Genomic DNA, 57,671 nt, shown 5'->3' on the forward strand with positions numbered 1-57,671 from the left:
CGGCGGGCAGTGCCGTTTTGGTGGCGCAAACCATTCTGCCGGCTTTGTTGCACGCGGATGCGCCATCGACCGTTACGATTGGCGGCGGGACGCATGCGGCGTGGGCACCTCCGTTTGATTTCTTTTCGCGTTGTTATCTGCCGTTGCTCTCTCAGATGAACGCGCACGTAAATGTGGAAATCGAATCCCACGGGTTTTATCCGGCCGGTGGTGGAAAGATCACGATGAAGGTCGTGCCAACCTCGAGTCTGCGTGGGCTGACGTTGCTCAGCCGATCCGGTGATTTGCAACCGAAGGTGACGGCATTGGTTTCAAAGATTCCGATCTCGGTCGGCCAGCGAGAGTGCGACGTTATCGCTCGCAAAACCGGTTGGCAGCCCGATGCGTTTCAAGTCGTCGACGTTCCACGATCCGGCGGCCCCGGCAACGTTGTGATGATCGAGCTTGGTTTCGACAATGTTCGCGAGTTGGTCATTGGATTCGGGAAAGTGGGTGTCAAAGCGGAGCAGGTTGCACGTTCGACGCTTCGCCAAGCACGAGCCTATTTGGCGGGAGACGCTCCCGTCGGCGAGTACTTGGCGGACCAATTGTTGTTGCCCATGGGATTGGCGGCACGCGATGGACACCCCAGCGAATTCCGCACCGGCCCCCTGTCACTGCACAGCCTGACACACATCGAAGTCCTGCAACGTTTCTTGGATATCAACATCCAATGTGCCCGCGACGAACACGGATCGGTGCACATGAGTGTCAGTGGCTGAACGAGAGAGGGGCAAGTGGCGGGTTTTTGGATATGGCGACTAGTGGTGTTGGAAGTCGGATTGGATGGGGCGCTGGGGACACGTTGCTGCCGCGTACTGAAATGAGGCCGCGCTTCGATGAGCGCGGAAAGGGCTTTGAAACATGCCGTATCTGCACGTTTATCGGGCTGCTTCAATGAGGCCGCGCTTCGATGAACGCGGAAAGTCGCAAACATTGATCACGAAAGCGAAAGCCGGCCAGCTTCAATGAGGCCGCGCTTCGATGAGCGCGGAAAGCCCGCAGACAGCGACTGCGTGCCGGTCACACCTCCGGCTTCAATGAGGCCGCGCTTCGATGAGCGCGGAAAGACACTGGTTCTCGCAGGAGCGTCGCAACTCACCTGCAGCTTCAATGAGGCCGCGCTTCGATGAGCGCGGAAAGGCGAAGCGAAAGTGGACAACGAAGAAGACGAAACAACGCTTCAATGAGGCCGCGCTTCGATGAGCGCGGAAAGGGAATTGCAGCCGCCCGAGATCGAATGGACCGACACCGCTTCAATGAGGCCGCGCTTCGATGAGCGCGGAAAGGCGGAGTCATTGCGGAGCCATTGCCGAAGACGTGGAGCTTCAATGAGGCCGCGCTTCGATGAGCGCGGAAAGGCAATGTCGATTCGCGACATCCGCTCAACGGGAGCACGCTTCAATGAGGCCGCGCTTCGATGAGCGCGGAAAGGGGATACTCGGTGGCGAACGATCGGAATCGACATTGGGCTTCAATGAGGCCGCGCTTCGATGAGCGCGGAAAGAAGTCGTACTAGGGTGGTTTTGGAGTCGCGCTAGGTGCTTCAATGAGGCCGCGCTTCGATGAGCGCGGAAAGGCCGCGACAGCTCGGCCGGGTGTCGGACGAAGACTGGAGCTTCAATGAGGCCGCGCTTCGATGAGCGCGGAAAGTTGCTAACGTCACGTACACGCCGGCCACCGGTGCGAGCTTCAATGAGGCCGCGCTTCGATGAGCGCGGAAAGACAATGCCGCTGGGTAAGGATCAGATCCTCAATGCGAGCTTCAATGAGGCCGCGCTTCGATGAGCGCGGAAAGCGATATGTCTGCTGTTGGTGTCGTGTTCTCGTCGAGCAGCTTCAATGAGGCCGCGCTTCGATGAGCGCGGAAAGGGAGTGCATGCGACGCACTGCGATCGCTTTGCGTGATGCTTCAATGAGGCCGCGCTTCGATGAGCGCGGAAAGTCGATTTTGGGGCGTCTCAAGTTCACTACGCAAACGCTTCAATGAGGCCGCGCTTCGATGAGCGCGGAAAGGCAGAAGCCCCTTCGGGTGTTTCCCGAAGGGGCTTGGCTTCAATGAGGCCGCGCTTCGATGAGCGCGGAAAGGTTGATGCAATCCGCTGTGCTGGTCTGCCGCTGCCGGTGCTTCAATGAGGCCGCGCTTCGATGAGCGCGGAAAGGCCAACCAACCCGTCTTGTGGTGCGTGAGTTTCCATTCGCTTCAATGAGGCCGCGCTTCGATGAGCGCGGAAAGTCCTAGTGAAGGTCTTATGACTCGTTACTTTGACGGGCTTCAATGAGGCCGCGCTTCGATGAGCGCGGAAAGAAGTGGTCGAACGAGCCGACAGCGATCCAATTGTTGAGCTTCAATGAGGCCGCGCTTCGATGAGCGCGGAAAGTCAATGGCGTGGCTCGCAGTCTTACGAACGTCGACAAGGCTTCAATGAGGCCGCGCTTCGATGAGCGCGGAAAGGGAAGTCAGCGACGAACCAGCGTGTCCAGCGTACAGGCTTCAATGAGGCCGCGCTTCGATGAGCGCGGAAAGAACGGGCCTCAAAACGTCGTTTCGGGCGCATACCCAGCTTCAATGAGGCCGCGCTTCGATGAGCGCGGAAAGGGCGAAGGCACAAAATGGCCGACACCTTTCGTGCGGCTTCAATGAGGCCGCGCTTCGATGAGCGCGGAAAGGTTTGAGACAAAGGCTCGATTCGACCGCGAACGCCAGCTTCAATGAGGCCGCGCTTCGATGAGCGCGGAAAGCACACCCCGCCAAGTGACAACCAACAAATGTCGGACGCTTCAATGAGGCCGCGCTTCGATGAGCGCGGAAAGGGCTCTTGTCGGAGCCAGCACGAAATGTACTGGTTTTGAAGGGAGTTGCGAGTGGTGTCTTTTTGAGGTTCGTGGCGAACTCATCGTTTTGCTCGCAGGATGTACTTTTCTTCGTGTTTTACGGGCTCGCGAGTGCCGCCCAGGATTGGCTCGGCACTGGACCGCTCGCGTCGGTTTCGCGAGTGTTGCTCAGCGGGTGATGAACACAGGGTATTCGCCAATTTCGCCTGTTAACCATCTTCCGAGTAGCCTCGTCTGGATTTCCAGGAGCCTTCTGTAGCTGACACGATAACCAAACAACGGGTGAGTGACGAGCGCGTCCATCCGTTGTTCATAAGCCATGAGGAATCCTTTCCGTCCCGCATCACTGAGGACCACCGATTTGCCTGCGACGATAAAATGCTCGGGTGTCACCATGCGGTTGTTGATTGCAGTCAGCACAACGCTCTCGGCAATCAGTGGGCGAAACGGTTCCATCAGATCGAGTGCCAAGGCTGGTTTGCCCGGTTTCACCTGATGATAGAAGCCAAGGTAAGGATCCAGTCCCACGATCGTGGCGGCGATCGTGCAATCTTTGGTCAACAAACTGTATGCAAGTGATAGCAACGCGTTGACCGGATCGCGGGGCGGACGACGGTTGCGTCCGCGAAAGTCAAACGCGGCGCGGCGTTCACTTAACGCGGATCCAGGATCCGTTTCGATGTCACACTTGACTTTCAGCATGCCGGTGAACTGTGAGAAATAGATTCGTGCCGCGGTCCCCTCGAGTCCAAGCAGGGACGCCAGCGAATCTGCTTTCAACACTCGTTCGGAGAGCCGTTTCAGTTCTGCGAGTACCGTGCGAGGTGGCTCAACGTGGTTTCGCATCAATAGCGTTCGACTGTTGCGGATTTTGCCTCGGACCAGTTCACGGGCGAGTCGCAGGCAGGTGATGAGATCGTCCGCTTTTCGAAACTGCTCTCGACGAACCAAGATATTCTTCACGCCCAGAGGTTGGGTGGTGCCGTAGAACCAACCACGCCTTGTGAAGTAGGCCACCGGGATGTTCATTTGCAAAAGGTGCTGAACAGCTTGGGTAGACAACTGAATGTTGCCGAACAGACTGAGTTGATTGATCTCACGCAATCGAACCTGTTGGATCACTTTGCGATCCTCTTTGACAATCAGGAGGTCGTCCTTTTTGCCGATCATCAAGCCTTGTTGATTCAAGTACAACGGGCGACGTTCGTCTCGTGCGGTGATCATCGGGCGAATGTCGACATCACTAGGCGTCGGTTGGGCGTTCGCGTCGTGTTCGTGGATGACTGGCATCAGCGAGCGAGTCTCGTCGGGCAGACAGATTTTCAACAGCGAGCACTTCGCGCACTTCGGGCTGTCATTCAGCGGTGCCGGTATTTGGCGAGACTCAAACAGTTGTCTGGCGTTTTGAATCGCCTTGACCGTTTGCTTTTCGAGTTCGGAGTCCAAGCCAACGACGACCCGTTGCCGCGTGGTGTTGAAGTACAACACGCCTTCGTTGACTCGATAGCCATTGTCACGTAGCAAGGCTGCCTGGAGAGCGATTTGGACTTTCTCGGGTGGCCACGCATCAAGCGATCCATCGGACATCTTCTTGGGGCGACCGCGTTTGTAGTCCACTGGTGTCGCAACGTCTCCAGTGGCTTCGACCAAATCGAGTTTTCCAATCACGCCCAATGCATCGCTGCTGAGGGTGACCGAGCGAGCATGAATGATGGCCGGTGTTTCGTCCTCCTTCTCTCGGTCAATGGCTGTTTCTGCGCCGTGTTCTTTGGATGGAGGACGTGAGAGATTGGGCGATGAATCGTCAACCGGAGAGGATATGTTGTCTTCGGATTCATCCTTGGGGTCACCGAACAGAGTTGGGGGTTGAATGTGTTTGCGGCGTTTGCGTTTGGGTTGTGGCAATTGATCCATCAATGCATCGGCGGGCGGATCGTCCAGTTCTTCCACGGCAAAGCAGAGATCTTCGCCTCGGGCTGGATCGTTCACGGCCGGTAGGTGTCCGTTTCCCGAGTCCACTCGGCGGTGCACGATGCCACCATCGATCGTTTCGTAGCTATCCGCAAATTGGCCTTCGACGTGCATCAAGTAGAACAGTCGTGGGCAATAGACGAACTCATTGATCATTCGTACCGGTAGGTAGTCCGTGAATCTTTCCGTGTACTGGGAATCGTCCGTGGATTCTGAAACGGAAAGGGAGTCATGGAGTTCGTGGTCGGTAGAACGAATCATGGCGGTCAACCTCGTCGGGCGGGATGAGCGTGTGGGCGAAGCGATCGCGAGGCGAATCGACTAGATGACCAGGCAGGGCGCAGCCATGGCGGAGTAGGGCTGGCCGATGGCTTCGACCAAATCCTCGCGGCGTGACGCAGCGGGGCCCAAATCGATGACCAGGACTTGGTCTTCCTTGTGATGAATGATCTCGGCCAATTCCGCTTTGCAGCGGAGCAGATCCGTGTCGGTGAGTTGGCACTCAAAGACGCTGTATTGCAGATGATCACCCCAGTTTCGCAAGCAGCGAAAGGTGTGGCGAAGACGCTTGGGATCACACACATCGTAGGTGATCAGGTAAATGCGTCGCATGGTGAAGCATTCTCCTCGTTCGGATGGTTGGCGAACCCTCCGTGCGGCATTCCACTCTAGCTCGAGGGCGGGTGAGAACAATCGAAAAATGCGATTTTTGAGCGTTTATGGGCAAGCGGACGCATGTGAGTGTGCGAAGCAGAAGCCTGATACAACGTGAGCAGTACAACGCCGACGGAAGGTGGATGCCACGGGATCCCATCGTTGCTTTTGGCCAAACGACGCATCGAGATTGGGCATGCTCCACACGGAGGTTACAATGCAGGTGTGCTCAACAAGCGTTTGTGACGGGAATCTTTGGGATGAAAGAACATGACAGCGGCCAAGCGATTCGTTCCGTACTACACGATTGATGACTATCGAAGTTGGGAAGGCGATTGGGAGTTGTGGAACGGGATTCCGGTATCGATGAGCCCCAGTCCATTCGGAAAGCATCAGTCAGCCGCAGTGGAGCTGATGTTTCAGTTGAAGCTTTCCATTCGCGACAGTGGTTGCCAGGCAGCAGTTTTGAACGAGATTGACTGGGTCGTGCGAGACGACACGGTCATCCGTCCTGATGTTCTGGTTTCGTGCAGTGGGATTCCAGACCGGCATGTGGAATCGGTCCCAGCGTTGGTGGCGGAGGTCATCTCACCTTCCACGGAGGAACGAGATCGGATGTACAAGCAACAGTTGTACGATCAGCAGGGTGTCCGGGTGTATTTGCTATTGGATCCCGAAGCAAAAACCTTGGAATCCTATCAGCGAGATGCACACGGCGATTGGCAGCATCATCAGGTGGTTGACGAAGCCGAATTCATGCTGTGTGACGATTGTCGGATTCGGTTGACACGATCTTCGCTGTTTGTGGGTTAGGTGGCACTTGGCGGCTCAACGTCGGCTTCAAACGCGTCTTTCGAGTAAGCACAAAAACTTCCACCCCGTCCAGCGTTCGGTTGCAAACCCGGAACGCTGGACGGCAGGAAGAAACGTTGACATAAAACAACCAACTTGAGAAAGAACCGAAAGTTCGAAGTTTCGAATCAGATACTACGAAACATTCCCAGTCCAAAGTGGCTGGCGTATCCGAGAGAGAGCGGCGCCACTTCCTGAGGTGTAGCGAATCGAATCGTTGCTGCCCAACTTCGAGCAAATCGCGGCTGTGGCTTTCCTTTTTTGCGTTGGAGTACGTGCCCTTTCAAACTCCGCTCCACCATCCTTTGATCGCTCCAGACCTCGATGGATTCTGGCTCGCTGAATCCACGTTCGAGGAGTTCTTCGCGAATTTGTCCCTCAACGGATTTTTTGCCGCGACTGAGGTACTTTCGGAGAACCATCGGGGTAACGGATTCGAAGACTTGCCCTCCGTAGTGCGGGAACGCATGCTGATGTTGAGCAGGAAGCGAGTTGATTAACTCAGGGAGTGTCCCTTCGCCTACGAGATTGACTGATAGTCTCTTGATCCCTTTCGCGTACGCCCAACGGATGTTGGAGACCGCTTGGATGGCGTATTCAGAGAATTTTCCGGGCGCATAAACCAGGACATGGTCAATTTGCCCGCGTCCGAACAGGGAAATCGGCAACCAATGAGCGTGGTTATGTGAACCGGTGAGCGGACGCCCGTCGGCAGTTGTGCCGGTGATCTCTGGCAAATAGCCGAGATCTAGCTTGTCAGTTTGCCGAACAGCCTCGGCATGAAGCAGTTCCATCAATGGCAGGGCACGTTTCATCAACGGCCGCACGTTCCCTTGTTTGCCCTCGCCGTCGATCGCTAGCAACAAAGTATCGGTCGATGTCAGCGAGTTGGGGTTGGCTTGAAAACTTGTGGCAATTGAAAACGCCGCCGGTTGCGGTCTTTCATAATCAACCCAGTGGCTTCCAGGAGGTCGAGGCCAGCCGGCAGATTGCCAAGAGCTGTTGTCCGTTTGCAAAGCGGTGAACAAGTCAGCCGGATACTGAGCGGCGGCTTTGTTACGAGCTTTTTTGATCGTTGCTGATGACGCCTTTTTGCTTTTTGACTCTGCCGCACGGACCGCGTCCCGTTCAGCTCGATCCCCGGCAGTTGCCACTGCGGCCTCTCGCCACTCGTGGTATTGGTCCGCTTCTACCGGTGAAAGAAGTTGTGTGCGATCGTTCGTCGAGTCGGTCGCTGGCAAGCACCATTCTTGAGTTTCGTTTTGCTCCTTTGCCTCTCGATCGGAAAGCAAGGATGCTTCGACCCAGCTTTCTGCTCGACCGAGATACGCAAGAGCTTCCACAAGTTGCTGGAGTGCGGTTCGCTCGTCACTATCGAGCTGGACATCAAACCGGACCAAGAGCTCGCTATTGGGTTCGTGAAAACGCAAGTAAGCGTCAAACACCTTGGCTTTCTTCTCCGCTTTCCCGTCGCGCACCGGCATGTAATGTCGTGTGTGCGTTTCGGTCCATGTCGCCGGCAGAGAATATGCCGGTGCGCTTTGCGACAGCTTTTCAAACAATGTCTTGGCAGTCGTGGGCAATCCATCTGACCAGCCCAGTTTGTTGTATCCGACGGCGATCAACGCCCGCAGGATACGCCAGGGGCAAGGTGGCCATTCAATTTGACCTTCGTTGACATGCGCGCCCCACGGGGTGGCATGGTAGCGTCTCGCGACGAATTCAATGGAAATAACAACCATGGGACGCCTCACTTTTTGTAGACGACAGTATTGACGGTCATTTCGCTTTTACATTTTTCGATCGCGTTTTTTAGCGAGTTGGTGATCAGGCCCAAATTTGGCAAGACAAAGCCGTTTGGCTTGGTTGCGGAGACTTCATCCTGCTTAAGTTGAAGATCACAAGCGGTTCTCAAACGCAAGTCACCGTCCAGTAAAGCACGGATTTTATAGAGCGACAGCAGCGTAAGCAGGTTCTCAACGTCTTCGCCTAATCCATAGCTGCGGATCTGCTGAAGGTCGACATTGAAGTAGGCAGTGATCTTTGCTGCAGTGAACTCTTCCCGATGGAAGGGAACGTTGCCGAAACCCTTTTTGGTGTCACCCTGTGGATCAACGTGGTCGTTCTTGACGCCTCCTGATGCCGCAACTTGCACTTGTTCCGCCTCGATGAAACTAGAAAGGGCACGGGCAACCCGTAGGCGTCCTCCGGCGAATTCTTGCTTGGCAAGGAAGACGCCGTGAATCAATGCATTGATGTCGTATTTCAAAAGCGTGTTCGCTAACGCTTTGCGATCAATGGGGCCCTTTTCCATCACCGAACATTCTTCTCGAAGTTGGTTGTGGAATGCTTTGTCTTTGCTTTCCAGGATATATGGGCTATTCAAACGATGGGATTCTACGATTGAACTCGTTAAGAACTCTTCTGATTCGTCATTGACGACGACGTAGCTGATTCCCTCGAGATCATCTACGACCGTATTGTTTGACTTGTCCCAGATGGTTTCCTCCAACCGGTTGGCCATGCTTTGTGCACTTTCAAGCAACAGGCATGCAGTGTCGCCTGCTTGAAAGGTTGCGGGGCCAAGGTCAGGGAAGCCTGTCGGCTGAAAGCGTTTTCCTTGGACGGGCTCAAGTTCAGCTTCGATCAGAAGGCGGCGGACGGAGCGAAGGAGAGACAGGTCAATTGACATCGTTGATTAAATCGCTAGAGAGGGCTGAAGTGAGGTGGGGAACGATGGGGGTGTGATATGGTTTAAGTGGGTTCGAAATAGAGTTCTTGCATTTCCTGCTCGGTATGAGGGGGCATTTGTGGATCGGTCAGTTCCAGGGCGATTCGTGTCATGCTGCTTTGGGATAGACCGAAGATCATGGAGGCGGCAATTCGCCTGGCAACCGAGGGAGAGGTGACAGCCAGTTGTATCTTGGGACGCAATCTTGCATTTGATAAAACTCGGATTGCGAGGTCGGCGGCCCGAGACAAGTCGCCGTTTGCGAGTCGCACAAAGGCAGTTGGAGACACTTTGACGTCAACGTTATCTTGTTGAGGAACGAAGATCGGTCGATTGGAAAACGCAAGCCGACAAAGACCGTAGGTTGCCAGCCCCGCAAATGAATTTGATTCCGGTTGCGATCCGCTTTTCTTGTCGTGCGTCGAACGAAATTGCAGTGCCATGAGAGCACGGGCAGTGGACAAGATCTTTTTCTGATCAACACGTCGTTCAACGAATGCCTTGATGTCGGCTAGCGAACATGCGTCCGCGTCGCGATCTAAGACAAGCGGGACTTTTGCGAATTGAGAGTTTTCCATCATCAAGAGGCGGCGTTTCATCACTTCGATCGCGGCGCGAGGAAGGTCGGTTCCAGTCGCGCATTGCTGTGGACCATCAGCAAGTCCACTTTCTCCCTTGGCAAAGTAGGATGCTGAGAGCGGGACCCAATGTTCTCGAATGGGCGTTTGTTGTGTTCCCTTGAGATAAGGCGTGGTTTGACGTGCTAGCGAACGAGCGAGGCGAAACTCATGCGATCGTTCGGACTGCTCGATCACTTCCATCCATGGTCCGTGGAGCCAAGGAATTGGAGTCGCATTTTTCTCGGCGGCGAACTTTGGGCTGGAAATGAGTTGGTCTTCTGCCTCTGCCATTGCGATCAGCAAATGCAGGAATGAATTGCCGATCGGATTTCGAACGCAGCGGAAGATGGCGTCTTCGCACTTGCGGAACGATCGAAGCAATGAATTGGGGGCGTTCTTGTCCGTGGAAATTCTTCTGAGGCGATCAATCCAGGGAGCAGCCTCGTCGAGAAGGTCTTGGTTCTTCGGTGAGCGAACAGCGAAGCGTCCTAGAGGAACAGCGAGATTCGCAAGTCCATTTCGTTCGATATAGCCATAGCGTTCGAACGATGTGATCCCTCTCGTTACTCCCATTCTCGCCACGCTTCTTGCCATGTCGGTTCCGCGTGTTGCCGATTTGCGAGCGATCTGACTACGTCCTTCGTGGAACAATGCTTTGGTTTCGTCTAACGTTGCCGGTCGATTCCAAAGTGGCATCCATTGTTCACCCCGCGGCCCGGCATCGCTTGTGTCGCTCGATCCATATCCCGCACCGCTCGATCGTACGGCGAAGGGGGCGGCTGCTTGTGGCAATTCTTCAGACGCACAGCGTCTAGCCAGTCCACTGCGGAACAAAATCGCACCTTCCAACATCAGCACAAAGTCCCACGGGTTGACTCGCACTCCGCCCGAAAAGCCGGTTGATCCATTGGGGCCTCCAGCGGCACCAGGGAAAAATTGCCCGATGGCAGATTGCTCAAGCATCGGCGCCGGGCTCGCCCAGAGGGCGTCCTGCAACTGGGAGGTTGATTCATCGAAGGCGCGAGCACTCTCCGTCGAGAGATCAAATAGCGAAACCAAACGTTGCATGTAGTTGGATGTGAAGTCGAGGCGTCCGTCGTTACCTCCGGTGCCTAGCATTGCAGGAAACGAGCATTCACCATCCGCTCCTAAAGCAAGAGCGGCGTCGATCCAGCCATGGATTCCACCTCGCCACGTTCGCCGACACTCCGCAATCACATTGTTCTTTTCAACTCCTTTCTCGGGTTTTTGATTGAGGTGTTGAACGGTTGTCTGTCCAGTGTGGATCGCATCGCGAAAGGGAGCAAAACGTGACGCGGTGCTTTGGATGATTGGATCGATCCCTGATTTGTTGTCATTCGGATAGAAACCGCTGCCGCCGTTCCACGGAGCGATCATGGGCGTTGGTTGATAGGTTTCCAAGAAGTAGCTTTCGAGCGACTTAGGGGCCAGTGTCGTTGCAAGATGAAATGTGTCATTCTTCCACCAACCTCGAGCAGACGGGTCGGCTTGTTCGGAAACAAGTCGCAGGATTCCCAAAGCCTTCAAGTAGTGAGCGAGTGGCGTTGGGCGACATCCAGAAAGCGAATGGACATGAATTTGTTCGGTGCTAGACATGCTGCAATTCCTCCTTGGTTGAGGCTTCTTCGTTCGCGCCTTCATGTTCTGGGATGGAAAGTGGTTGGTCACCTAATCGTCGGTCAGGCAGGTTTCCGGGGGCAGCTGAATCATCCGACGCTCGGCAGTCGGCTGCTCGCACAATCGCTTCCAAATAGCCGAGAGTGAATGGATTGATTGACTTGATGAGCTTCAGGGTTCGCTCGGCCCAACTTTCTCCATAGCGCGTCGAGAGTCCCAATGTGGCCGGTGATAAGTCGAATGTGATTTCGGGCATCAGCGCATCTTTGCCTTCGGCATCGGTAACGAGCGTTGGTGAAAGTTCGTCGCCCGATCGTAGACCGCGTATCGGCATTCCTTCGCCTTGGAATTGGGCCTTGTCGAGAGGGAAGTCTTGATCCTTGGGGGATGCTTGTAGGCTCATTCGCACTTTGCCGTGGTGGGACGCAATCAAATAGAGCAACAAGTTGAAGTCTTGTTCAGTAAGCTGTTGAAGCTCTCTTGCTACGGAGTTTGGTTCGTGGATTTCCGGTTGCGTTTCAGGTTCTTCTCCCAATGCGGAGAGAAACGCTTCGTAGCGTCCCAAGAGGGCCTCATGCGTTGGATCAATCCTGCGAAGCAATTCAAGGACGGCTAAACAGGATGCGAGTTCATGACGAAAGCCGCGTCGTGGACCATGGGAAAGTGTGTTGTAAATGGCGTTTCCTTTTCGCCATGCCTTGTCGGGCGCTTTGGCGAGGTCCGCACGACTTGGCTCGCATTGGTACGTTCCATTTGCAAATGATGGATGGGCTTTTCCCCAGTCGTGCAATCGCAAGCAGAGGTTGATAAGCCTTTTGTAGTTGGCAGGAATTTCGTTTCTCTCGCACAGTTCATCTGCAACTTGGGCTGCTTCCCAGCAGTGCGTCGCGATCGTTTTCCAAGTGTCGGTCTTGGAAGTTGCCTCGCTCTGGTCAGCGAGGTCGCTTTTTGATTCGTCGTCCAATACGGGCTTCTGCTGAAAGTGCACCGATTCCGTTGGTTCCTTTTTGCTTGGTGGTGATCCCGTGAAACCTTTTGTTTTGCTGTAGCCGCCGGTTTGAGGCGAAACAAGAATGACTGAAGATGGTGAGAGATCATCCGCCTTCGTTTTGATCCAGGACCCGTCCAAGTAGTCCCACTTCCAAATGGCTTCCTTTCGTTTGGCTACTTTGCTCAGCCAATCTTTTGCGTCGCGAATGGATACGCGACACAGTTCCGACCGATGGGGTTGTAATTCTGGGTCAGGGGGTTCACCCTCCCAATCACGCCAAAAGACATGCACGTCGGTTGAATCGTCAGCTTGCCGAATGAATCGGCTGACATCCATGTCAAAGCCACTCAGATCAATGCTGGTGTCAAAGAGTTCTTGGAACTCTTCCTTCAGCAACACATGCAGTGGGGTGAATGGGTAGAGCTTTTGTAGAGCCTCCGGTGACAGCCCGGATTCGTAGTCTTCCAGTGCGCCAATTGAGACGTCGGAGATTCCTTCAACAGCGTCACGGGCTGCGGCCAGTTCTTCAGGTGTATACGGCAGCGTTTTCTTGGAGTCTTCACTATCCAGCACAATCACGCTGGCGTTTCCACCATACCGTGCCGCACGACCAAAACGTTGCACCAAGCTTGGCCAAGGAGCTAACTCTGTAAAAAGACAACTCGCGGAAATATCGACTCCGGCTTCCACGACTTGGGTTGCCACGAGGATGCGATTGGTATCTGGAGTCAGTGTCGATCGTGAAAGAAATTCACCGGACCACGATTCTCGATCAGCTTCGCGGAATCGGCTGTGAACCAATCGGAGGTCTGGTTTTTGTTCATCGGACTTGTAGTGTTTCTCGATTTCGAGAAACAGTTCCCTCGCCTTACGGACGGTATTTACAACGACGAGCGTTTGACGACCCGTTTGGGGATCCGCTGTGTGGGAAGAATGGGTCTCGATGACTTTTTGAGCCCAGTCATTGGGAGTCGCGACGAAACGTTCAACGGGTTTTTGCGCCATCCACTGTGAGCCGACACGATCTTCCTTATGTACCGTCAGCATGTTGTCGGTGAGTTGCGGGAGCATCGATGCGGTTTCGACAGAGTGCAACCATTCAGGTTGCAATGTGGCACTCATCCACCATGTCACGCGAGGTTTTCCAAGTAGTGATTTGTAGTGTTCCCAAAACGCCTGGATTTGTGCGCTCGTTGTCAGGCCTACATCCATCAACTGAACTTCGTCCATCACCCAGAGCGTGTCGGTGTGGATGAGGCCAAACGCACGTGGCCATGCAGCACGCCCCATGGCATATCCGCGGTTGAGTGCGCGCGACAGCAGCATGTCTTGGGTGCCGATAAGAATTTGTGGCTTTTCAGGAGACTGATACCAGCGTTTTTCAGAAACGCCTCCCATTAACACATGGACATCAACATCCTGGGCCAGGCCAAGCGTCTCTAGCAGTTGCCTGGCTTCCCTTGCGGTTTGGTCGACGAGGGTTCGCATGGGCAAGCACCAGACCAGGCGCATCGGCCAATCTTGATTGCCTTGCTCGATTCGGTGGTACAGCCACGTTGTGAGAACCCCCAGCGTCTTGCCCATTCCTGTTGGAATGCGAATCAGCCGGTTCCCGCATTCGGAGGCCCCCGCGAGTTCCTTTTGCCAGGGATGAGGCGAAAGGTCATTCGTGACACGGAGAAAAAACTCTTTGTAGCTATGCGTTTGCTCGGTCATTGTGCGTTTGATGTGATGATTCAAAGCTTACGAAGAGAGTGCTTTGGTGGAGTGCTTTGGTGGAGTGCTTTGGTGGAGTGCTTTGGTGGAGTGCTTTGGTGGAGTGCTTTGGTGGAGTGCTTTGGTGGAGTGCTTTGGTGGAGTGCATTTGGTCAAACCGGATTGCAGTTGTTTGACTGCAGCTGTCCAGGGTCATTTAGGCGGCTGAGCACGGCTGCGATGCCCGGGCTGGTGGTTGGGGCGTCAGGCATAGCACTTGGAATGGAGGGGGCGGGGTATGCCCCTTGTAGCTGCCCGCGTGACACGTTCGGTCATGTGGGAGTTTCCAAGGAATAGAGAGCTGCACGGTGACGCTTGGGTGGGTGGCGTCACTCAGAGAGGCTCACGGCACTGTCGCTGCTGGTGTGCTCAAAATTAGCATTGATGGAGACGTGGTGCCAGTCCATGTGGGGGTTGGTGATGCTTCGATAGTTGGGGGGCTTTGGTTGGGGACCGTGGTGAATGGAAGCGTGCCGTGGAACGCCTAGCTGAGGGCTGAGGGCTGAGAAACACAGCTGTGAAACATGGCGGGAATGAATTGGGGTTTTTCTCATCGAAACAGATTTGCTACGTCGAAGGTTGCATTGTCTGTTGAATCATCCCGTCTCGGAAAATCCGCATGGCGAGTCGCCTTTCTCACTCGATCGTTCCGCTGATGGTCGTCTGCCTGACTGTTCCCACCGTGGGGTTGTTGGGAGGCTGTCACGATGGGCCCATGTACGCGCTGAAACACGCGAATCCTTATTTCACAATGAGCCAGTGGAAGAAGGATGAGGCTCTCGGAGTGACCGACCACAAACGACGTCAAGAATTGCAGTCGTTGGCGGATTCGATGGACTCCATCCCAGAAGAACGCCAGCAGGAATGGACCGATCACCTGCAACAGATCTACGAAAATGATCCGAGCCCTGAGATGCGGCGTTTGGCGGTCTTGGCCGCCGGCCGATCCAAAGATGCAACCGCTTTGGAATTGGTTGCCAAAGGTGTCAAGGACGACAACGTCAAAGTCCGCATGGAGGCCTGCCGGGCTCTGGGCGAACGCCCCGAAGAAAAGGCGGCTCAACTGTTGGCGGCCGTCGCCGGTGAGTCGCAAGACCAAGATGTTCGCCATGCGGCCATCGCAGCCTTGGGCAAACATCCCGGTAGCGTGGCTAACAACTCGTTGAAGTTGGCTTTGCAGGAACGAGATCCTGCGACCCAAGATCTGGTGATCGCGACGCTGCGGGAAAGCACCGGAAAAGACTTGGGCGATGATCCATCGGTTTGGATCGCGGCGCTCAACGAACCGTCCAGCGAAGAACCCGCTGGTGGTTCCATCTTCCGCTGAGTCGCATCGGTTCGCACCGACGCCATCCATCCAATCATCCGGCGATGGCCGGGCAAGGCCGGCCATGCCGTCTTCGATGCGGTGTGAACCGCATTTGATCCCGCGGCGATCAGATTTTGCCGTCGAGACCCATTTGGTAGTACTTGTGGGTGATGTTCTCTTGGTTTTCCAATAGCCAATCGATCGATGGTTCGTTGTTCATGGCTTTGTGGATCGCTTGCGTCATCGCTTTGCGGTGAATGTCGAACAAGGCTTTGTGGTCCAAGTTGTCGTCGTCGATGACGCCGGGGTTCAACCACACGCTGCAGATGATGCCGAGGTCGTTGGCTTTTTCCTTGGGGATGTCACCGGCGCGAACCGCATCCAAAACGCCGTTGGCGATCGCGGCTTGCACGGTGCCCATCAAGATGTTGGTGTAGCGACTGTTCTTCACAGTGACTTTGCTGACACACAACGTGACGGGGCGCACTTGGATGTCCGTGTTCAAGATCGCGAAGACTTTGGAGTGACCCATGGATTGGTCGCCGGTCAACGTGGCGAGCGCGGTGCCGACGGGGCCGTCGAGTTCGCCGATGACGACTTCGGGTTCCGCGGCGGTGAAGGGGGGACCACCAGCGACCAGGGATTCACCGGTGCGAAGGACGATTCGATCGGACATGCGATTGATTCCAAGAAGAAGGGGAGAGAAGGCGGGGAATTGGCCCCGTTGAAGCGGCCCGCAGCGTAACGGATTTTCGGCGTTGGTTTTACCGGAGGTGCCGAGTCGAGATCGCACCCGCGTCCATCCCTGCACACGTAGCGAAATCACTTCCAGCGTGGCGAAAGTCGTGAAGACTTTTGGTGGGAGTGAGGGAAGAAGGTGGGTGGGGGAAACTCTTGACGAGTTTCGCTACGGAGGTGGGGAGTGCGCAGGGATGAGTGGGCGCGTTGGGGTAGCGAAACTCGTGGAGAGTTTCGGTGGGGTTGGGAAAGGGTGTGAGAGGAAACTCTTGACGAGTTTCGCTACGGACGTGGGAGGCGACGGGGCGTGAGTGGCGAACGACGAGAGCAGATCGCTCAACTGGCGTCTTGGTAGTAGCCGGGCTCGTCTTTGTTGTCGCCGTCGAAGTCGCCCACGATGGGTTTGGAATCCGGTGTGTCACGCATCACAACGATGCGTTGATCGTTGGCGGTCAAACGCCGGTCACCGTCGCTGTCGATGATCCAAACGTCCCCGCGAACCACGCCGATCTCATCGATCCCATCGCCGTCGAAGTCGCCCACAATGGGTTCGTCACCAGGGCGTCCGAATTGATGCGGCTTGGTCTTGCCGGTCCAACGTCCATCCGCGTCGTCATCCAACAACCATTGGCCGGCTCGGAAGACACCGATTTGATCGATGCCGTCGCCGTTCCAATCGCCCGCGATTGGCGTGTCGACTTGTTCGCCGTACTGAAACACGTGATCGACGGCATCGGCCAACAAGCCGCCATCTTCACCACGCATCAACATGCGTTGTTGGTCTTCGTTCGCGGTTGTCTCGCGAGGCACCAACTCTTCGCGTGACAATCCACGGCGTCGTGTGTTGGCGGGGTCGGGAAGACCGGGATCACGTCGGATGCGAATCCAATCGTTTTCCCAACGACGACCAAAGATGCCGACGTCGTCTTTGCCATCGCCATCCCAGTCACCAACCACGGGCCGGTCAAGCTCCGTTCCCAATCGCACCCACATGTCACCCGCGTCCCATTTGCCGTTGCCATTGAGATCGATGAACCACTGACCGCCGATGTACAACACGGCTTCGTCCACACCGTCGCCGTTGAAGTCGCCGGTCAACGGCGTCGCGTCGGGGTGGCCGAGTTGAATGTGGCTGCCGGCTTCCACGGAGGACGCCAAGGTGCGAACCGTGGGCATTTGGATGTGCCACAATCCGGCCATCAGATCGTTGCGAAGCAAAGAACTGTGCAGCTTGCCTTTGCGTTCCTTGAGATCCTGGTCTTCCAAAATCGAGTCGCCGCGATAGGTCGCCGGATGAATCAGCCCGTCGGTTTCGGATAGGTCATCGTTGCTGACGATCTCCGATTGAACCGCACCCGCACCGTCGCCCCGTGGGAAGCCACCGTTGATCACGCTGAGGTGCCAAGAGACTTGCCATTCATCGGAGAAGAAGAACTGCTGTTGAGGGTCGAGGTACAGGCCAAACGCAATTGGGCGAATGGGGGAATCGAATGTTTCGATCGGCACCAACGGACGTTCCACCGGGGTTTCGGGTGGATCGAATTGAGGCGGCTCGTCCGGCGGATCCTCAATCGCGATTTCGCTGAAGTTGTTGTTGTCGCTGGTTTGTCCGGCACCCACGAACAACTGCAGAATCGCGTCGAACTTCGGATCGGTCGAAGCGTCGTTCATCAGGTTTTGGACCGACGTGGGGAACGTGAGGGTTCCATCGGAGTTGGTCACAAAGTCCGCGACGTTGATCGCCAAACCACCGGTGGTTCCTGGCGTGTCGAGCGAGTCAATGAAGCCTTGCGGTTGGACTTGGTACACCGAGTAAACGGTTTCAGGCCGCAGTCCGGTGAACTCGTAGTAGCCGTTTTCGTCGGTGGTCACGCGAATGGTTTCGGTGCCGTAGTGACCGGCCAAAGCGGACGTCGACGCATCCACCGGGCGACCCAGCACGTTGCGAAGTTCCAAGGTGACGCCAGCCAAGCGGGTGTCATCATCGGTCAATTCACCGTCGCGATAATCACGCAGGTCTTCGGGACTGGGGGCCTCTCGCAACACCAGGTTTTCGCCGTCTTGGAAGACGTAGCCGGAGATCGTTGCCGGCGGCAATTCAGGGAAGTCGTATCCCGTCGCATCAATGCCACCTGGAATGGTGATCTCACCAATCACGTCGCTGCGTAGAACGCGGCCGCCGAAGTCGCCGACGAGTTGCCCGCCTTGGAAGTAGCCCTCCGGTTGTGTTTCGTGAACGGAATAGGTTCCCGGTGGCAGCCCGTCGAACGTGTATCGCCCTTGCCCGTCCGTTTGAGTGGTGGCGACCAGTTGATCGTTCTCATCGCGAAGTTCGATCACCACGTTTGCCAGTGGAGTCTCGCCGTCATCAAAGACACTGTTTCGCTGTGTGTCGGCCCAAACCATTCCCGAGATGGTGCTGGGAAGAAGTTCGCAGAAGTCATAGTCGATGAGGGTTTCGCCCCAACCAACCGGGATCGCGGAGATCACATCGGTGACGCTGTCGTCTCCACCGGCGCTGCCGGCCATTTGATCGCCTTGGAAATAGCCATCCGGTTGTGTTTCGCGGACGGTGTACGATCCGGCTTGCAAGTTGCCGAAGTGATAGTTTCCGCTGGCGTCGGTTGTGGTGGTGGCGACCAACTCGTTAGCTGAGTTGAACAGCTCAATCAAGACGCCGGCCAGTCCCGGTTCGTCAGGATCTTGGAAGCAGTCGGCGTCTTGGTCGACATAGACCGTTCCTGATAACTCCGATGGCAAACGCTCGCAGAAGTCATAGTCGATCAGTGTTGCTCCCCAACCAATGTTGATCGACGAGATCACGTCGGCAACGCTGTCGTCTCCACCGCCGCTGCCGGCCATTTGCCCGCCGTGGTAGTAACCAACCGGCTGCGTTTCGCGAACGGTGTAGACACCGGATTTCAAGTTGCCGAAGTGGTAGGCTCCATCGGCATCCGTGGTGGTGCTGCCAACTAAGTTGCCGTTTTCATCGAACAGTTCGACGATCACGCCGGCCAATCCGATTTCGTCACTGTCACGGAAACAATCCGCGTCTTTGTCGACGTAAACAATGCCCGATAGCTCCGACGGCAAAAGCTCGCAGAAGTTGTACTGCGTCAACGTTTCGCCCCAGCCCATGTCGATCGTCGAGATCACATCGGCTTGGGAATCATCGCCACCGTGGCTGCCCGCTTTTTGTCCGCCGTGGAAGTACCCGCTGGGTTGGATTTCACGAACGGTGTAGAAGCCCGCGGGCAAGTTGCTGAATTTGTAAGTGCCATCAGCCGCGGTGCGAGTCGTGGCGATCACCGTTCCACTGTCATCGACCAACTCAATGATGACGCCGGACAAGCCTTCTTCGCCCGAGTCGCGAAAACAATCCGCGTCGCGGTCGACGTAAACCACGCCTGAAATCTCGGAGGGTGGTCGCTCGCAGAAATCGTAGTCCACGGCGACTTCACCGGAATCCAGCGTGATGGATCCAATGCGGCTGGCGGTTTCGCGAACGCCTCCGGCCGAACCCGGTTTGGCTCCGCCTTCGAAGTAACCTTCGGGTTGCGTTTCGATGACGGTGTACGTTCCCGGCATCAGATCCGTGAAGCGATAACGACCCTCGGCGTCGGTTTGAGTGACCGCGACTTGGTTTCCGTTGGCGTCGACCAAGGTGATGATGACACCTTCCAGGGCCGGTTCGTCTTCGTCCTTGAAACAGTCTTCGTCGAAGTCCACATGCACGCGGCCGCTGAGTGATGCGAGCTTGCGTTCACCGAAGTCGTAGTTGACGCCGTGCAAGCCTTGTCGCAGCGTGATGCTGACCAGCGAGTCCGAATCGGAACCGAGACTGCCGACCGTCACACCGTCAATCTGACCGACGGAGTCGCGACCGTCGATGTAGCCCAGAGGCTGCGTTTCAATGATGCGGTAGGTGTCGGCTGCCAAGCCGCTGAATTTGTACGCTCCGTTGGCATCGGTCAGCGTGGTGGCGACCACGTTGCCATCGGAACCTACCAAGACCAATTCGGTTCCCGGAATGGCTTCTTCGCCAGCATCGCGAGTCCCATCGCTGTCACGGTCGTGATAAACCTGACCGGAAAGTGAGCCGGGGGCGGCTTCGCAGAAGTTGTACTCGTGTCCTTCGCCGCCCGGTGGCAACGCCACATGCGTGATTCGGCCTCCGTCGACTGAGTTACCAACGGGGACAAAGATGTTGGACGCGATGGTCCGGATTTCACCGGGGTGCGAGCCGCCGTCGAGCAATCCATCCGGTGTGATCTCCACGATCTCATAGACGCCGGTCCGCAGATCGTCAAACAGATAGCTTCCATCGGCACCGGTTCGAGTTGTCGCAACCACTTTGCCTTGTTCGTCGATCAATCGGACTTCGACGTTTTGCAGTGGCGTGCTGTCACCTTCGTCATGATCGCCATCGCAGTCCGCACCGGGAGCGGCCAAGTACACGAAGCCGCCAATCGATCCCAGGGGGACTTCGCCGAAGTTGTAGTCAACACCCACGTCGCCGCCGCGAAGGACGATGTCATTGATCTCATCGCCAGGGTTGACCGCCGAACCGACCACGCGTCCTTCGATCGTACCGGCCGCGTCTTTGCCGTCTTCCAAATCTGCAGGCTGGTCGACTTCGACGATGCGATAGCGACCCGGCATCAGGTTGGTGAATTGATATGATCCGTCCGCGTTGGTCTTGGTTTCCAGTTGGCCTTGCGGTGCAATGGTATCGATGGGGATCAATCGAACCGTGATGCCGCCCAGACCGACTTCGCCTGCGTCTTTGGTGCCCGAATCATTATCGTCTCGATAAACGAAACCGCCGATGGAAGCCGGGATCGGGGTTTGAGTCGCGGATCCAACTGCCGCCGCGGAACGGTTGGGACGACTGTCGATGTCGGTGCCCTCATCGGGCGGCAAATCCAATCCGTATTGACCGGCGGGATCGCCGAAGTCGTTCAAGAAGATCGCGTCGGCTTCGGCGGTGTAGTAGTCCGGTGCTTCGAAATGGGCTTCGAGAATCGAGTCTTGGAATTCTTGGCCAGAGGTGATGACGTCCAAGCGTTGGTTGAACTCATCGAGGTCCGGCAAGTTGCGGAGCACCTCATCCACATCGATGGTGAACTCAAGTCGGTCGCCGGCGCTGAATCCTTGGAAGTTCAGGCGAAGGATCTGACCGCCGTCTTCCACCGTTGCCGTGACATCCGCGGGAGTGCCATCGATGGTGTCGATCGTTTGGACTTTGAACGGATGGTAGCCATTCTTTCCGCGACCACCCTGTTCGGTGTCAAAGATCGGATCGCCGACCGAGATCCCGTCGCCGTCTTTGTCGGTGCGGATGATCAGCTCGGTCAATTCGGTTCCCGGCGCACCGCCGGTGAACGACAGGATGAAGCGATCCCCCTTGGAGTCGCTGCCGACGTCTTGGTCCGATTCCAAGTAATCGGTTTCCAAGTACACCACGCCAACGTGGATCGGGTCCGCCACCATCAGACGCCGATTTTCCAACGACTCGAAACGCATCTTCCGCTCGGTGGGAGCGGGGGCGTTGGAATTCAGCAGTCGTTCGAGACGTTTCCAGATCACGTTTGGTACCTCCTTGTACCGCACATTGATGATGTTGGATGGTGCCACCGAGGGCAGCGAAAGCGGGACTAGCGAGGCGTCGGTTCGTTGGCGGGCGTGGTTGCGTCGCTTCCCAATGCAATTTTGCTGTCGGCGATGGCGTCAGGACTGAGGTCCCATCGGCGAAGTGTGGCGTCGAATCCGCCGGAGTAAACCATTCCGTCGACCGCTGCCAACGTCGCGACTGAACCGACGTGCCCGCGCAGTTGACCGGAGACGAACAGGGTTTGCCCGTCGGTGCCGATGTCAACCAAGTGAATCACGTCGTCGCTTCCCGCCGCGGCGAATCGTTGCTCATCGACAATGGCCAGAGAGAACAAACGGCCGGTGGTGATCTTCTGACGCGAGAGAACTTCGTCGCGTTTGGTGTCCCAGCGGATGATCACGCCGTCTTCGTCAACGCTGACCAACACATCGGAACCCGGCATGAAGTCCAAATCGCGTACTCGGCGAGTGTGCAGGTGTTGGTCGGCGATCTGTTTGCCCGTGTTGGGATCAAACAAATGCACATGCCCATCACGGCCGGCCACAGCCAGAGCTTGTCCATCGTGCCGATAGACACCGCAACGCAGATCGTTGCAATCGCTCATCAATCGTTCGTTTTGGGTGGGTTGGTTGCTGATCAAAAAGACTTCTTTGTCAAATCCAACCGCGACCAATTGATGTCCCGACGGCGAGAAGTTGACACACGCCAATGCGGGAGCCGACCCGATTTCTTGCAGCACAGAAAACTGTTCGTTGCGGTCCCAAATGATGAGCCGCCCGTCGTTGCCGGCCGAAGCCAGACGACTGCCGGAAGCATCAAAGGCCAACGTGCGGATCATGTCGCTATGGCCAACCGGTGACGGTTGCGAGCGATGACCGTCACCCAGCGTTTTGACGACTTTGAGTGTTTCTTGATGCACCAAACGGATCACATGATCGTCGCCAGCGACGGCCAACCATTCCCCACGTGGATCAATGGCGAGCGCGGTGACGACGACTTGTTTCACGCGGTCATCGACGGGTGGAAGACGCACGATTCGAGCTGCGGGCAGATCGTTGGATGTGATCAACTGAGTCGGTTTCCCGGCGATGCGCATCGTCGGGGCGGTCGCTGGTGGCTGAGCAAACGCCGTGATCCCAACGGAGGCCAAAGACACGGTTGCCAATCCCGCGAGAACTTGTCGTCGTGTAGTCGCGAGACCTTGTCGTGGTGTCGTCGAGTGTTGCATTTCGAATGCCCCCGCGTTCCGAATCAAGCGTGGCGACGCGTTCCTTGCGTACGCACTCCAATCGGAAGGATCGGCATGATCGGCTCAACGCGTGAATCGAAATTATCGACCGTCGCGTTTCACGGCCGTCACGTTCACCGGGGGGAATCCAACGCTGTTTGCCCGCCGGTCATTCGTAGATAGGCAACCGCCAATGGCAGACTGGCCAGCGGTGTGGTGATGGCTTGCCCAACATAAAACAGCAACGCACCCACGGTGGACAGCAAAAAGTAAAAAGTCACCACTTTGAGACTGATGGATCGAAAACGCCATGCGAGGCCAACTCCTTGGGACAAGGCATCCAAAACGGACGCACGTCGGTCGGCGATCAGGAACACGGCGGGCCAAAGAAACCACTGCAACGAAAAGATCAACACAAAGTAAACGCATCCAACAACGAAGGTGCCGACCAACGTGGCGGTTTCTCGCGGCATGGGAAGCACCAACATGCATACAACCATGGCCAGCACGCCGAGAACCAGCAGAATGCCCGCCAGAAATCCCACGATGCCCATGAAACAGGTCATGTTTCCTAGCACACCAAACGGGACGGTCAGGCGACCAAGCTCGATCCCGGAAGGATTGGGCTTGGAAGTGTGTTTTCCGTAACGTGATACCGCGAGCGTGGTGCGTGCCATCACGGAGGTGGTGTAGGCGGTGGTGATGGCGGTGACCAGCGAAACCATCAAGCCGGCAGCGATGAACACCAGCAATTGAGTGGGATCCTGTTGTGCCAGCGACCAAAGTTGGCTGAGTTGTTGACAGGGCCAAACGACCAACGCGAACCAAACGAAGGTCGTGAAACACGAAACGATCAACAGCACTTTCCAGTTGAATCGCAGCAGACGCATCGCCTGCACCAAGACTCGTTCCACCGAGGGCGGTTCCAATCGCAATCGCTCGGCGGCTTCTTGGCGAACGGCAAAGGAGTGTGTGTCCGCCAATTCGCCTCGGTCGATCCGATTCAGATCGATCGTGCGATGGCACGCCGTGCATTCGGTTTCGGAAGTTCCGGTTTCAGCGGATGGATTGGCCGCTGGATTCCAAGCGAGTTCCAGCAGAGCGGAGCATTCCGGGCAAGTGATTCGCACCAATCGGGAAGTGGTTGGAGAAACCAATGTGGAGGTCATGCCTACTTCCCTCTCATTCAGCCTGAGGTGATTCGACCGACTCGGTGTCCGAAGGTTCGGCTTCGTCGTTCTCTTCATTCGCTTCGGTGGTCTCGGCCAGCCATGGGTTCCTCCAATCACCGAACTGCGTCATGTAATCCGCGCAGGCTTGGCAAGTTTCGCTTTCCGCCTCGATCCACTTTCGAGTCTGTTCCACCAGCTCCAGTTCTCGTTCCAATTCCAATTTGCCGGTCAGGACCATGCATCGCAAAAAGACAAAGTAGGTGTCCAACACATCACAGCGACAGTAATCGCTGATCTCTTTCAAATTTCCGGCGTCATAGGAGGATTGCACCTGATCGCCGCTGAGCCCCATCTTGCCGGGCTTGGAAAGCGTTTGAGCGGCAAGGTTCAGGCCACCGTTGAAACGTGCGGCGCCGAAGTTGGTGAGCAGTTCCTGCAGGTCCAAATGCGAATGGGTGCTGAAACGATTTCGTCGTGATTTGTAGCCGCTGTCGTCGAACCATTTGGGAATCGAGATGCCGTAACGAAACGCGGACAGTTCCATGATGGGAATGTCGAACGATCGCCCGTTGAAAGTGACCCACTGGGGCATGTTGTACATTTCCCAGCCTTGCCAAAAGTACTTGGTGATCACATGCGGCCGAAATTCAGGTTCATCCAACGATTTGATGTCCACCAATTGAAAGTCCGCGGTGACTTTGGCGACTACGACCGCGATGGGGACTTGGAACGTGTGAGGGATGAAGGTGGAACCGGTTTGCTCCAGTCGTTCCGCTTGATATTTCGCGATGGCTTCTTCGGGGGACAGGTCCTCGCCCGAATAGCGAACGCGAGAAATGAGGTCGCCGTCCGCGATGCTTTCGACATCAAAAATTAGGTGCGCAACTGAGTCGCTCATGGGGATTTCTCATTGATGAGGAAGCTCCCTCTCGCGATTCGATTTTGCGTTCGGTGATCCACGAGAGGCCGCAAGCAATTCGAGTGGCAGAGGGTTGCGAACAAACTACCACAGACCTGCTTCGACCGGGGACGACCGCCAAGCCACCCAAAGTAGACGGAAATCGTCCGGTGGAATATTGAGAGTCGAGGGTTCGGCAACACATGCCAGCACATGCCGCCAGCCAGCGATCCATCTACAAAAGCAGGAACGTGAACCCAGCGATGGCGGCTGCCTCGGCCAAGGTGCCTTTTGCAATCGGGTGCGTGGTGGTTCCGTGTCGCAGTGGTTCGACGGGACAGTCGTAGCTTCGACAGGTTTGGCAATCACCGATGCTGCGTACGCAACGGCAATGCGGTTGTGCCGCCAAACGATAGGGCCAAACCGCGGTGTTGCCGATCATCCAAAACGCCGAGACCACATTGGTGAAATAGCCGCAACCCTTCCCACATCTTTCTAGATTGCGTTCTTCGAAGTGCAAAGGTTGGTGTTGAAAGCAAACCGGATAGCGATCGTGAGTCGGGGTGGGATGCCATTGGCTGTCGATCACCTGTGGGGCCTCGGATGCCAACAGTTCCTTCGCGGAATCACTGGGCAACTCACCCTCGCTGGCAACGGGCATCAGTCGAATGCTGGCCACTGGTTTTCGAAGCGACGCCAAACCTTCTTGGGCTCGCGAGTTCGCACCTGAAAGATCCTCCGCGATGCCGCTGGTCAGCCGGACCGAGTCGCCGTGGTCGGATAGCTGATAAGAACGCGGCGACGTGGCGGCTCGCATCAACGATCGAAGTGACGTTCCCGTGACGCTCGATTCCGCGGGATGTCTTCGCGAAGTCCGAGGGGGACTGTTGACCGTCGTGTCGGTGGCACTGGCCACGGTCGACTCATCCCGTGAATCCGGCGACTGAGCGTTCGCGATCGGGCCTGGCAATCCAAAAACAAGCAGCGTCCCTATGGCGACCAAGCGGAGCGCGGAGGTTGCTGAGGCGGACTGGGACGCGAGCCAGGATCGAGTGGAAGTCATTGTGTCGCTTCAATTTGCGTCCTCGGATACCAGGGAACCAAAACGGTTCCTCCGAATCTAAATCGGCGTTCGGTCCCGCTCTCACCATTTTCATCGAATTGACCCGCAAAGGAGTCAGGACCCGCACGATCGCTACATTTTGACGTGGCCCGCTGGGCCGACGCTGTGGCGGAATGGACGCCAGCGGCGAAGACTTTGCGTCAACGATGCTTTTGAATGTTCTTATCGCCCAGGGGAACTAGAATGTTTCCCTGCTCCAAGACGGGTGAAAACGTTTTTGATTTTGCATTTCTTTCTGTCAGCTCCATGCATTTTTCGAAGTCCAAATTGATGTCGAAATGGAGCTCTTGGACGCGTCGACCTCGTACCAGGATCAACGCCGCCTCACGTCCGAAAAAGATTGTGCCACGCATCCGATCTTTGGAGCGGCGAGTGGTGTTGAACGCCACCGCGGAGCTGACCGCTCTGGGCGATTTGTTCGTTCAAGGCGATGCGGGAGCGGACTCGATCGAATCCGTGATCACCAACGACGACCGATTGCAATTTATCGACAGCGTCACGGGCGTCATTCCAATCACGATCGGCCAGGATGCGTTTGGCAACGACATTCGAGTGGACTCCATCGGTGTGGATGAAATCCCAAACGGACATCTGCGAGTCGACCTGGGTGGCGGCAATGATTCGTTGCGGCTTCGACTTCCTGATGCGTTGGATACCACCATCCACGGAGGGATTGGGAACGACTCGGTCTATGTTGAGGTTCTCGCACCGACAACGATCGGAAATCAAGTCAACATCGCAGCCGAAACCACTCAGGTCGACGGTGATGTTCGAACCTCGTTCGAGTTGTTGCCTGAACTCGGGTTGTCTGAAATCGCATTGCAAAGTTTGACCACCAACGGTGTGGGAAGCGTCGACTTGGGTGAGGTCCCGGTGGAAGCACTGGGTGACGTGCAACTGAATGACGTAACGAATGATGTGGTGTTTGAATCAGACTGGACGGCACCCAACGTAGAAATCTCCACGGCTGGTTCGGTGACGCAGTTGCCTGGCACCTCCTTGCAGTGGGATCGTGTGGACATACAAGCGGACGCCGGCGTGGTGTTGGATCAACCGGCCAACCAATTTGGCATCGTTGGCGTCACGACCTCCGGGGCGGACGTTCGGCTTTCGAGTGAAACCGCGACTTTGATCGATCAGATCGATGCGGGGCGAGGACGCATCGAGTTGTCTGCCGCGTCGATCAATGACTGGACCGATGATGAGTTGGCGGACTTTATAGCCGAAGAACTTCGCTTGGAAGCGGTAGGTGGAATCGGCGACATTCGCGTCTTGGAATTGCAGTCCGTCGATCAGCTGGATGTCATCGTTGGCGATGGCGAAGTCAATTTGAAATCGTTGTCGGCCGGTGAGTCGATTGTGTCGCGAGTCGAGCTGAACTCGGGCGACTACCGGTTGGAACAGGTGGGTGGTCAAACGGTCACGCTTGAAAGCGTGGTGGTGAATCAAGGTTCCGTCTGGGTCCGCAACGACGCTGATGTGATCGTGGAGTACGTGTTTGCTGGAAATGGATCGGTCGACATTCACGCCGATGGCGAATTGGTTGTGGTGGATGACGATCCCAGTGATGATGGACCGGATAGGAGCTTGGACCCCGAGATCATTGCCAGTGGAACCAATGGTCAGGTGCGATTGACGTCTGCGGTTGGCCTGAGAACCACGGATGATGTTCAGATTCAGGCTTCGTCCATCGAAGCCGGAGCGGTGACGTTGTCTGCGCCAGCCATCGCGTTTGGAAATCGATTTGAAATCAACACAGGGGGTGGCGTCGGCATCGCAAGGCAGTTCACGCCACGTCCCGAGTTGGACCCGGAGGACTTGGTTCCGCCCAACCCCGACTTGCCGCCTCGTCCAGCGGCACCTCCCGTCGCGCCAGGTCCGAATGAGGTGACCGAAGCGTTCTACCAGCACGATTCGATTCGCACGAACATCCTGTCGCAATTCGCGGAGAACGACGCCGAGGGGATTTTGTCTGTCAACGTTGGTGTCGAGGGTGAAAACGGTTTGACGTTGATCATCGATTGGGGAGCGGAAACAGAACGCTTCCAACGAGTTGATGATCTTCCGGGTTCCTTTCAAACCGCCAGTGTCAGCCACGTTTACACCGAAGAAGACATTCTAAGTTCCACGTTGAATGGACGCGGCAGCGCGACCGACCCGCTGAACGTTCGTTTCGCGGTTCAGCATCATGAGTCCATCGTGGTTCTGGGCGACACGATCACTCAGCCTGACGTGAATGGTGAAGCGGTGGCACAAACGGTCGCTGGTGGACTGATCTCTTCGACCGACAATCCCAATACTTTTGATGCCACGGGGCCCGTTTTGGAATCCGGTGCGGCATTCTTCGTCATCCCTCGAGTCAATGTGCCGCTCGCCTTCCTTCCGGTTCGCGATGTGATCCCTGAGCCAATCGATCCCGTCACACCCGTGGTTCCGTTGACCACAACCACGATCAGCCAAGTCGTATTTGAAACTTCCGAATCAACCTCCAGTCCATCCTCCATCCGCGAAGAATTCTTTCAGCTACGCGCTCTTTCGCCAGATCCAAGGGTGGGTGATTTGATTGATCCAGTGCGTTTGCCCGACCGAGCACTCGACAATCAAACGCTGCAACAATTGTTTTCTGAGCTGCCCGACGGCAAGTATGAAATTCAATACGTTGCTGGTGAATCGGATGAACGCACCATTTTGAATGTGGAGCTGCGAGACGGAAAACCAATCCAAACGGGCGATGATTTAGAAGCCGGCACGCTGCGGTTGAAGACGTTGGATTTGGAAGAACTCAACAATCGCGAAACGTCAGAGACCGAGTCCGAGGTCGTCCGCGAACAAAGCGATTTGGAAGCGTTGCCACAACAATCTCCCGCCACGCTCGACGAAGACGAAATCAAACGCATTCCACCAAAGGGTTTGAACAAGGAGGCGACTCATGGCGAATGACGACGAGTTTGAGAAAGATCCGTCTCCTTTGGATGAATCTGCAACCGAGAATCGTTTCGATCTGGATGAGACGGTGGAGGAGACCGGCGATCTGCATGAAGAGTCTGGCGGTCGTTTGTCGGAAACGATTCAGCAAGATGATTTGGATGCGACCGTTGAGGAAGACGCTGTTGCGAAGGGAACGGAGAGCGATCCCAATCGCACACTGGAGGAAACCGACGCAACCGTGTTGGAAGACGGTTTCGATCCGGATGCGACTGCGTTGGATTTAGATCAAACCGTTCGTGAAGACTCGCCGCCGTCTGGTTCGGACGAGGATCCCAACGCCACCGTTGTCGAGACGGAACAAACGATCAACGATCCCGATGCAACCCTGGTCGAGTTGGACCAAACGGTCGATGCATCGCACGCAACCGTTGCCGACGCGAACTTGACCGTGCGTGACGACACTTTGCTCGGAGAAACACTGGATCCCGATGCAACCGTGATTGAAAACGAAGGCACGGTTTTCGATGGGGGCACTGTTTTAGAAGGAGATGCGGATCTAGAAGACGGCATCGCCCTGGAAGAAGCTAACACTGTTTTTGACGAAGACGCGACGCTCTTGGAAGACGAAGGCACTGTTCTTCAGGACGATGTGAATAGAGACGATGCGACGGTCATTGATGAAACGATCGTGACCGGTGATGGCATTGCTCTCGATGCGACGATCGGTACGAATGATGGAACCGTTCTGACAGACGCGAACATCAGCCAAACCATCAACCCACGAGAATTGTCCGAAGAGGACGTCAGCTACTGGTCCAAACTTTCTCAAGAATTCCACACGGGAGCCGACGCCGCGAATACGTTTTCCGCGTTCGAGTCGGCGGTGGTTGGGTCAGCGTTGCCGCTGCGTGGTCGTCAAGTCACCACGCCTCAGCAAAGCGAAACCGAAGCGTCTGACTATCGCTTGGTGCGGTTGTTGGGCGAGGGCGGCATGGGCAATGTCTTCGTCGCTCGGCAGGGATCCTTGGATCGATTGATTGCCGTCAAAATCATCAAGCCACTGGATGATCAGAAGCGAGCAAAGCTGCAGCAGCAAGGAAGACTGAAGGACACCGAGAACAGTCGTCGTCAGCAGTTTTTGACGGAGGCGGTCATCACCGGCGATTTGGATCACCCCAACATCGTTCCCATCCACGACGTGGCCGTCACGGGCGAGAACACTTTGTTCTACGCGATGAAGCGAGTGGTCGGCACACCATGGAACAAGGTGATCCAAGAGAAGTCTCGCGACGAGAATCTTGAGATTCTGATCAAGGTGGCGGATGCGATCGCGTTTGCTCACACCCGCGGGATCATCCACCGGGACATCAAACCCGAAAACGTGATGCTCGGTGACTTTGGTGTCGTGATGGTGATGGATTGGGGGATCGCCTTGGCGACGCCTCAGTTCGAAAAACTGAACTCGATCACTCCCGCCAAAGGTCTCGGCGGGACGCCTTCCTTCATGTCGCCTGAAATGGCGACGGGACCGTTGGAATCGATCGGCCCAGCTTCGGATGTGTATCTGCTCGGGGCGACGCTGTTCATGATCGTCACCGGCAAGGCACCGCACCATGCCAAAAACGTACGAGACTGTTTGCGAGCCGTTGCCAACAACGAAATTCGCGATGTCGATTCGCGGTACGAAGGCGAGTTGCTGCGGATCGCTCGCAAAGCCATGGCGACGCGACCGGAGGATCGCTACGCCAGTGTGCCGGAGTTCCAAGATGCGATTCGCGAATATCGATCGCATTCGGAAAGCATCGCTTTGGCATCCCGCGCCGCGGACGATTTGGCAAGTGCTGAAGAAACTCTTGCGTACACATCCTTTTCTCGGGCGACGTTTGGATTCGAAGAAGCCCTGCATTTATGGGATGGGAACCAGAAGGCGCGCGAAGGAATCGCCAATGCACGCTTGGCTCACGCGGAAGCCGCCTACGGCAACAAAGACTTTGACCTTGGGTTGTCACTGCTGAAGCCCAAGGGAGAACTGCTGCACTCGACGCCGGAGCATCAATCGCTCGCGGAAAAGTTGGAACTCGCGATACAAGATCGCAAGAAGCGAGAATCGCGATTCACGCTACTGAAACGTGCCGCCGCAGCGATGTTGCTGTTCATCTTCGTCGGAGGTGCGTTTGCTTTAGTGACGATCAATGCCAAAGAACGCAAAGCGACTCGTTTAGCGGAAGAAGTGACGGCTGAGTACGAACGTGCCGAAGCGGAAAAGAATCGGGCAGAAGAAAATCTTTCCCAGGCAAACGCCAACCTGGAGTTGGCCAGAGAGAAGGAACAAGAGGCCAAAGCGAATGCCAAGCGGGCTGCCGAGAATGAGGCGACCGCGAAGGAGAACGCAAGGATAGCGAAACTCAACGCGGCGGAAGCAAGGCAAAATGCGGAGGAGGCGAAACGAAACGAGGCGAAGGCGATCGCGAACGGGAAGCTGGCGGAGCGAAATGCAATTGAGGCAGAACGCAACGCGGATGAGGCGAAGCAAAATGCGGAAGCCGCTCGTTTGGCTCAAGCCGAGGCTGAATACGAATCGTACGTGTCTCGCGTTGGTCTGGCCAAGGCCCGCGTGGATCGCAACGAATTCGCGGATGCTCGGCGCATCTTGGAAGAACTGATTGCCGAACATCGTGCAAAACACCCGCAGCAGTCGTTGCCTTGGGAATTGCGTTGGCTGCAAGCGACGGCGAACCAGGCAGCCGAGGTGGTGAGGCTACCTCGAGTCGCTTCCATGCTGGCGTTGTCGACCACGAAGCAACCATCGGACGTGGTGTCTGGCCAATTGATCGAGCCCGAGCATTTCGGGGTTTTGGTTGACGAGAACGGTGGCGTGTCCACGGTCCAAGTGAAAGGTTCGCGGATCGATGTGTCGGCGATGGATTGGAAACACCCGGAATCGTCACTTGTGACGTCTGCCGCCGTAATGTCCTCGGGCGAACGAATCGTGTTGGGAACGCTGGACGGAAAGATTGAATTGTGGTCGCGTGATCTTTCGCAACGCTTGCAGTCGTTGCCATCGCACGATGGGCCGGTCAACGACTTGGTGTGCGCCGGGGACCGTCATTTGTTGTCGGCGTCCAGCGATCGGACGGTTCGAGTTTGGCGATACGACCCGGACCGCTCAACAATCGATCCTCGGTTCACACCACACTGGCACGTCGGCCCGGTGGAGCAGGTGGATGGAGCGGTGAATGCGGACGAGTTGTGGTTCGCGTCCGCTGTGAATGAGGCGGGAAGAGGACGCGTGGATGTTTGGAAAGCCGAACTCGACTCGACCGAGCCCGCGATCCGACAAGGCCGATTCGCGAAGCATGAGTCAGAAGTGTCGGCGATCGCAGTGTGGTTCGAAGTGGGTGACGATGAGGAAGTCCCGATGCTAGCCAGCGGAGACACCGCGGGCAAAGTGTGGAGCTGGAACGCGAGTGATTTGAAGGAGAGCGATCCAACGCGGACCATTCAAAACGCGGTTCAAAGTTTGACGTCTCGACAGGAGACAACCACCGCTTCCTCACAACAAAGATTGGGCGTTACCAAAAACGCTGAAATGGAAACTCCGGTCGTGCACACCGGCGGTGTTCGCGACATTCGATACGACGAGGCGTCGGGGCAGTTGGTAAGCGCGGGCAATGACTACCTCGCCAAGGTTTGGCGGTCGGTGGATGGCGGCGATCATCCGACCATGGGGCGATGGGAATGCGAACGTGTGTTGCGAGGCCATGGCGGAGCGGTGCGTTCGGCGGTGTTGTTGCCAGGGACAACAGGCGATGTCTTGTCGTTGGGCGACGATCCTTCGCTTCGTTATTGGGACGCAGCGACCGGATCGCTTGACACCGACCAAGCTCCACAAGCGTCAAGCGATTTCATTTCACGAGTGGACGCGGAGTTCGTCAACGAAGGCGGTGACGAGGATCCCTTGCGAGCTATCGCTCACGATGACGAAATTTGGTCGGCTCGGTTCAGTTCCGATGGTCAACGAGTTGTGACCTCAAGCCGCGATCACACCGCTCGGATTCTGACGATCGACCCCCACCGCAATGGCTTTCTCGAACAACTGACCATCACGCCAAACGAAGAGGACTCGGTTCAAGATTCCTTGGTGGAGGGGACGGCTTTCGGAGCGATGTCGATGCGTGTGGATCCACTGCATCGCCGATTGTTCTTGGGCAATGCAGACGCGATTGTTCGTCTTTGGGATTTGGATCGCGGGACTGAAATTGGAACCCTTCGCGGCACGGGACTGAATGATGTGTTGGCACTTTCCGAAGACGGAAAGTGGATCGCAACCGGAGCCAGTTCGCCGGACGCCGACGTGCTGGTTTGGGAATTGGATGCGGGGGCGACCGCGAGTCCACGCTTGCGATATCAATGGAAGGGGCATGAGGAATCCGTCGCTGCACTTGCGATTTCGTCCGACAATCGTTGGTTGTTCAGCGGCGATCGTGCCGGACGCGGACGCATTTGGGATTTGCGAACGGGCGAACCACACGGCGATCCAATCGACGATCTGTTGGGTTCCCGCATCAACGCCGCGGCGTTCGCGAGCGATGGGCGAAGTCTTTGGATTGGATCGGACAACCAGAGTCTGATGCGTTGGGATGTGGAGTCGCAACGTTGGGACGAGCGTCTCAGTGGCGAAGGTGCGATCAACTCCGTTGTGTTGTCTCCGTCCGGCGATCAAGCCATCACCGTGGAGGAGTCGCAGCGGGTCGATTCGGTCGAGACCCAAGTCGTTTGGTGGGATTTGGCAAACGATCGGCGGCAATCGTTGGTGAAGCAGGTCGTGCAGAAAGGCGACACCAATGCATACGGAGGACGTCCGCTGCTGAACAGTGTGTCTTGGAATGGCGAAGCCAAGCGACTTCGAGTGGCCGTGACTCCCGTCGGTGAGGATCTCGCTCGAGTCGAGACGTTTGACCTGTCGGGCGACGTTGGTTCGGCCAAGCGAATCGCCGCATTTGAATTGCCCGGCCAACTGGGGGCGTGCGGCGCCGTTTCGTCGCTACCCAACGAACGTTTTCTGACGATGCACGGGAACTCCGCTTTTCTGTGGGATGAAGCGACTCAATCGCATCGTATGAGCTACCGCGCCCACGGTGCGGTGACTCGGGCCGCTTTTGCTTCGCACGATCAACGTGTGATCACTGCCAGTCGCAGCGTCAAAATTTGGAATGCAACAACGGGCAAAACCGTCGGCAAGCTTGAGTCACCCCACGAGGGAACCATTCGAGCGGTCGCGTTGGTTCCCACCCACGGTTTTCGTTTTGTAACCGGCGGCGATGACTCCGCGATTCGAGTTTGGGATTTTGACGAGTCAAACGGTGAATTTCAGCAGGTGCGTCAATGGCAGGACCCGCTGTTAGCGGGCGGGATCACTTCGCTGGATGTCTCGCCGGACGCGAAAACGGTTCTCGCGACGACGCACCGAGGAACGGCGGCCTTGTTGGATTTGGAGTCCGATGAACAGACTGTTTTGCTGGCTGACCCATCGGTCGGAAAGTTGAATGTTGGTCGATTCTCGAAGGACGGGCAGTGGGTCGTGGTTGGGGGTGACGACAAGGTGGCTCGGTTGTGGCGGATGCCTTCGCGAGAGAACGATGCGGGCCAGTCCGGTGTGAATACCCCCATCGAGTTCGTTGGTCACGCGGAACCCATCGTGGACGCGGTGGTTCAGTTGAACCCCATCCGAATTCTAACCGCCAGTCGCGATCGTTCGGTGCGAGTTTGGGATCCTGCGATCGCCGAAGGCTCGTCAGAGAACAAGTCTCGCGGACGTGTGCTGCTGGAGTTGCGGGATGAGGGAGGCCCATTGTCCGCGATGGATCTGACATCCGACGGGGATCTGTTGGTGACCGCTTCGGAAGATGGTTCGGTTCGGTTATGGCCCGCGACGTCCGCCGATTCGCCCAACTGAATTCGCGATCGGGTCGCGATTCCTGCGGGAGTCAACTTTGATTGAGTCGAAAGTTGCTGGCGAACCATCGGGTGACGCGCTTCCAAACCGACATTGGCGTGCCATCAATGGTCGCTTTGACGGATGCGTTCATGGGAGGTTGCACATCCATCAGCGCATTGTCGGAGTTGAGTTGCAAGGTAACCAGATAGTTCCCTGACTCTTGATCCGGTTGGCTGGCCACGTTTGAAACGCTGGCCTGGGCGGTTCTTCCTGTGAATATTTGGAATCGGGCAGTTTGCCCGACGCGGACTTGGCCGATGTCGGTGGCGGGAACCTGCATTTCGACGCGGTGACCTTTGTCACCGACAATGCGGCACAGTGAAGTGCCGGTTGGCATCCAGGCTCCGCGGTTGATCGGATCAGTTGGGTGTCCCGACCAACTGATTTGAGAGAAGGTTCGCTCGTTCAGTGTTGTGTGGCGAAGCGGAGAAGTCACCAGACGCCCGGCATGAGGGGCGACCAACTGACGTCGCTCGTTTTCTGTTCGAAGCGTCGCCAGTTGCTGCTGTTTGGATCGCAACGCGGTTTCCAGTGTCGGCAGCGTGAGCGTCGATGTGGGAACCTCAGTTTGGACCACTCGGTGAATGCGTTGGCCTTGAAGTGTGGCTCGAAGCTCAGCGATTTCTCCTTCCAATTGCAGCTCTTTGAGTGAAGCTTTCCAGTTGGTCAGTTCCGCGATCAATTCATCTTTCGCGATTTTCGTTTCGGCGGAACGGACGTGATTCAGTTGTCCTTCGGAAGTAACGATAATTTCGGTCTGCTGAATGGGCTGCAGCGATGCGGTGCCGCGGATGGAATTTGGAAGGGGGACAAAACCCAACGCTGCCGCCGCCAGACAAAAACTGGAGATCATCAACGCCGGACGCCACTTCGGCGTTTTGGATTGGCTATTGATGGGCGCCTGCAACACGGCCGACAACCATCGCCGGCCGATGAATGCGCAGATCGCAAAAATACTGGTGATTGCCAGTAGCTTGGCACCGATCGAACCCAATTGTCCCAGCAAGAACCAAGCGAGACCACCAAAGACGACCAGCCGATAGAGGCCGCTGAGAAGAGCATAGCCAACCATTCCAAGCGATCTGGAATCGTTGAGTTCCAACGCCGGGATTTGCTCGTCATCTTGTTGCAACGCCTTGATTCCCCAGATCAGGCTTCGCAATCGTCGCTGCAGCCCGGCTCGGGAACGCGATGCCAAGTTCGGCACACCGATCGCATCCGACAGCAAGTAATAGCCGTCATAGCGCATCAGCGGATTGCCATTAAGGATCAACGTGTTGACGGAGGTGATGACGATCAACAAACAAAGAATGTCTCTCGGGAATCCCGGCATGGCCAACGACCAAGCCAGCAACGCCACGGTGCTGATACCGATCTCTGCTAGTATTCCGGCTCCCGAAACCAACATGCGTTTCCACGGTTGCCGAAACAGCCAAGCGTCGGACACGTCGCAATACAAACAAGGGATTCCGAATAGCAGCATGATTCCCATTTCGTTGCAGCGACCGCCGAAGGCTTTGCACGCGAACGCATGAGCCAATTCGTGAAAGACTTTCGCTGTCGAAACCAGGACCACGAAGCCGAGCCAATGCCAACTGGTCGAAAAGTCGAGGACGGTTTGCTGCATTCCCATCCACAACCGTTCCCAGTGCGTCACCAGGACGACGCCGGACAACGATAGCCATCCGACAGCGATTGCAACCAACAGACGACGGTAGGGTCTCACGAAGGGCGTGAGGCGATGCACCACCCAAGTCAGCCACGGATCAGGATCAATCAAAGGAATTCGGATCGCGAATGGGTTGCCCAGTCTGCGGCCCCAGCGACGCGCGGATTGCCAGCCTGATGTTTGTTGTGCCTCGGCTTGCCGGCTCGCCGCATCCCGTAACGCAGGCTGCCAGCCTGCGGCCTTCCCTCCACCAACTTCCAACTGCCCTGGATCTCTTCCCGCATCGAGCCATCCATGTCGATCCGCATCGGCGACGAAGTGGCGGAAGCTGTCGCGAGCCAACAAACTCGGTGCCAGTAATCTCCGGCAGTGCTTGTAAGCTTCGTCAACGCTTCGCTTGCCATCGAAACTTTGCAGGATGGCAAGTTCCTCTTCGTCCAGCATCCATTGTTCATCCGCTGGGCGTTCACCCTTTCGCTTGGATCGAAAAGGATCGCGAATCACCCACCGGATCGTTCGACCGATTTGGATGGGTCGGCAAATCAGATCCGGTCGTAACCGAAAGCGGGTGGCTTGAGCGAGCGGCGCACTCATGGTGAGGAGTCGCCTTTGCCGGTCGGCAGTTGCAGTTTGGCGGAAGCACCCGGCAGAACTTCACCATTTGAGTTGTCGAACTCCACCCAAAAACGAGTCTCCTTGGTGAGTGGATCCACTTCCGGGCTGATGAAGAGCGATTCACCCTTGCGTGTCAGGGTTTCGCCGCTGGGGAGTTCCAGCATCAACGTGGGTGTGGTCGATTGCTGAAGGGTGGAAATCCATTTTGCAGGCAGAAAGCCTTCCACACGAAGACGGTCCAAGTGAACGATCCTCGCGACGGCTTCGCCCGACGGGATCCAGTCGCCAACCCGATGAGTGAGGTCCACCACGACACCGGGCAAAGGTGATTGCAAATGCAGTTGTTCGACCTGTGTTTGTGCCAGTTCGGTGCGTTCGGCTTGCAGGTCCAGTTGAAGTTTCGCGACGGTTTGGTCCGCTTCCGCCTGCTTCAACGCCACTTCGGCGGCATAAACTTCATTGTCCAAGGTCTCTTTTTCGATCGCATCCACGGATTGCTGGAGACGGTGGACTTCTTGATCAAAGACGGCTTGTTTGGTTTCCAACATGCGTTGTTCGTAGGCCAGCTTCAGTTGATCGATTTCGGATTGTGACACCGCGTCGGCAAATTCTTCTTTTGCGTTGATGGCTCGTGACCATTCGTTCTTGGCGACTGCTTCGGCCTTCTCTGCCGCAAGAACTCGATTTTTGTTCTCCGCAATCCGTTGGTGAATCGACTGTTCGGCGGCGTGTTTTTTGGCCGCCAGGCGTTGGGAATCGAGCGATGCCTGAGCGGCGTCCATCGCAAGGGTTTGTCGCTGCTTGAACTGAAGAATGGCTAGTTCTTGTTTCGCCGAACGAAGCTGAATCGATGCCACCGCATCATCCAGCTTCGCGATGAGATCACCCTTGGCAACAACGTCGCCTTCGCCAACAAGAAGCTCCTGCAGACGTCCGCTTTGAATGGCCACGGCGGAACCGGATTGAGCGGGCGTGACGACCAATCCTTCCAACCAAATCGCTGGTCGTGCTGAAGTGGGATTGTCCTCAGCGAAGACCCAAGTCGGAAGGTACAGCAGTGCGATGCAAAAGGTCCAACGAAACATCACCAAAGTTCCTCCAGCGACTCAAAGAAGGGACGAAAGAGCATGAACGCGAGGCTACTGTCACCGGCGTGGACGTCGCCGACAACCGTTGCCCCAAGTAGAGTCTGTTCGAAATCACCCGAGGAAATGTTTGCCGCAGCCAACATCGCAATCGTGGGGTTGCCAGCTTCGTTGACAGTCACAACCGACGCCACTTGTTCGATTTCAGACGACCAAGCAACGTCAGGTTGAGACCGCAATTGAAGCTGGCTAACAAGTGGTTTTTTTTGTGATTGAGCGTGCAGGATGTAGTGCAGGTGTCGCTCCGGGAGATGCAGCCTCGCCTGAACTCCCGAATCGACATTGACCACGTCGAGCAACCATTGGCCTTGGAAGACATCACGGCCGAGCAGTGATTTCTCCTCGTCCCATCGGTGAACGGTTCCTCTAGATTCAGCTCGGATGATCATCGACGCTTGGATGCGCTGAATGAACTGTTGTTGCTTTTCGAGTGAAGCGATTCTCTCTTTCAGCACCAGTTCGTTGGTGGAAGATTCTGATGCGGAGCAAGATGGAGAGAGGCTGGTCGATCGTGTGCTTCGGTCGGAACGCACGGTGCGTCGTGCCGCCAATTCTGCCTTTGCCGTCGCGAGGTTGCCACGAATGATTTCGGACTGCAGATCGAGTTCGTCGCTTTGAAGTCGAAGCAGCACATCGCCCGCTTCAACCGATTGATGCTGCTCAACATCGACTTGAACGACGCGTCCGGAGGTTGGGGCGAAAACTCTTTGTTGTTGGATCGGGTGAAGCGTGCCTTCCACCGGGATCCGCAGGGGAACTCGAATTACGAACAACGCGGCGGTGATCAATACGAGTGCAATCGGAAGTGCTTTTCGCCACGTTCCGAGTTGTGGTGAGTTCAGTGAGTCATCTTGCGTGTCAACGATTCGCTGGATGGAGGTGGCAACCTCCGGTGCAATGGTCTGCCAGTCACTCCGTAATTCGGACGAATCAACGATGGTGGGCGACTGGAACGTTTCCAGAATCAGGTAAGAAACGGTCTGCTTCGCGTCACTCGACTGCAATGGCAACAGCAACAGCGTGCTGACTTCGTTGTCGCGTCGGTAGGCGTCGAGAAGTTGGTTGAACGAGGAGGTGCTGGAGGAATCCGAGGTAGTGGCCAACTCATCCAGGATTCGCTGCCATTCGCAAGCCAATCCGGAGTCCAGTGAAACACTGGATCGCACGGACGACGCAATCGGACGCCATCTCTCGTTGATTTGGGAGAACCACAGAACCCGGTCAGCGCGTGTGCAAGCGGCGATGTGATGACACAGTTGATACGGTGTCATCGCATCTTGTTTTGAAGACGCGGTGTGAAACTGAACGGAGGTCATGAAGCGTTTGTGTCCCGGCGTTTTGTATGTCCGACGAAGGAACGAACACCGATGGATCGTGAAATTCGATCTCGCATTTTAACCAGCGTGTGGAAAGTCTCTCGTCTGAGTTTCTCGGGTGTTGTGAAACTGCATCGGGGGCAATTGATGCAGTTTCGTTCAATCTCAATGCACCGATCGGACGAATAATGCCGGTAGTGCGGGGGGCGACGATTGTTCGGCCTGCGCGCTCATGTTGCCGAACGGTGTTTTCTGAACCGCAGCGGTTTCTGAGCCGCGTAGGTCCCAGAGCCTCGGCCGCATGATTCAACAAGCAGGGGGAAACGTTGACCGCGAATCGGTTCATCACCGAGCATTTGTGGGGGCGTCGGCGTCAGGGCCGGCGGACCACGGGGGCGGTCTGCGCTGAATGGTTGTCGGCGGTAGCGGGATTCTTGTTGCTCGGTGGTTTGGGGCTGCTGGTCGGTTGTCGAGCTACCCAAGCTATTCCGGAAACGGTTGGCAATCGCACGGACCACGTCGATCGATTGATGGCGAAGGTCGATGCGGGAGCGCCGCCGGAATCCTTGGTCACTCCGGCGATCGAACCTCTGACGGTGCTTCAGCCTGACGATCTGGCCACCGCGACCTATCGTGATCTGACGCTGCAGCAGGTGTTGAACCAAGCGATGAGCAGTAGCGAGGTCTTGCGAGATCTCAACGCGACGGTGCTTCGCGCGCCGGAGCAGGTCACAACGGATGAGAGTCCCGGCTTGGTACAAACCGACCCTCAATTGGGCGTGGAAGCCGCGCTGTCCGCGTTTGATGCTCAGCTGACCGCGGTGGGGACTTGGCAGAACAACGACCGACGATTCAACAACCGATTCTTTGGTGGTGGAGCCAACGCGTTCAAACAGGACGTTCATGACTACGTCCTGCAGTTGTCCAAACGAACGGCAACCGGCGCGCAAATCAGCTTGCGTAGCATCACCGATTACGACGCCAACAACGCCACCGGGAATCTCACTCCCAGTGCTTGGCAAACGCAGTTGCACGCGGAAGTTCGTCAGCCGTTGTTGCAAGGCGGCGGTTTGGCCTTCAACCGCATCGCCGGTCCCGCGGCGCTTCCCGGTGTGTACAACGGAGTCTTGATTGCGAAGACGAACAGCGATATCTCAAACGCTGAATTTCGCGAAGATGCACGCGACTATTTGAGCAATGTGATCAACGCCTATTGGGATTTGTACTTCGCGTATCGTGATGTGGATGCCAAACAAGAGGCGGTGGATCGCAGTTTGGAAACGTGGCGTAGCTACGATGCCCAAAAGGCATCCAACCGTCGTGGTGGTTCGGCAGAGGCTTTGGCTCGTGAGCAGTACTATCGGTTTCAATCGGAACTGCAGGACGCCATCGCGGGGAAGTTGATTCAACGAACCCAGGTCGACAACTCAACTTCCGGCGGAACCTTCGCCGGTGTGACGGGGGTGTTGGCTGCGGAACGCCGGTTGCGTTTGTTGATCGGAATGCCGCTGGCGGATGGCGAGTTGCTTCGTCCGATCGACGAACCACTTTCGGCGCCATTGATTTTCGATACGCAATCGTTGTCCGTGGATGCGCTGCGAATGCGAAGCGAGCTTCAGCAGCAGCGGCTGTTGATCAAGCGACGTGAGTTGGAGCTGATTGCTGCCAAGAACTTTTTGCTTCCCACGTTGGATTTGGTCACCACGTATCGGCTTCGTGGTTTGGGCAAAGATCTGGCGGGCAGCGATTCCGCATTCAACGAATTGGGGACGGGCGACTACCAAGAGTATGAGGCTGGCGTTGAGTTTCGGTTGCCCGTTGGTTTCCGCCAGGCTCACGCGGCGGTTCAACATGCCAAGATCCAAGTGGCTCGGGAACGCTCGGTGCTTCGCGAACAAGAGCGACAAATCACGCATGACTTGATGGCAGTCATCGCCGAGACGGATCGAGCCTACGCCCAGATGGAAACCAACCTGAATCGCTATTTGGCGGCCAAAGATGCGTTGGATGCGTTGGAAGCCAATCGCAAGGCGGGCCTGCCCATCAGTTTGGAGCAACTGCTGGACACGCAGCGACGACTGAACGAGTCACAGACCCGTTATCACTTGGCAATGACCGAGTACATGATTGCCGCAAAGAATGTGTACTTCGAATCCGGCACGTTGCTTGAGAATTGCCAAGTCGGAATTTTTGGCGACGGAATTCAGGCCGTTCCAAGCGTTTCCGAGTGACAAAGTGTTTCCTACGCAGCACGCGGTAAGACGCGGATCGAACATCGATCGTCGGCGAAGTGGCTCAGGCTTTTTGCATCGTGAGGATGCGTTCGTGGCCGGCGAGGTCTTTGATGAGTCTGATCTCGCTGTAGCTGCCGGTTTGTTCGGCAAGTTGTTTGCAGGCACCGGCGATCATGGGGCTCAGCTCGATGATCAATTGGCCCGCTTCGTTCAGTCGGCCAGCGGCTTCGTTGAGCAACTTGGCGATGATCTCGGTTCCATCCGGTGCCGACAGCAAGGCACCTTTGGGTTCGAACTCACGGACCGTGGTGGGCAGTTCGTCGTATTCGGACTGGCTGATGTAGGGCGGGTTGCTGCAAATCACGTCGAAGGTTTGATCCGGGGCCAGTCCGTCGAACAGATCGCTTTGCAGCAGAGTGATTCGTTCGGACAGTTGCAGGTTCTCGGTGTTCCATTTGGCGATGTCCAACGCAGCCAAGCTGATGTCGACGGCGGTCACGATTGTCTTTGGAAGTGATTTCGCGATGGCGATTGCAATCGCGCCACTGCCTGTGCCGACGTCCAAGACGGTGGGAGCATCGCGGTCGGACATCCGAGCTTTGATTTGATCGATGGCTTCGATCACCAAGTGTTCGGTTTCCGGTCGAGGAACCAAGACATTTTCGTCCACGCGAAGCGACACCGAATAAAACTCTTTGTAGCCAACCAACTGAGCGACGGGGGCTCCTTCGCCGCGGCGTCGCACAAGTTCACGAAAGGCGACGCGTTGTTCTTCTTCGGGGACTTGATCGAACTGCGTGTACAGTTCGATCCGCTGGCAACCTCTCGCGTGAGCGAGCAGGATCTCCGCGTCCAGCCGGGGTGACTCGCTGCCTTTTTTGCGAAAGAAGTCGGTGGTCCACTCCAACAGCCGCATCACGGTCCATGGGGTGTCGTTGCTGGTTTCAGCCATAGAGTTAGTCAATCATGTCGCCGCGGAGTTGATCGCGATCATATTCGATCAACGCTTCGGTAACAGGATTGAGATCACCCGCGATGATTTGATCGAGTTTGTAGATCGTTAGGTTGATGCGGTGATCGGTCAACCGATTTTGCGGGAAGTTGTAGGTGCGAATCCGTTGGCTGCGGTCTCCGGAACCGATCAATCCTTTGCGAGCCTCGGCTTGTTTGGCTGCTTCTTCCTCTCGTTTCTTTTCGTAGATACGAGCTTTCAAAACCCGAAGTGCCTTGGCCAAATTTTTATGTTGGCTCTTTTCGTCTTGGCACTGGACAACGATCCCGGTTTCGTGGTGCGTCAATCGCACGGCGGAGTCGGTCTTGTTGACGTGCTGACCACCGGGCCCGGACGCACCGAAGAAATCCTTGCGGTAGTCGTCAGGTTTCAGATCGATTTCGACATCTTCGGGTTCTGGCATCACCGCGACGGTGGCGGCGGAAGTGTGGACTCGGCCCTGAGTTTCGGTTTCCGGAACCCGTTGCACGCGGTGACCGCCGGATTCGTACTGCAGGTCACGGAAAACGTTGTCACCTTCGAGGGTGATCGTGATGTCTTTGAAGCCGCCCATTTCTGTGGGGCTCGCGTCCATGACTTCTGTTTTCCAACCGACCTTTTCCGCATAGCGGGTGTACATTTCGTACAGGTCACGTGCGAAGAGGGCCGCTTCATCGCCACCCGTGCCGGCGCGGATTTCCATCACACAGCGCGTGCGGTGCGAATCTTCGCCACCGACGGTGAGTGAAAGCAGATCTTCCCAGATGGTCTCTCGCTCTTTGCGGAGCGAGTCCATCTCGGTTTCTGCCATTTCGCGTTCTTCGGCATCCTCGGCTTCATCGACCATCGTCACGCACTGATGGATCTCGTCCGTCAGACGTTTGAACGTGCGGTATTGATTGGCCAGCCGATTCAGGCCCCCGTGCTCGCGGGCCGTGGCGCTCATGCGAGCGCCATCAGCCAGCACATCGGGGTCGGACATGTCCCGCTCGAGTTTTTCGAAACGGGCCAGTTTTTCCTCGAGGATGTCGCGGATCGATCCGCTCATTTGGTGGCTTTCTTAGCCTTTTTCTTTTGCAGCGAACCGTAGGTACCAGCGGCAAATTTCTTCTGGAACTTGTCGATTCGGCCAGCGGTGTCGACGTATTTCAGTTTGCCGGTATAGAACGGATGGCACTCGCTGCAGATGTCAATCTTCAGCTCAGGACGGGTGCTGCGAGTGGTGAAAGTGCTGCCACAACCGCAGGTGACGGTCGTTTCTTGATAGTTGGGGTGAATGCCGTCTTTCATGACGTTCTAACTCGGACCTGTGAGGGTGTTACGACGGTTTGGTTTCGACAGTCCCGTCGGTCAATACGATTCGCTGTCGGTCGAATCCCAGATGGTACGTGAAGAGAGGTAAAAAGTTCAAGGGTGAGCGGCATCGGATTCGAGCGTTGGACGCCTAATCACGGTGATTTCGGCTCTCGCCGTGAAATCCATCGAATCGGGCCGCTGGTCGTGTCATCGAAAGTGGCAAAGTCGCGGTCCGAAGCCATGTATTGGGTCGAAACGTCAAACTGGAAACCTTTGCTTCCGCCAGGCCGGGTGGTCTGCTCAGCCCATCAGGTTCGTTTGCCTCAAAGGGAGGGGGAGCGAATTGAGCGTTTGGGAGGAAAGGGGTTTGATACTGCGACTCGGTCGCATTAGAGTTCCCTGCTCCTGTTACAAAAGCTAGCCAGCCAATCGAGGTTGCTCGTGATGGCAGTGGGTCGGACCGGATTGTTCCGGGCGAACTTCACTCTCACGAACGATCGACTCGACAACTATCGGTCGATCCCTCTCGCCAGCCATGCTTGTTCTCCGTGCAAAATGAATTTTGGGAACAATTGCATGCGCGTGCGCACTGTTTCAACCGCGAACCTCTCTCGACGTTTTCGTTCTGTGTCGGCGGTATCCCGTCGCGGCTTTACTTTGGTGGAGCTGCTGGTCGTGATCGCTATCATTGGTGTCCTGGTTGGGTTGCTTCTGCCGGCCGTCCAAGCAGCTCGTGAGGCGGCTCGCCGAATGAGTTGCGGGAACAATCTGAAGCAGATCTCGCTCGCCGTTCACAACTACGAATCCGCTTACAAGAAGCTGCCGCCGGCGTGGACCAATCCGGGTCAAGGTTCCGGATGGTCGATGCAAGCTCGGATCCTGCCATTTCTAGAAGAAGCAGCGTTGTCTGATGGCGTTGACTTCAGTCGCGATTATGGCGAGTCCTACATGACGATTGATGGCGAGCAGATTCCGACCTCGTCGTTCCGCGTTGCGGCTTATCAGTGTCCGAGCGATCCACGAGACCAGCCTCGCTACGGATCATCGGGGCCGAAGTATTACAAACTGAACTACGCCACCAACGAAGGCGTTTGGTTCGTCTTGGATGAGGGAACCAATCAGGTCGGCGACGGGATGTTTGTGCCCGGACGTTATTTGGGGTTCCGCGATTGCTTGGACGGAACCAGCAACACGTTGGCGTTGGCTGAAGTGAAGGGTTGGACACCCTACGCTCGCGATGCCAAGCATTCGGGCACGATGACGATGCCAATCACAACGGATGAGGTTTGTGCTTTGGCAGGTGATTTCAAAACCGAGACCGGACACACGGAATGGATTGACGGGCGGGTGCATCAAGCCGGTGTCACGACCACATTTTCGCCCAATAAGAAAGTCCTCTGTGAAGTGTCGGGAATCGAATACGACATCGACTTCACCAACATGCGGGAAGGCAAATCGCCACCTGCGGGCGTGAGAACCTACGCGGCCGTGACTTCTCGCAGCTATCACCAGGGTGGCGTCCACGTTTCGCTGCTCGATGGTTCCGTCCGTTTCATCACGGATTCAGTGGAGCTGGAACTGTGGCAGTCCATGTCGACTCGCGCCGGACACGAAGTGATCGAGATTCCCTAGCAACGGGCATTCCCTAACGACTGATTCGTTTTGGGTATCCAAGTGGAGCCGAGACACCCGCTGAATCTTGCTCGATGCTCGTGCAAGGTGCATCGGGGCAAGCTGCATCAGGCGTTTTTGCTCTCGCGGATCGAGCGGCGAATGTTTGCGGACGCTGGTGACTTTGGTCGCAGACGTGAAGGGGATTTTGCCGAGCGGTCCGCTCGAACGAAGTTGATTCGGGAAGCTGATCAGAACCGTGTGAAGATCATTCCGATGAGCACCACAAAGAGGATGAACAACACGAAGATGGTGGCGCCGATGATCTTGCCAGCGGTATCGAGTTTGTGGTCATCGGCGTAGCCCATTGGGCAGCACATGCACCGCAAAATCACAAAGAGATTCAGCAGCGGCACGATGACTCCAAGAGCCCAGAAACCGCTGCTGCCCTGGTTGATCATGCGGTACCAGGCCAAGGCGATCGTCGCGACACCGCTGATCAATTGCAGCGGGAGTCCGATCTGTCCCGCGCCGGCATCGGTGAAGCGGACGGCAACCAAGGCCAATGCCCATTGAGCCACGATGATGCCGATGTATCCGACGATGAAAGCGGTTCGTCCGATGCCGCCGTACTGGATTCCTGTGGAGTTGTACGGATCAGGCGAGATTTCGACGGTCGTTTGGTACGGGTTTTGATCGTTCATCCTGTGATCCAATGTGTCAGGGGGAAATCTGAACCTGTAATGTGCTCTAAGGGTGACGACCTCCAGTTGGCAACATCGGATCCAGTGTCTCGTTCATGAGGGACTTGCATGCACGATATCATGGTGCCTTCACTCGATTTTACATTCCTTTTGGGGAGACGTTTGAGAGCAACTGAAATGAAAGGTTAACGGATTCATCAAAACACTTTGAATGAAGCCGGAGGAGCGTCCTGATCTGCATCGTGAGATGAGTCGGAATAGCTTGCCTTGGTGTACCGATCCATTCGTTTGGTGCAGGGAGTTTGGGCTGCGGACAGATTTTGGCCGTGGTGGACAGAATCAACTGCCGATTCGCGATGGAGTGCTAGGGTTGAGCGGACAACTGGAACCACGCCTGACCGGTTTGTCAGTGATGCGTTCCGCGATGCGTGCGGACTCACACCAGTCCCGATGGACGACGAAAACCGAATCAGGCCAGCGACTCAAGGAGCGATCTCTACATGCTGATGCGACAACCGTGCCCCGATCTTCAGTTCGCCTACACCCCACCATTCGGAGCTTCGCTCACGGAGAAGGGAGTGCAGTTTTCGGTCTTCAGCCGTTCCGCGACAGAAATGCGGTTGCTGCTGTACAACAAGGTGACCGACCGCGAACCAGCACAAGTCATTGACTTCGACCGTGGAACGGATCGATGGGGCGATGTTTGGAGTTTGCACGTGCCGGGACTGGAAGCCGGCCAGCTTTATCATTTCCAAGCCAGCGGACCGTGGGAGCCTGAGAACGGTCACCGTTTCGATTCCACCGCTCGTTTGATCGATCCTTATGCCCAGGCCCTCGCCGGGACATATCAAAAAGGAACCGACGGCGTCGTGCGTCCGCCAAAGTGCGTCGTGGTCGACGGATCCTTTGATTGGGAAGGTGATCGTCACGTCCGTCGTGACGTCAGCGAATCGGTGATCTACGAAATGCACGTTCGTGGCTTCACCAAAAGCAAAACCGCCAAGGTCAAAGCTCCCGGAAGCTATTTGGGCGTGATCGAGAAGATCCCGTATTTGAAGTCATTGGGGATCACCTCCGTCGAGTTGATGCCGGTTCACGAGTTCCCAATCAAGGACCCGCATGGCAAGAAGCTTTCTCGTCCGAACTACTGGGGCTACGACCCGATGGCGTTCTTCGCGCCACACCGCGGTTACGCTCACGACTCGGCGCCTGGTGCTCAGGTCAACGAGTTCAAACAAATGGTGAAAGCTCTGCACGCGGCGGGGATCGAAGTCATTCTCGATGTGGTGTTCAACCACACCTGCGAAGGCAACGAACATGGGCCAACGCTGAGCTTCAAAGGCTTGGAAAATCAAGTCTATTACATCCTTTCCGAAGGACAGCATTACTGCAATTACAGCGGATGCGGCAACACGATCAACGGCAACCACCCCGTCGTTCGGGAGATGATTTTTCACTGCTTGCGTCACTGGGTGCACAACTACCACATCGATGGTTTCCGATTCGATTTGGCCAGCATTCTCAGCCGCGACCGGAACGGGAATTTGATTCCTAACCCGCCGATGGTGGAGTTGATCGCAGAAGATCCGATGTTGGCCGACACGAAGATCATTGCCGAAGCGTGGGACGCCGCGGGTGCCTACCAAGTCGGTAGCTTTGGTAATCACCGCTGGGCAGAATGGAACGGACGTTATCGTGATGATGTGCGTGGGTTCTGGCGCGGCGATGCGGGAACACTCGGGCCTTTGGCGACTCGTTTGGCTGGCAGCAGTGACTTGTACCAGCACGCCGGACGTCCACCGTCTTGCAGTGTGAACCTGGTGACCACACACGATGGTTTCACCATGAATGATTTGGTTTCTTACAAGGAGAAACACAATCACGCCAATGGCGAAGACAACAACGACGGTGACAACCACAACATCAGTGACAACTATGGTGTGGAAGGCCCAACGCGAAAGAAGGCGATCAGCACGATTCGCAGTCAGCAGATTCGCAACATGTTGGCCACGTTGTTGACCAGCCAAGGTGTGCCGATGATCGTCAGCGGTGATGAAGCACGTCGCACTCAGAAGGGCAACAACAACGCTTATTGCCAAGACAATGACATCTCTTGGTTTGATTGGCGATTGGTCGAAAAGAACGCTGACTTGGTGCGTTTCGTCAGTGCGTTGATCAATTTCCGAAAGAACCAACCGACGATTCGCCGTCGTGAGTACCTGACGGGGCAACCGGTGGACGGACGCAAGGTGCCGGATGTGTCGTGGTACAGTCCGTCGGGTGATCCGCTGAACTGGGATCAAGGCGAATTGGCGATGGCCGCTTACATCGCGGCACCCAGCCGAATTGACGATCCGGAAGGCTTGGGACGCGACGTGATTTTGATGTTCAACAGCACGGGGGATCACCGCGAATTCCATTTCCCAGAGATCTCTCGTGGGACGCAGTGGAACTTGTTCGTGGACACGGCCGCGTTGCCACCAGAGGACATCTATCCTGAGGTTGATGGTCCGATGCCGCCAAACAACCGAGTGGTGGAAGTGGGTCGCCATTCGATGCGAATTTACGTTTGCAACGCAGCACCCAGCTGATTCGAGTTGTTCGATCTCTGTGCCTGTCTTCTCGCGGTGAAGCACCGCAAGAAGACGGGCGTTGGTGGCAACTCTTCGTCTTCTCATGAACCGTCCACCGAGGACGCTTTTCGCTTTGCTTTTCCGATTTTAGATCACGCCTGAGTGTGAAAGTTTCAGCTCAGCTGGGCGCGGTTTGGAAGCTTTTCAATTTTGCCGTTCGGCTATCATCGTGGGATGCGATTTCTTTCGGCACCCACAAGCGACACGACGCCACCAACGGGGAACCCGAGAAGGTTCCTCTCGTTGTTTCAACTTCTTTCTATCCGGTGGACGAGTTCTCTCCACCGGATGCCGGCGAAGGCAATGGCTCTCGGTTTGGTTGGGCTGTTCATTTGGTACTTCGCCGGGTGCAAGCCATCAGCGGATACACCCACGCAGGATTCATCAGAAGTGGATGTCGCTCGACCGAGCAATGATTCCACATCGGCGGATGAACAGCATGCTGATTTCCCGGCGGTTCAACGAAAGGAAATCGCGAGTCTGATTCGGCAAGGAGATCGACTGCAAGCCATTGAGGCTTTGGACCGATTGATTGCCACGGACCCGCAAGACGCTGTCGCATTGCGATCTCAAGCCGCAGGTTTGGAATATGAGGCGGGGCAGCCGAAGCGTGCGTTGGATCGATTGAGGCAACTCGTTCGCGAGAATTCTCAGAACGCCGAACTCCGTCGAGACTATGCCGGATTGGCTGCCAGGCTGGGGTATCGTTTCGACGCGAATGAGCAATATCGGTTGTTGGCTGGTCGAGCCGTGCTGACGCCACCGGAGTTGATTGGGTTGATCTACCCGCATCGTCCGCAGGTGAATTTCGAAGCAAAGCCGGATCCGACCAATCCAGAGGTCCTGCGAACGAAGGGCGTGTTGAGCGTGGTCGCTGCACTTCAAAGTCGCGGCGATTACCGCGATGCGATTCGGGCTTTGGAAAACTGTAATCCTGAGCAGCGAGAAGACCCAGCGATCGTTGCGATGCTGGGGTGGATGCTCGCGCTGACCCAGGATCAGCAACGATGGAACGGGTGGGCAAAGCATTCGGAAACCAAGTCAGTGCAGCGGTACCCAGCCTATTGGCTCGCTTGGGGTGCTGCCGTGCAAAACGGTTGGGCGATCGATGACGAGGATGCGGCCATCGCCGGGGATCGTGGGGCGTCGTTCGCGGTTCATTGCTTTTTGCAGGCGATCCAGCGGGAACCGCACAGCCAAATCGGTTGGGATAGTCTGTTGGCTGCTTTGGAGGTGTTGGCAGCTGAAGACTCATCCAACTCGTCACTGGATGCGTCGCGAAAGCGAGTTCGACGGCGATTGAAACAACTGGACGAGACGCAGTGGCTCGCCAATCAAGTTTGGGACATGCAGGCGAGTCCATTGTCGCCACCCGAGCAGGGCGAATTGTATGAGCGGTTGGCAAAGCTTAGTGGCGAACAAGGCTGCCTCGGTGAGTCCTTGGGATGGCAAGCATTGCTCGTGAGTGTGCAGCCCAATTCCGCCCGCGCGTGGCAGGCTTGGCAACGAGACGTTGGCAAGACGTTGAACCAATTCCCCGACGGGCTGGACCGCGAATTGCTTCTATGCGGACTCGATTCCAACGACTTCAACGATCTGCGTCCTCAGTGGATCGCAGCACTGCCAAAGGCTGAGTTGCCAAAGATGGATGCAGTTGAAAGTGGCGTCTCGTTGTCGCAAGGCCAACTGCCCAATCAGCAACGCGACCAGGTTCGCTTGGTGAATGTGGCTCCTGAAATGGGGATAGACTTTCGCTGGCTGAATGCCGAGACCGAGATCAAGTCTGAGTTCCGACTTCACGAACCATTGGGCGGCGGTGTGGCCTGTTTGGACTATGACGCCGACGGATGGGTGGATTTCTATTTCAACCAAGCAGCGGGTGAGCCCACTCAGCGAAATGGCACGCGGCCCAACGCTCTGTTTCGCCAAACGGACGGCCGGTTTGTCGAATGCGTTCGACTGGCTGATTGTGATGATCGAGGTTATGGCCACGGTGTGACAGCGGGAGATTGGAACCAAGACGGTTGGCCCGATTTGTTCCTCGCGAATTTTGGAGAGAACGTTCTGTGGATCAACCAGGGCGATGGAACCTTCCGCCGCGAGCGTTTGGATGCGTTGGAGAAGGCGACCGAGTTGTCTTTGGCGTTCAGCTTGTCGACCGCCATCGCGGATGTTTCGGGCGACCATTTGCCGGACTTGATATCGATCAATTACGTCGATGATCCGTTGGTTCTGAACTCAATCGAGAGACATGAAGACGGAACACCCGTGAAGTTGCCCGGGCCGCTTCACTTTCGGCCCGCGATGAGTCACGTTGCCAAGTCAGACGCTCGGGGTGGTGCCGCGACGACGTTCTTTGGTCACGATGAATCGGCACGCAGCACGGGGATGGGACTGCTGGTCACGAATTTGGATTTGCAAGGTGGCAATGAAGTCTTCGTCGCAAACGATCAACGTGCCAATCACCTCTGGTTCCAATCGAGTTCCGGACAGGACGAAACGAGTTGGAACAACCAGGCAGCGCTACGCGGGGTCGCCGTGGGACCGGGCGGGAACAAGAACGCTTGCATGGGAGTCGCCGCCGCGGATTTTAATCGCGACGGATTCCTCGATCTACATGTCAGTAACTTCTACGATGAATGGGCAAACCATTTTTGTCAGAACTCCGGTGGGATGTTCATTGACCGCGCAGTGGCATACGGATTGGATGTTTTGACGGCTCGCACCACGGGTTTTGGGGTGCAACCGATCGACGTCGACAACGACGGTTGGAGCGATCTGCTAGTTGCGAACGGGCACATCGAAGACATGACCGACAACGGCACGCCATTTCGCATGCGGACCCAAGTGTTGATCAACGAAGAATCGAAGTTTGTATCCGCGGAGATGGACGATCCCAAAGGCGATTGGGATCGGGCTCGGTTGGGACGCGGCGTGGCGACTTGCGATTGGAACCGAGATGGGCGACAGGATGCCGTCGTGACTTATGCCGACGCAGCGGTGGAACTACTGAAAAACGAAACCGTGAACGATCATCGGTTTCTTCAATTGCGACTGGTGGGAGTCCAATCCGAACGAGACGCGATTGGTGCGCGCGTTCAGCTTTTCGCGGGCGACGATGTGTGGACGTCGGTGGTTGCGACCGGCGATGGATACGCTTGTCGCAACGAGGCGGTCCTGCACTTTGGCCTGGGGGAACAGAAGCGATTGGATCGGGTTGAGATTCAGTGGCCGTCCGGGCAGACATCGTTGCTTGCCGGGGAAGTGATCCAAGACTTATCGTTGGATCGTCGTTGGCTTTGGGTGGAAGGTCAGGAAACGCCGTGGCCGGAAGTCGACCTCGCCAACTAGGGTTGAGGTGTGACCGAAGAATTGCTCGTCTGTGCGCAGTGATCGGCTAGCAACCGGGCATCATGCCTTTGCGGCGGCTTGCTCCGCGGCGAAGGCGCGCAGTGGTTTCGGCAGCGGGAACTTCACATCCTCTTCGCGAATCACAGAAGTCTCGACCGTTGCGTCGAAGTTGGCTTTCAGCCATTCAACGGTGTCTTCGACAACCGATTCAGGAGCGCTGGCACCCGCTGTGATCAAGACCGTGTTCTCAGATGAAAATTGTTCGAGCGACAGATCTTGGGGGCCGTCAACGAGCACCGCGGTTTTGCCCTGTTCGGCTGCCAACTCACGCAATCGTTGACTATTGCTGCTGTTCTGGCTGCCAAGGACAACCACCACATCTGCGTCTTCGCGAAGCAGTTTGACGGCTTCTTGACGGTTTTGAGTCGCGTAGCAGATGTCGTCTTTGGGTGGCGAGTGGATCTCCGGGAAACGTTCTCGCAATCGTTTGATGACTCGACCGGCGTCGTCCACCGAAAGTGTCGTTTGGGTTAGGTAAGCGAGCTCTGTTCCGGGTGGGAATTCGAGCTTATCGACATCGTTCTCGTCTTCGACCAGGACGATGGCTTCGGGGGCTTCTCCCATGGTTCCCAGCACCTCATCGTGACCCTCGTGACCGATCAAGATGATGGTGTATCCCGCTTTGGCGTATTTGATTGCTTCCAGGTGCACCTTGGTGACCAACGGGCACGTGGCGTCCAAGGCATGAAGCTTGCGAGCTTGTGCCGCTTTTCGGATTTCGGGTGAGACGCCGTGGGCGGAGAAGAGCAACACTCCTCCCTCGGGCACCTCTTCAATGGTGTCCACAAAGACGGCTCCCTTTTCCCGAAAAGTCTTGACCACATACTGGTTGTGGACGATCTCATGGTAGACGTAGACCGGCGGACCAAATTTTTGCAGCGTCAAATCCAGCGAGTCGATTGCCATGTTGACCCCGGCGCAAAAGCCTCGGGGTGCAGCCAAAATGATCTTCATGAAGATATCTTTTCGGTCGCCGAATTCGTGAGCAAGGATGCGTCCGGCGGGAATGTTCGGGGGGAGTTGGTCATCGGCTAGAATAACCGCAGAAGCCCCAAAACGTCCAACGGACATTCGCGGACTCCCTGAAAACAAGTATGCCATCGTCCTCGTCGCCCCCCTTCGATCAGCCGAAAAGTCTCGAAATGGGATCGGATCAGGCATGTCCGGGCTCAGCTTCTGGTGAGGCGGCGGAAAGCCGGATTATTCTGCAGAGCGACGGAAAGGACTGTTTTCGTGATGCCCTCGAGGAATCGCGTGCGAAGTGTCGGGCGATTGCGAAGGAGAGCCGAGAGAATTTTCTGGTGGTGACCTGTTTGTTGCCGCGGGAATATCGGCAACCGTTTTGCGACGTCTACGCGTTCTGTCGGACGGCGGATGATCGGGCGGATGAGTCGGCGGGCCCGCAGGAGGCGATGGCGGCGCTGAACGAATACCGACAATCGGTCGCGAAAATTTACTCTGGAGAATCACCTGGCGACGCGGGAGATGGAATCTTTGTCGCGCTGGCGGAAACCATTCGCAAGCATTCCATTCCTCGATCCTGTTTGGATGATTTGCTGGACGCATTCGTCCAAGACCAAACGGTGTTTGGCTATGACGATGAAGAAGCACTGTTGGACTATTGCCGCCGTTCAGCCAACCCGGTCGGCCGAATGATTTTGCGGATGGCCGACTCGGATGATGAAGAGAACTTGTTGGCTTCGGACGAGATCTGCACGGCGCTGCAGTTGGCGAATTTTTGGCAAGACGTTTCACGCGACCGATTGATCGGTCGCGTCTACATCCCCAGAACCATCATGCAGCAGTTTGGCTTCGACGAGTCTTTGATTCGCGATGGTTTGGCCGGTGGTGACTCAACACCCAACTACGTTCGACAATCGATTCAATTTCTCTGTCAGCAAACTCGCGAGCGGTTTCATCGCGGAGCGGTCTTGATTGATCGGGTGCCAGCCTGGCTGAGTGCTGACCTAAGGCTGTTCGTGCAGGGAGGTTTGGCCACGTTGGATGCCATCGAGGCGATTCAGTACGACGTGTTGCGAACGCGTCCGGTGGTCCATCGCCGCACCCAGGCGAAGTTGTTGTTGGGCGCGATGTGGCAGCGGCTCATTCGTGGTCGAGCATCATCAGAGGTGGCTTGATCATGGATCCCAAATTGCTCGCGTCGAGCTATGCCGCCGTCCGACGAATTTCCAGACGTTCCGGAAGTAGTTTTTATCGTTCCTTTTGGTTGTTGCCCCGAGACAAACGCGACGCGATGTCTGCGCTCTACGCGTTTGCGCGTATCACGGATGACTTGGGGGATTGTTCCGAACCACTGACCCTGCGTCGTAGTTGGTTGCAATGGTGGCGACAAACGACCGCGATGAACCTGATCGGGGACGGGCCGCAGCCGATTCGGCTGGCAGATGAGGTTGAAAAACTTTCGACCAATGATTCGATCGATTTGGTGCGTTATGCCAACGAAATCATGCCAGCGCTACGCCACGCTGCCGATCGATATCAAATTCCTTCGCGATACTTGTTGGAAATCGTCGATGGAGTGATGGCGGATCAACAGAAGAACCGGTTCGACACATTCGAACAACTCGAACACTATTGTTATCTGGTGGCTTCCGCGGTTGGCATCGCTTGTTTGCACATTTGGGGTTTTCGTTCGCCGCTACCGATGCAATCGGCGGTGGATTGTGGGTTGGCGTTTCAGTTAACCAATATCCTGCGGGATGTCAGCGAAGACGCCGCTCGCGGTCGCATCTATCTGCCACGTCAGCATTACGAGCAACATGGTCTTGAAGAAGATGATTTGCTTTCACCGCGTCGGGATGCTCGGCTGCGTTGTTTGCTGCTGGACGAAGCGGAGAGGGCATCGGAGCTGTTTCAATCAGGTTGGCGGGTTTGGGATTCGCTGCACGAAGATGGGCGTCCGATGTTCAGCATGATGTGGCGGACCTACCGTAAGCTGCTTCAACGCATCATGGATGATCCGGACGCCGTGGTTACACGACGAGTCTCCTTGGGAGTGCGAGATCGGATTGGAATCGTTTCCAATCACTTCGTTGGGCCGCTCTATCGCAGGCTGCCCGTGCCGCCGCTGGAGCTTGCGGTCGATGATTCGGTTGCGTTATCAAACCGTGACAATTCCGCATGACTCGCCGTGTGGTCATCCTTGGCGGAGGAATCGCAGGTCTTTCCGCCGCTGAAACGTTGGCAAGAAGCGACGAATTCAAGCGAAGAGAATTGGAGCTTTCGCTGTTGGAAGCCCGTAGCAGCACCGGTGGGCGCGCCGGCTCGTTCGTGGAACGCGAAACGGGACAGACGGTCGACTATTGCCAACACGTGGCGATGGGATGTTGCACCACTTTGTTGTCGCTGCTGCAGCGAATGGACCTGTTACGACACTTCCAGCGATATGAAGCTTTGACCTTCTATCATCCGGACCATGGATTCAGTCGCTTTGAACCCAACAAGTGGTTGCCGGCGCCGCTGCATTTAGCGATGACGTTGACATCGCTGAAGCACCTGTCTTCGCGAGATCAAAAACTGATTCGCAAGGGCCTTTGGCGATTGATGCGAACGAAGTCCAGTGACTTGGTGGGGGTGACCGCCAAGGATTGGCTGGTGATGCAGGACCAAGAACAAAGCTGCCTCGAGAAGTTTTGGTCGGTCATCTTGGTAAGTGCTTTGGGCGACACAATCGACCGGGTTTCGATGCAGGCGGCTCGCAAGGTGATTGTCGATGGTTTTGCGGGAGCCCGTGATGCCAGCGATGTTTGGGTGCCAAGGCTTCCGCTGTCGAAGATTTTTGGTGACGAGTTCTCAGGTCGAATCCGTGGCATGGGAGTCGATCTGCAACTTCGGTCTCCCGTTCGCGAATTGCAGCGGACGCAGGATGCTGGGACATGGGAGATTCATTGTTCGGGAGGAAGCCGTTTGGTGGCGGATGATGTTTTGGTTGCTACACCGTGGCATGTCAGCCGCCGATGGTTCCCTGAGTTGTGGGGACAGTCGAACTCGGCGGCTGAAGAGAAACCGTCGGATTCTGAAACCCCGTTTGAGTCGTCTCCCATCACGGGAGTGCATTTGTGGTTGGATCGATCGTTGACGGAGTTGCCCCACATTGCAATGGTCGGCACTTTGACGCATTGGTTGTTTCGGGAACCGTTGGACTCTCATGCCGAAGCGACGACGCAAGTGGATGGGGCGTACCATCAAGTCGTCATCAGTGGTCGGCATGGTGAGGAAGGTTGGTCCGGCGAGCGTTTGGTAGCGGAGGTCATGAAGGAATTGGAAGCAGCCTTTCCGGAAGTTGGAACGCCCAATGTTTTGAACTTTCGAGTGGTGACCGATCCCAATGCGGTTTTCAGTGTCAGCCCCGCGACAGAACGTTGCCGACCATCTGTGCAGACCGAAATGCCGGGTCTGTATTTGGCGGGAGACGCCGTCGCAACGGGGTGGCCGTCGACAATGGAAGGTGCGGCGATCAGCGGCCAGATGGCGGCAAAAGCCGTGCTCGGGGCTCTCGCTGCATCCAACCACGAAGCAGACCATATTCACGGTGAACCGCCGGGGCTGCCGAGAGGCCTTTTGGCCCGTTGGTTGATTCGATGATTTGCCGATGATTCCCGCCGAAATTGGCTGGTTTGCCACTTGGCTACCGTAACTACACAGATCCGCTTCTCTTTCGGAGTGAAACATTTTGGATCCGCTGATCCCCGCACACCTCATTGAGCGTCGACGGTGGCTGGTTGCCCCCGATGAAACCAATCACCCGCCGGGTGAGATGGTGTTGTATTGGATGCACAATGCACTGCGGGGTCACGAGAACCCAGCGTTGGATGTCGCGATCTCGATTGCGCACCACGCCGGCTTGCCGTTGCTGGTGTATCACGGTTTGTCGGAGAAGTATCCGTACGCGTCGGACCGTCACCATGCCTTCATTCTGCAAGGTGCTCGAG

Annotated in this window: 33 protein-coding genes and 1 CRISPR repeat array (2 of these 34 only partly in view); of the genes, 13 read left to right on the plus strand and 20 right to left on the minus strand. The window is 56.2% G+C overall.

Annotated elements, in window-relative coordinates; genetic code table 11:
• Positions 1-761, plus strand: the 3' portion of a protein-coding gene (gene rtcA, locus LOC70_RS13495; protein WP_230254113.1) for an RNA 3'-terminal phosphate cyclase. It extends 271 nt beyond the left edge of the window; only the last 761 of its 1,032 coding nucleotides appear in the window; its start codon lies beyond the left edge, outside the window; it ends in the stop codon at positions 759-761.
• 95 nt (positions 762-856) lie between these two features.
• Positions 857-2,853: direct repeats of the CRISPR family, unit length 36 nt; unit sequence GCTTCAATGAGGCCGCGCTTCGATGAGCGCGGAAAG.
• Between the two features lie 189 nt (positions 2,854-3,042).
• Here rtcA and cas4g/cas1g read toward each other — a convergent pair.
• Positions 3,043-5,106 carry a CRISPR-associated endonuclease Cas4g/Cas1g gene (gene cas4g/cas1g, locus LOC70_RS13500; protein WP_230254114.1) on the minus strand — a complete coding sequence of 688 codons (2,064 nt, stop codon included), beginning with the start codon at positions 5,104-5,106 and terminating at the stop codon, positions 3,043-3,045.
• A 60-nt stretch (positions 5,107-5,166) separates the two neighbouring features.
• Positions 5,167-5,457 carry a CRISPR-associated endonuclease Cas2 gene (gene cas2 / locus LOC70_RS13505; protein WP_230254115.1) on the minus strand — a complete coding sequence of 97 codons (291 nt, stop codon included), beginning with the start codon at positions 5,455-5,457 and terminating at the stop codon, positions 5,167-5,169.
• A gap of 312 nt (positions 5,458-5,769) precedes the next feature.
• Between cas2 and LOC70_RS13510 the strand changes: the two genes are divergently transcribed.
• A complete protein-coding gene (locus LOC70_RS13510) occupies positions 5,770-6,312 on the plus strand; it encodes a Uma2 family endonuclease (RefSeq protein WP_230254116.1) in 543 nt (180 codons plus the stop codon).
• 167 nt (positions 6,313-6,479) lie between these two features.
• Here the strand turns inward: LOC70_RS13510 and csb2 are convergent, their stop codons facing one another.
• From csb2 to cas3g, 4 genes are all read right to left on the minus strand, one after another.
• On the minus strand, positions 6,480-8,093 hold the full coding sequence (gene csb2, locus LOC70_RS13515) for a type I-G CRISPR-associated protein Csb2 (RefSeq protein WP_230254117.1): 1,614 nt from the start codon (positions 8,091-8,093) through the stop codon (positions 6,480-6,482).
• Between the two features lie 8 nt (positions 8,094-8,101).
• Positions 8,102-9,043 carry a type I-G CRISPR-associated RAMP protein Csb1/Cas7g gene (cas7g, locus tag LOC70_RS13520; protein WP_230254118.1) on the minus strand — a complete coding sequence of 314 codons (942 nt, stop codon included), beginning with the start codon at positions 9,041-9,043 and terminating at the stop codon, positions 8,102-8,104.
• Between the two features lie 62 nt (positions 9,044-9,105).
• Positions 9,106-11,319: a type I-G CRISPR-associated protein Cas8g1/Csx17 gene (cas8g1, locus tag LOC70_RS13525; protein WP_230254119.1), complete on the minus strand. Its 2,214-nt coding sequence runs from the start codon at positions 11,317-11,319 to the stop codon at positions 9,106-9,108.
• A complete protein-coding gene (gene cas3g / locus LOC70_RS13530) occupies positions 11,312-14,047 on the minus strand; it encodes a type I-G CRISPR-associated helicase/endonuclease Cas3g (RefSeq protein WP_230254120.1) in 2,736 nt (911 codons plus the stop codon). The genes cas8g1 and cas3g overlap by 8 nt, the downstream gene beginning before the upstream one ends.
• A 658-nt stretch (positions 14,048-14,705) precedes the next feature.
• Between cas3g and LOC70_RS13535 the strand changes: the two genes are divergently transcribed.
• On the plus strand, positions 14,706-15,413 hold the full coding sequence (locus LOC70_RS13535) for a HEAT repeat domain-containing protein (protein ID WP_230254121.1): 708 nt from the start codon (positions 14,706-14,708) through the stop codon (positions 15,411-15,413).
• Between the two features lie 109 nt (positions 15,414-15,522).
• Here LOC70_RS13535 and fae read toward each other — a convergent pair whose 3' ends face one another.
• From fae to LOC70_RS13565, 6 genes are all read right to left on the minus strand, one after another.
• Positions 15,523-16,071: a formaldehyde-activating enzyme gene (gene fae, locus LOC70_RS13540; RefSeq protein ID WP_230254122.1), complete on the minus strand. Its 549-nt coding sequence runs from the start codon at positions 16,069-16,071 to the stop codon at positions 15,523-15,525.
• 398 nt (positions 16,072-16,469) lie between these two features.
• Entirely contained in the window at positions 16,470-21,659 is a 5,190-nt protein-coding gene (locus LOC70_RS13545) for an SdrD B-like domain-containing protein (protein WP_255716337.1), read from the minus strand.
• Positions 21,660-21,790: 131 nt separating this feature from the next.
• Entirely contained in the window at positions 21,791-22,903 is a 1,113-nt protein-coding gene (locus LOC70_RS13550) for a WD40 repeat domain-containing protein (protein ID WP_230254124.1), read from the minus strand.
• A gap of 206 nt (positions 22,904-23,109) precedes the next feature.
• On the minus strand, positions 23,110-24,144 hold the full coding sequence (locus LOC70_RS13555) for a hypothetical protein (protein WP_230254125.1): 1,035 nt from the start codon (positions 24,142-24,144) through the stop codon (positions 23,110-23,112).
• 13 nt (positions 24,145-24,157) lie between these two features.
• Positions 24,158-25,045, minus strand: a complete 888-nt coding sequence (locus tag LOC70_RS13560; RefSeq protein ID WP_230254126.1) for a 3'-5' exonuclease — start codon at positions 25,043-25,045, stop codon at positions 24,158-24,160.
• Positions 25,046-25,280: 235 nt separating this feature from the next.
• A complete protein-coding gene (locus LOC70_RS13565; RefSeq protein WP_230254127.1) occupies positions 25,281-26,108 on the minus strand; it encodes a hypothetical protein in 828 nt (275 codons plus the stop codon).
• A gap of 402 nt (positions 26,109-26,510) precedes the next feature.
• Between LOC70_RS13565 and LOC70_RS13570 the strand changes: the two genes are divergently transcribed.
• A complete protein-coding gene (locus LOC70_RS13570) occupies positions 26,511-29,108 on the plus strand; it encodes a hypothetical protein (RefSeq protein ID WP_230254128.1) in 2,598 nt (865 codons plus the stop codon).
• Positions 29,098-35,052, plus strand: coding sequence for a WD40 repeat domain-containing serine/threonine-protein kinase (locus LOC70_RS13575; RefSeq protein ID WP_230254129.1), 5,955 nt, complete (start codon positions 29,098-29,100; stop codon positions 35,050-35,052). Before LOC70_RS13570 ends, LOC70_RS13575 begins: the two co-directional genes overlap by 11 nt.
• 31 nt (positions 35,053-35,083) lie before the next feature.
• On the opposite strand, the gene LOC70_RS13580 is transcribed toward LOC70_RS13575, so the two are convergent.
• From LOC70_RS13580 to LOC70_RS13590, 3 genes are read right to left on the minus strand one after another with little or no spacing between them, the layout of a single operon-like run.
• On the minus strand, positions 35,084-37,357 hold the full coding sequence (locus LOC70_RS13580) for an HlyD family efflux transporter periplasmic adaptor subunit (RefSeq protein WP_230254130.1): 2,274 nt from the start codon (positions 37,355-37,357) through the stop codon (positions 35,084-35,086).
• A complete protein-coding gene (locus LOC70_RS13585) occupies positions 37,354-38,463 on the minus strand; it encodes an efflux RND transporter periplasmic adaptor subunit (RefSeq protein ID WP_230254131.1) in 1,110 nt (369 codons plus the stop codon). The genes LOC70_RS13580 and LOC70_RS13585 overlap by 4 nt, the downstream gene beginning before the upstream one ends.
• Positions 38,463-39,839, minus strand: a complete 1,377-nt coding sequence (locus LOC70_RS13590) for a biotin/lipoyl-binding protein (protein WP_230254132.1) — start codon at positions 39,837-39,839, stop codon at positions 38,463-38,465. Before LOC70_RS13590 ends, LOC70_RS13585 begins: the two co-directional genes overlap by 1 nt.
• A gap of 413 nt (positions 39,840-40,252) precedes the next feature.
• Here LOC70_RS13590 and LOC70_RS13595 point away from each other — a divergent pair, with 413 nt between their 5' ends.
• Positions 40,253-42,070, plus strand: a complete 1,818-nt coding sequence (locus LOC70_RS13595) for a TolC family protein (protein WP_390889069.1) — start codon at positions 40,253-40,255, stop codon at positions 42,068-42,070.
• Between the two features lie 64 nt (positions 42,071-42,134).
• On the opposite strand, the gene prmC is transcribed toward LOC70_RS13595, so the two are convergent.
• From prmC to rpmE, 3 genes are read right to left on the minus strand one after another with little or no spacing between them, the layout of a single operon-like run.
• Complete coding sequence (gene prmC / locus LOC70_RS13600; RefSeq protein ID WP_230254134.1) at positions 42,135-43,025, minus strand: peptide chain release factor N(5)-glutamine methyltransferase; 891 nt, start codon at positions 43,023-43,025, stop codon at positions 42,135-42,137.
• Between the two features lie 4 nt (positions 43,026-43,029).
• On the minus strand, positions 43,030-44,112 hold the full coding sequence (gene prfA / locus LOC70_RS13605; RefSeq protein ID WP_230254142.1) for a peptide chain release factor 1: 1,083 nt from the start codon (positions 44,110-44,112) through the stop codon (positions 43,030-43,032).
• The gene (rpmE, locus tag LOC70_RS13610) at positions 44,109-44,354 is read right to left on the minus strand and encodes a 50S ribosomal protein L31 (protein WP_230254144.1); all 246 of its coding nucleotides are present in this window, start codon (positions 44,352-44,354) and stop codon (positions 44,109-44,111) included. Before rpmE ends, prfA begins: the two co-directional genes overlap by 4 nt.
• A gap of 588 nt (positions 44,355-44,942) precedes the next feature.
• Between rpmE and LOC70_RS13615 the strand changes: the two genes are divergently transcribed.
• On the plus strand, positions 44,943-45,992 hold the full coding sequence (locus LOC70_RS13615; protein ID WP_390889044.1) for a DUF1559 family PulG-like putative transporter: 1,050 nt from the start codon (positions 44,943-44,945) through the stop codon (positions 45,990-45,992).
• 230 nt (positions 45,993-46,222) lie between these two features.
• On the opposite strand, the gene LOC70_RS13620 is transcribed toward LOC70_RS13615, so the two are convergent.
• Positions 46,223-46,675, minus strand: a complete 453-nt coding sequence (locus LOC70_RS13620; RefSeq protein WP_230254146.1) for a hypothetical protein — start codon at positions 46,673-46,675, stop codon at positions 46,223-46,225.
• A gap of 500 nt (positions 46,676-47,175) precedes the next feature.
• Between LOC70_RS13620 and glgX the strand changes: the two genes are divergently transcribed.
• Both glgX and LOC70_RS13630 read left to right on the plus strand, forming a co-directional pair.
• The gene (gene glgX / locus LOC70_RS13625; RefSeq protein WP_230254154.1) at positions 47,176-49,266 is read left to right on the plus strand and encodes a glycogen debranching protein GlgX; all 2,091 of its coding nucleotides are present in this window, start codon (positions 47,176-47,178) and stop codon (positions 49,264-49,266) included.
• Between the two features lie 330 nt (positions 49,267-49,596).
• Complete coding sequence (locus LOC70_RS13630; RefSeq protein WP_230254156.1) at positions 49,597-52,659, plus strand: FG-GAP-like repeat-containing protein; 3,063 nt, start codon at positions 49,597-49,599, stop codon at positions 52,657-52,659.
• A gap of 60 nt (positions 52,660-52,719) precedes the next feature.
• On the opposite strand, the gene ispH is transcribed toward LOC70_RS13630, so the two are convergent.
• Positions 52,720-53,673, minus strand: coding sequence for a 4-hydroxy-3-methylbut-2-enyl diphosphate reductase (ispH, locus tag LOC70_RS13635; RefSeq protein ID WP_230254158.1), 954 nt, complete (start codon positions 53,671-53,673; stop codon positions 52,720-52,722).
• A gap of 188 nt (positions 53,674-53,861) precedes the next feature.
• Here ispH and hpnC point away from each other — a divergent pair, with 188 nt between their 5' ends.
• The 4 genes from hpnC to LOC70_RS13655 all read left to right on the plus strand — a co-directional run.
• Complete coding sequence (hpnC, locus tag LOC70_RS13640) at positions 53,862-54,857, plus strand: squalene synthase HpnC (protein WP_255716086.1); 996 nt, start codon at positions 53,862-53,864, stop codon at positions 54,855-54,857.
• A gap of 2 nt (positions 54,858-54,859) precedes the next feature.
• Entirely contained in the window at positions 54,860-55,864 is a 1,005-nt protein-coding gene (locus LOC70_RS13645; RefSeq protein ID WP_230254162.1) for a phytoene/squalene synthase family protein, read from the plus strand.
• Positions 55,861-57,324: a hydroxysqualene dehydroxylase HpnE gene (hpnE, locus tag LOC70_RS13650; RefSeq protein WP_230254171.1), complete on the plus strand. Its 1,464-nt coding sequence runs from the start codon at positions 55,861-55,863 to the stop codon at positions 57,322-57,324. Before LOC70_RS13645 ends, hpnE begins: the two co-directional genes overlap by 4 nt.
• A gap of 88 nt (positions 57,325-57,412) precedes the next feature.
• Positions 57,413-57,671, plus strand: the start of a protein-coding gene (locus tag LOC70_RS13655; protein ID WP_230254180.1) for an FAD-dependent oxidoreductase. It continues 2,291 nt past the right edge of the window; the window shows 259 of its 2,550 coding nt (coding positions 1-259); its start codon is at positions 57,413-57,415; the stop codon falls past the right edge of the window.

Origin of the sequence: Rhodopirellula halodulae, assembly GCF_020966775.1 — a bacterium.
In the GTDB taxonomy this organism is placed as follows: Bacteria; Planctomycetota; Planctomycetia; order Pirellulales; family Pirellulaceae; genus Rhodopirellula; species Rhodopirellula halodulae.

Bases quoted from the DNA above. Each gene is read 5' to 3' on its own strand.
- fae (WP_230254122.1), bottom strand. From the start codon at position 16,071: ATGTCCGATCGAATCGTCCTTCGCACCGGTGAATCCCTGGTCGCTGGT.
- hpnE (WP_230254171.1), top strand. From the start codon at position 55,861: ATGACTCGCCGTGTGGTCATCCTTGGCGGAGGAATCGCAGGTCTTTCC.
- hpnC (WP_255716086.1), top strand. From the start codon at position 53,862: ATGGGATCGGATCAGGCATGTCCGGGCTCAGCTTCTGGTGAGGCGGCG.
- cas8g1 (WP_230254119.1), bottom strand. From the start codon at position 11,319: ATGTCTAGCACCGAACAAATTCATGTCCATTCGCTTTCTGGATGTCGC.
- LOC70_RS13620 (WP_230254146.1), bottom strand. From the start codon at position 46,675: ATGAACGATCAAAACCCGTACCAAACGACCGTCGAAATCTCGCCTGAT.
- glgX (WP_230254154.1), top strand. From the start codon at position 47,176: ATGCTGATGCGACAACCGTGCCCCGATCTTCAGTTCGCCTACACCCCA.
- LOC70_RS13545 (WP_255716337.1), bottom strand. From the start codon at position 21,659: ATGCGTTTCGAGTCGTTGGAAAATCGGCGTCTGATGGTGGCGGACCCG.
- csb2 (WP_230254117.1), bottom strand. From the start codon at position 8,093: ATGGTTGTTATTTCCATTGAATTCGTCGCGAGACGCTACCATGCCACC.
- cas2 (WP_230254115.1), bottom strand. From the start codon at position 5,457: ATGCGACGCATTTACCTGATCACCTACGATGTGTGTGATCCCAAGCGT.
- cas7g (WP_230254118.1), bottom strand. From the start codon at position 9,043: ATGTCAATTGACCTGTCTCTCCTTCGCTCCGTCCGCCGCCTTCTGATC.
- LOC70_RS13555 (WP_230254125.1), bottom strand. From the start codon at position 24,144: ATGACCTCCACATTGGTTTCTCCAACCACTTCCCGATTGGTGCGAATC.
- LOC70_RS13565 (WP_230254127.1), bottom strand. From the start codon at position 26,108: ATGACTTCCACTCGATCCTGGCTCGCGTCCCAGTCCGCCTCAGCAACC.
- LOC70_RS13510 (WP_230254116.1), top strand. From the start codon at position 5,770: ATGACAGCGGCCAAGCGATTCGTTCCGTACTACACGATTGATGACTAT.
- LOC70_RS13645 (WP_230254162.1), top strand. From the start codon at position 54,860: ATGGATCCCAAATTGCTCGCGTCGAGCTATGCCGCCGTCCGACGAATT.
- rpmE (WP_230254144.1), bottom strand. From the start codon at position 44,354: ATGAAAGACGGCATTCACCCCAACTATCAAGAAACGACCGTCACCTGC.
- LOC70_RS13575 (WP_230254129.1), top strand. From the start codon at position 29,098: ATGGCGAATGACGACGAGTTTGAGAAAGATCCGTCTCCTTTGGATGAA.
- LOC70_RS13535 (WP_230254121.1), top strand. From the start codon at position 14,706: ATGGCGAGTCGCCTTTCTCACTCGATCGTTCCGCTGATGGTCGTCTGC.
- LOC70_RS13580 (WP_230254130.1), bottom strand. From the start codon at position 37,357: ATGAGTGCGCCGCTCGCTCAAGCCACCCGCTTTCGGTTACGACCGGAT.
- LOC70_RS13585 (WP_230254131.1), bottom strand. From the start codon at position 38,463: ATGTTTCGTTGGACCTTTTGCATCGCACTGCTGTACCTTCCGACTTGG.
- LOC70_RS13560 (WP_230254126.1), bottom strand. From the start codon at position 25,045: ATGAGCGACTCAGTTGCGCACCTAATTTTTGATGTCGAAAGCATCGCG.
- LOC70_RS13590 (WP_230254132.1), bottom strand. From the start codon at position 39,839: ATGACCTCCGTTCAGTTTCACACCGCGTCTTCAAAACAAGATGCGATG.
- cas3g (WP_230254120.1), bottom strand. From the start codon at position 14,047: ATGACCGAGCAAACGCATAGCTACAAAGAGTTTTTTCTCCGTGTCACG.
- prfA (WP_230254142.1), bottom strand. From the start codon at position 44,112: ATGAGCGGATCGATCCGCGACATCCTCGAGGAAAAACTGGCCCGTTTC.
- cas4g/cas1g (WP_230254114.1), bottom strand. From the start codon at position 5,106: ATGATTCGTTCTACCGACCACGAACTCCATGACTCCCTTTCCGTTTCA.
- ispH (WP_230254158.1), bottom strand. From the start codon at position 53,673: ATGAAGATCATTTTGGCTGCACCCCGAGGCTTTTGCGCCGGGGTCAAC.
- LOC70_RS13630 (WP_230254156.1), top strand. From the start codon at position 49,597: ATGCCGGCGAAGGCAATGGCTCTCGGTTTGGTTGGGCTGTTCATTTGG.
- prmC (WP_230254134.1), bottom strand. From the start codon at position 43,025: ATGGCTGAAACCAGCAACGACACCCCATGGACCGTGATGCGGCTGTTG.